Annotated in this window: 33 protein-coding genes and 3 tRNA genes; 28 read left to right on the top strand and 8 right to left on the bottom strand. The window is 42.2% G+C overall.

Features of this window, described 5'->3' with window-relative positions; all coding sequences use genetic code 11:
• Positions 1-262: 262 nt before the first annotated feature.
• Positions 263-703, bottom strand: a complete 441-nt coding sequence (locus AAEZ02_RS15880; RefSeq protein ID WP_351123941.1) for a hypothetical protein — start codon at positions 701-703, stop codon at positions 263-265.
• Positions 704-1,046: 343 nt separating this feature from the next.
• Entirely contained in the window at positions 1,047-2,714 is a 1,668-nt protein-coding gene (gene ettA / locus AAEZ02_RS15875; RefSeq protein WP_101032478.1) for an energy-dependent translational throttle protein EttA, read from the bottom strand.
• 261 nt (positions 2,715-2,975) lie between these two features.
• Between ettA and glyA the strand changes: the two genes are divergently transcribed.
• From glyA to AAEZ02_RS15830, 9 genes are all read left to right on the top strand, one after another.
• A complete protein-coding gene (gene glyA, locus AAEZ02_RS15870) occupies positions 2,976-4,229 on the top strand; it encodes a serine hydroxymethyltransferase (protein WP_101032477.1) in 1,254 nt (417 codons plus the stop codon).
• A 109-nt stretch (positions 4,230-4,338) separates the two neighbouring features.
• The gene (gene nrdR, locus AAEZ02_RS15865) at positions 4,339-4,788 is read left to right on the top strand and encodes a transcriptional regulator NrdR (protein ID WP_101032476.1); all 450 of its coding nucleotides are present in this window, start codon (positions 4,339-4,341) and stop codon (positions 4,786-4,788) included.
• A gap of 62 nt (positions 4,789-4,850) precedes the next feature.
• A complete protein-coding gene (gene ribD / locus AAEZ02_RS15860; RefSeq protein WP_124012047.1) occupies positions 4,851-5,996 on the top strand; it encodes a bifunctional diaminohydroxyphosphoribosylaminopyrimidine deaminase/5-amino-6-(5-phosphoribosylamino)uracil reductase RibD in 1,146 nt (381 codons plus the stop codon).
• A 63-nt stretch (positions 5,997-6,059) separates the two neighbouring features.
• On the top strand, positions 6,060-6,719 hold the full coding sequence (locus AAEZ02_RS15855; RefSeq protein ID WP_351123936.1) for a riboflavin synthase: 660 nt from the start codon (positions 6,060-6,062) through the stop codon (positions 6,717-6,719).
• A 125-nt stretch (positions 6,720-6,844) separates the two neighbouring features.
• Positions 6,845-7,948 carry a bifunctional 3,4-dihydroxy-2-butanone-4-phosphate synthase/GTP cyclohydrolase II gene (gene ribBA, locus AAEZ02_RS15850; RefSeq protein ID WP_101032473.1) on the top strand — a complete coding sequence of 368 codons (1,104 nt, stop codon included), beginning with the start codon at positions 6,845-6,847 and terminating at the stop codon, positions 7,946-7,948.
• 124 nt (positions 7,949-8,072) lie between these two features.
• Entirely contained in the window at positions 8,073-8,549 is a 477-nt protein-coding gene (gene ribH / locus AAEZ02_RS15845) for a 6,7-dimethyl-8-ribityllumazine synthase (RefSeq protein ID WP_011636512.1), read from the top strand.
• 13 nt (positions 8,550-8,562) lie between these two features.
• Positions 8,563-8,967 carry a transcription antitermination factor NusB gene (gene nusB, locus AAEZ02_RS15840; protein ID WP_101032472.1) on the top strand — a complete coding sequence of 135 codons (405 nt, stop codon included), beginning with the start codon at positions 8,563-8,565 and terminating at the stop codon, positions 8,965-8,967.
• Between the two features lie 88 nt (positions 8,968-9,055).
• The gene (gene thiL / locus AAEZ02_RS15835) at positions 9,056-10,012 is read left to right on the top strand and encodes a thiamine-phosphate kinase (protein ID WP_351123933.1); all 957 of its coding nucleotides are present in this window, start codon (positions 9,056-9,058) and stop codon (positions 10,010-10,012) included.
• A 9-nt stretch (positions 10,013-10,021) separates the two neighbouring features.
• Positions 10,022-10,513 (top strand): phosphatidylglycerophosphatase A family protein, encoded by a 492-nt coding sequence (locus AAEZ02_RS15830; protein WP_351123931.1) that lies wholly within the window; start codon positions 10,022-10,024, stop codon positions 10,511-10,513.
• A gap of 88 nt (positions 10,514-10,601) precedes the next feature.
• Here the strand turns inward: AAEZ02_RS15830 and AAEZ02_RS15825 are convergent, their stop codons facing one another.
• The 5 genes from AAEZ02_RS15825 to barA all read right to left on the bottom strand — a co-directional run bounded on the left by AAEZ02_RS15825 (position 10,602) and on the right by barA (position 18,361).
• A complete protein-coding gene (locus AAEZ02_RS15825) occupies positions 10,602-11,735 on the bottom strand; it encodes a hypothetical protein (RefSeq protein WP_351123928.1) in 1,134 nt (377 codons plus the stop codon).
• A gap of 72 nt (positions 11,736-11,807) precedes the next feature.
• A complete protein-coding gene (recN, locus tag AAEZ02_RS15820; protein ID WP_351123925.1) occupies positions 11,808-13,466 on the bottom strand; it encodes a DNA repair protein RecN in 1,659 nt (552 codons plus the stop codon).
• A gap of 128 nt (positions 13,467-13,594) precedes the next feature.
• Entirely contained in the window at positions 13,595-14,563 is a 969-nt protein-coding gene (locus AAEZ02_RS15815) for an AEC family transporter (protein ID WP_351123922.1), read from the bottom strand.
• 371 nt (positions 14,564-14,934) lie between these two features.
• Positions 14,935-15,531, bottom strand: coding sequence for a YjaG family protein (locus AAEZ02_RS15810; RefSeq protein ID WP_351123919.1), 597 nt, complete (start codon positions 15,529-15,531; stop codon positions 14,935-14,937).
• Complete coding sequence (gene barA / locus AAEZ02_RS15805; protein WP_472909135.1) at positions 15,521-18,361, bottom strand: two-component sensor histidine kinase BarA; 2,841 nt, start codon at positions 18,359-18,361, stop codon at positions 15,521-15,523. The genes AAEZ02_RS15810 and barA overlap by 11 nt, the downstream gene beginning before the upstream one ends.
• A gap of 120 nt (positions 18,362-18,481) precedes the next feature.
• Here barA and rlmD point away from each other — a divergent pair, with 120 nt between their 5' ends.
• The 13 genes from rlmD (at position 18,482) to rpoS (ending at position 32,915) form a co-directional block, all read left to right on the top strand.
• On the top strand, positions 18,482-19,849 hold the full coding sequence (gene rlmD, locus AAEZ02_RS15800; RefSeq protein WP_124012040.1) for a 23S rRNA (uracil(1939)-C(5))-methyltransferase RlmD: 1,368 nt from the start codon (positions 18,482-18,484) through the stop codon (positions 19,847-19,849).
• A 182-nt stretch (positions 19,850-20,031) separates the two neighbouring features.
• Positions 20,032-22,239: a GTP diphosphokinase gene (gene relA / locus AAEZ02_RS15795; protein WP_101032463.1), complete on the top strand. Its 2,208-nt coding sequence runs from the start codon at positions 20,032-20,034 to the stop codon at positions 22,237-22,239.
• Between the two features lie 84 nt (positions 22,240-22,323).
• Positions 22,324-23,145, top strand: a complete 822-nt coding sequence (mazG, locus tag AAEZ02_RS15790; RefSeq protein WP_351078916.1) for a nucleoside triphosphate pyrophosphohydrolase — start codon at positions 22,324-22,326, stop codon at positions 23,143-23,145.
• Between the two features lie 114 nt (positions 23,146-23,259).
• Positions 23,260-24,897, top strand: coding sequence for a CTP synthase (pyrG, locus tag AAEZ02_RS15785; RefSeq protein WP_101032461.1), 1,638 nt, complete (start codon positions 23,260-23,262; stop codon positions 24,895-24,897).
• Positions 24,898-25,171: 274 nt separating this feature from the next.
• Positions 25,172-26,473 (top strand): phosphopyruvate hydratase, encoded by a 1,302-nt coding sequence (gene eno, locus AAEZ02_RS15780; protein WP_101032460.1) that lies wholly within the window; start codon positions 25,172-25,174, stop codon positions 26,471-26,473.
• Positions 26,474-26,574: 101 nt separating this feature from the next.
• Positions 26,575-26,877: a cell division protein FtsB gene (ftsB, locus tag AAEZ02_RS15775; protein ID WP_101032459.1), complete on the top strand. Its 303-nt coding sequence runs from the start codon at positions 26,575-26,577 to the stop codon at positions 26,875-26,877.
• Between the two features lie 62 nt (positions 26,878-26,939).
• Complete coding sequence (gene ispD, locus AAEZ02_RS15770; protein ID WP_124012038.1) at positions 26,940-27,638, top strand: 2-C-methyl-D-erythritol 4-phosphate cytidylyltransferase; 699 nt, start codon at positions 26,940-26,942, stop codon at positions 27,636-27,638.
• 63 nt (positions 27,639-27,701) lie between these two features.
• A complete protein-coding gene (ispF, locus tag AAEZ02_RS15765) occupies positions 27,702-28,181 on the top strand; it encodes a 2-C-methyl-D-erythritol 2,4-cyclodiphosphate synthase (protein ID WP_101032457.1) in 480 nt (159 codons plus the stop codon).
• Between the two features lie 27 nt (positions 28,182-28,208).
• The gene (truD, locus tag AAEZ02_RS15760; protein WP_124012037.1) at positions 28,209-29,282 is read left to right on the top strand and encodes a tRNA pseudouridine(13) synthase TruD; all 1,074 of its coding nucleotides are present in this window, start codon (positions 28,209-28,211) and stop codon (positions 29,280-29,282) included.
• Between the two features lie 3 nt (positions 29,283-29,285).
• Positions 29,286-30,035 carry a 5'/3'-nucleotidase SurE gene (gene surE / locus AAEZ02_RS15755; RefSeq protein WP_124012036.1) on the top strand — a complete coding sequence of 250 codons (750 nt, stop codon included), beginning with the start codon at positions 29,286-29,288 and terminating at the stop codon, positions 30,033-30,035.
• A complete protein-coding gene (locus tag AAEZ02_RS15750; RefSeq protein WP_101034721.1) occupies positions 30,032-30,667 on the top strand; it encodes a protein-L-isoaspartate(D-aspartate) O-methyltransferase in 636 nt (211 codons plus the stop codon). The genes surE and AAEZ02_RS15750 overlap by 4 nt, the downstream gene beginning before the upstream one ends.
• 265 nt (positions 30,668-30,932) lie before the next feature.
• Positions 30,933-31,865: a peptidoglycan DD-metalloendopeptidase family protein gene (locus AAEZ02_RS15745; protein WP_502959594.1), complete on the top strand. Its 933-nt coding sequence runs from the start codon at positions 30,933-30,935 to the stop codon at positions 31,863-31,865.
• Between the two features lie 78 nt (positions 31,866-31,943).
• Positions 31,944-32,915, top strand: coding sequence for an RNA polymerase sigma factor RpoS (gene rpoS, locus AAEZ02_RS15740; protein ID WP_351123914.1), 972 nt, complete (start codon positions 31,944-31,946; stop codon positions 32,913-32,915).
• Between the two features lie 434 nt (positions 32,916-33,349).
• On the opposite strand, the gene mutS is transcribed toward rpoS, so the two are convergent.
• On the bottom strand, positions 33,350-35,932 hold the full coding sequence (mutS, locus tag AAEZ02_RS15735) for a DNA mismatch repair protein MutS (RefSeq protein WP_351123911.1): 2,583 nt from the start codon (positions 35,930-35,932) through the stop codon (positions 33,350-33,352).
• A gap of 287 nt (positions 35,933-36,219) precedes the next feature.
• Between mutS and recA the strand changes: the two genes are divergently transcribed.
• The 6 genes from recA (at position 36,220) to AAEZ02_RS15705 (ending at position 42,008) form a co-directional block, all read left to right on the top strand.
• Complete coding sequence (gene recA, locus AAEZ02_RS15730; protein ID WP_101032451.1) at positions 36,220-37,284, top strand: recombinase RecA; 1,065 nt, start codon at positions 36,220-36,222, stop codon at positions 37,282-37,284.
• A 649-nt stretch (positions 37,285-37,933) separates the two neighbouring features.
• Positions 37,934-40,558, top strand: a complete 2,625-nt coding sequence (gene alaS / locus AAEZ02_RS15725) for an alanine--tRNA ligase (RefSeq protein ID WP_351123908.1) — start codon at positions 37,934-37,936, stop codon at positions 40,556-40,558.
• Between the two features lie 449 nt (positions 40,559-41,007).
• Entirely contained in the window at positions 41,008-41,205 is a 198-nt protein-coding gene (csrA, locus tag AAEZ02_RS15720; protein WP_076496509.1) for a carbon storage regulator CsrA, read from the top strand.
• A gap of 511 nt (positions 41,206-41,716) precedes the next feature.
• Positions 41,717-41,808: transfer RNA gene (locus AAEZ02_RS15715), tRNA-Ser, on the top strand.
• Positions 41,809-41,830: 22 nt separating this feature from the next.
• Positions 41,831-41,907: transfer RNA gene (locus tag AAEZ02_RS15710), tRNA-Arg, on the top strand.
• A 27-nt stretch (positions 41,908-41,934) separates the two neighbouring features.
• Positions 41,935-42,008, top strand: a tRNA-Arg gene (locus tag AAEZ02_RS15705).
• Position 42,009 lies beyond the last annotated feature (1 nt).

The following is a 42,009-nucleotide window of genomic DNA, read 5'->3' as shown; positions in this document are numbered from 1 at the left end:
CAAGCTTTCTTACAACAAGGGACATTAACTTAGTTTTTGTCTTGGAAACTCGATAGCTTTAGCTACGAGTAGTTCATGAATATCACAGTTGCTACCGCAATACGGTTTTCACTGCCAGCTGCGGTAAAGATCATTAGCGGTATTGGATAAAATGCTGCTTTTGGACTCTTTCAATCAATCTGCGATAGAGAGGTATGTTGAACACTGAATCGAACTATTTAAACGACTGGCTGTGTGCGACTTGATTTCGATAAATCGGTAATTAAATGATTAGTAATATCTTTTTTGAGTTAACTAATGGCTGACTTTTAGTGGCACGTTTTTTATTTATCGCCTCATATTCAGTTAATATGACTACTTTTTCAGTTTCAAGATGTTTGCCGTCTTGTTGTGGTTTTTGAGTTAATTCATCGATTAAAGAAACAGATTTTTCAATTTTTTTATCGGTTTCGGCTATCGCCGTATTAGTGCGAATAACCTTAGGTAATAGTGCAATGAATTCGTTATATCGTTGTCGTTCTAAAATAATTGCTTTTTTCCGCACGTCAATGTCATCGACTTTTCTATTAAACGGTGAAAAATTGTCGTTAAGCGTGATGAGCAGGATATCGATATCGTATTGATGTTCAATTTTATTGAGGCTCTGTTTTTCTGCCGCGGTAATGACTTCGAGTGCCGAAAATGAGTTGGTACAATAAAACACGGTAAATTGAACCGTATCTCACTGATATCACCGTTAAACTGGCTTACAAACTGAAATCGTTAAAACTCGGTAATAAACTGAATTTAATCAGTAAAAAGTAAAAACAGCTTGGTAATTTATAATACGGAAGTTATTTTTCGCTTTATAAACAGATTATGGTGTATTGCTCATAATGAATTGACAAAATGTTGCTGTAGGTTGATATTTTTATCGTTTAATCTGAGCATAATCATTCAATACGCTCAAATACAATAAAGCAGAGCGCTTAGGCTCTGCTTTATTGTGTAACATCGTTAGCGGGGCAAAGGCCTGTTTGATAGCCTTTTATTATCCTTAGCTGAGATTACTTATTTAACCGCTTATATTTTAATCGATGCGGTTCTACTACATCGGTGCCTAAGCTATCTTTTAACCAAGTTGAATACTCAGTATAGTTACCTTCATAGAAACTCACTTTACCTTCGTCTCGGTAATCCAGAATATGGGTAGCGATACGGTCAAGGAACCAACGGTCATGTGAAATAACCATCGCACAACCGGGGAACTCTAATAACGCTTCTTCTAGGGCACGTAATGTTTCTACGTCCAAGTCGTTGGTAGGTTCGTCGAGTAATAATACGTTGCCACCGGCTTGTATTAATTTGGCTAAGTGGACTCGGTTGCGCTCGCCACCCGATAAGGTGCCGATAATTTTTTGCTGATCGCCACCACGGAAGTTAAAACGTCCGACATAAGCACGGCTCGAAATTTCAGTATTATTGATCCGCATAATATCGTGGCCGCCAGAAATCTCTTGCCACACGGTATTTTTATCATTCATTGAATCACGGAACTGCTCAACAGAAGCAATTTGAACTGAGTCACCCACAGAAATCGAGCCACTGTCTGGTTGTTCTTCGCCTGAGATCATTTTGAATAGTGTCGACTTACCCGCACCGTTAGCTCCGATAATCCCCACAATGGCGCCCTTGGGAACGGTAAAGGTAAGATCGTCAATCAATACGCGATCACCGTAGGATTTTGTTAAGTTAGTCACTTCAATCACTTTATCACCGAGGCGTGGCCCTGGTGGAATAAACAATTCGTTGGTCTCGTTACGTTTTTGGTAATCGTTAGTGTTGAGTTCTTCAAAACGCGCCATACGAGCTTTGCCCTTAGATTGGCGGCCTTTCGCACCTTGACGTATCCATTCTAATTCTTTTGCGATAGTTTTTTGACGAGCACTTTGTGTTGAAGATTCTTGTTGCAAACGGGCATCTTTCTGCTCAAGCCATGAGGAGTAGTTACCTTCCCAGGGGATCCCTTCACCACGGTCGAGTTCTAAAATCCAGCCTGCTGCATTGTCTAAGAAATAGCGGTCATGGGTAATAGCGACTACGGTGCCAGAATACTCTTGTAAAAAGTGCTCTAACCATGCGACGGATTCAGCATCCAAGTGGTTTGTCGGTTCGTCGAGTAATAGCATTTCAGGCTTTTCAAGTAGCAAGCGACAAAGGGCTACCCGTCGACGTTCACCACCGGACAATACAGCAATTTTTTCATCCCAATCGGGCAGACGTAACGCGTTTGCTGCACGGTCTAGAATATGATCAAGATTGTGTGCATCTTGAGATTGGATGATGGCTTCTAACTCACCTTGTTCTTTGGCTAGGGCATCAAAATCTGCATCGGGTTCAGCATAAGCGGCGTAAACAGCATCTAAACGGATCAATGCATTTTTGGCTTCACTCAGGGCTTCTTCGACGGCCTCGCGAACCGTTTGTTGCTCGTTTAAGCGCGGCTCTTGCGGTAAATAACCAATTTTTAGTCCAGGCATTGGACGCGCTTCACCTTCAATTTCGGTATCTATACCGGCCATGATGCGCAGCAATGTCGATTTACCTGAACCGTTTAATCCGAGTACACCAATTTTGGCGCCAGGAAAGAAGCTTAATGAAATGTCTTTCAAAATTTGCTTTTTAGGTGGGACAATTTTACCCACACGAAGCATGCTGTATACAAATTGAGCCATAATTATACTGTCTAATTGTCAACAAAGATGATGATAATTCTACTGTATTATGAGCTGAACTCAACAGGCAATTTTGTGATTTAATCCACAGCGCTTTTTAGGTCAAAAAGAATGAAGGATCTGGCCACTTGGTGCCATAAACATGAATAGTTTTGTATTCAGAACACAGTGAATTTCATGTTGTTTCTACTGTGAATCATCATCGTTGCAGGGTAGAATAACGCGCAACCCTACTATACAGATAATGATGTTGGAGCTAGCATGTTGAAGAAAGCGATGAATATTGCGGATTATGATCCAGAATTATTTAAAGCCATTGAAGATGAAACTTGTCGTCAAGAAGAACACATTGAATTGATTGCATCTGAAAACTATACCAGTCCTCGTGTGATGGAAGCCCAAGGTTCTCAGTTAACCAACAAGTATGCTGAAGGTTATCCAGGTAAGCGTTACTATGGTGGGTGCGAATACGTTGATGTGATTGAAACATTAGCGATTGAACGCGCAAAAGAATTATTTGGTGCAACATACGCTAACGTACAGCCTCATTCAGGTTCGCAAGCAAACAGTGCCGTATTTATGGCGTTATTGCAGCCAGGCGATACCGTTTTAGGGATGAACCTTGCTCATGGTGGTCATTTGACCCACGGTTCACCGGTTAATTTTTCTGGCAAGCTTTACAACATCATTCCCTACGGTATTGATGAGTCTGGCAAAATTGATTATGACGAAATGGAGCGTTTAGCCATTGAACATAAGCCTAAAATGATGATCGGCGGTTTTTCGGCTTTTTCAGGTATTGTTGACTGGGCGAGAATGCGCGAGATTGCCGACAAAATTGGTGCTTATTTGTTTGTTGATATGGCCCACGTGGCAGGCTTAATTGCTGCAGGTGTTTATCCAACGCCAGTGCCTTATGCACATGTGATAACGTCAACAACCCATAAAACATTAGCCGGCCCACGCGGCGGGATTATTATTTCTGCAGCCGATGATGAAGTTTTATATAAAAAACTAAACTCAGCAGTATTCCCTGGTGGTCAGGGTGGTCCTTTAATGCATGTTATCGCAGGTAAAGCGGTCGCATTTAAAGAAGCACTAGAGCCAGAATTTAAAGTATACCAACAGCAAGTTGTTAAAAATGCCAAAGCCATGGTTGAAGTGTTTTTAGCCCGCGGTTACAAAATCGTTTCTGGCGGTACTGAAAACCATTTAATGTTGGTTGACTTAATTGGCCGCGATTTAACCGGTAAAGAAGCCGACGCCGCCTTAGGCAGTGCCAACATTACCGTTAACAAAAATTCAGTGCCTAACGACCCTCGTTCACCGTTTGTGACCTCTGGTGTTCGTATTGGTACACCAGCCATTACTCGTCGCGGCTTTAAAGAAGCTGAAGCGAAAGAATTGACCGGTTGGATTTGTGACATTCTTGATGATGCATCTAATACAGCGGTTATTGAGCGCGTAAAAGGTCAAGTATTGACCTTGTGTGCTCGATTCCCTGTATACGGTTAATCGTATTTGGATGTCTGTTGATACAGGTTTAGGTTAACCTTGTTCACCAAATAGGATAAACTTTAATGGCCGCTAATTGCTAGCGGCCATTTTTTCTGCAGGAGTCCTAATGCATTGCCCTTTTTGTAGCGCGACCGATACCAAAGTGATAGATTCTCGATTAGTGGCTGATGGTCACCAAGTCCGTCGTCGCCGGGAATGTACCGAATGTCATGAACGTTTTACCACCTTTGAAGGCGCTGAATTAGTCATGCCTAGAGTGATAAAACGCGATGGCACCCGACAACCATTTGATGAAGAGAAACTGCGCGGCGGCATGTTGCGTGCCGTTGAAAAACGTCCGGTTTCTATTGATGACATTGATCAAGCGTTGACAAAAATTAAATCAATGCTGCGCGCGACTGGTGAGCGCGAAGTGGATTCGGAAATGATTGGTAATCTTATGATGGAACAGTTGATGAACCTTGATAAGGTGGCTTACATTCGTTTCGCCTCTGTTTATCGTGCGTTTGAAGATGTGTCACAATTTGGCGAGGCCATTGCTAAGTTGCAAAAGTAATGCTGTGTAATGACCGTTTTTAACGGTTATCATGGCATCTAAGCAATAAGAGATTATCTATCATGTCCAACGGGCCTACTTTTGACACCCAAATGATGAGCCGTGCTATAGCGCTTGCCGAGAAAGGCCGTTATACCACTAGGCCCAACCCCTGTGTTGGTTGTGTCATTGTCTATCAGAATAAGATTATCGGTGAGGGTTTCCATCAGCGTGCTGGCGAAGGCCACGCTGAAGTCAATGCGCTGAAAATGGTGCTTGATAATGGTCATAGCGCTCAAGGCGCCACCGCCTATGTAACCTTAGAACCTTGCAGTCATTATGGTCGTACGCCACCTTGCGCTTCAGGGTTAATTAACGCCAAGGTTGCGCGAGTCGTTGTTGCTGTGACCGATGCGAACCCAGAAGTGTCAGGCCGCGGTATCACCATGTTACGTGAGGCTGGAATTAAGGTCGATGTAGGACTACTCAGCCAACAAGCTTATGATCTCAATCTAGGCTTTATGAAGCGCATGAAAACTAGGCTTCCTTGGGTCACGGTTAAAATAGCCGCCAGTTTAGACGGTAAAACAGCCCTGTCTAATGGGGTGTCAAAGTGGATTACCGGCAGTGCTGCACGAGCCGATGTGCAAAAATACCGTGCCAGCCACTGTGCATTAATCACAGGCGTTGAAACAATCCTTATCGATGACCCTAGCCTTAATGTGCGCTATGAGGCGTTAGGTGAGTTAACCACTCGCCATACAAAAGATGAAATTTTCCAACCTTTAAGGGTTGTGCTAGACAGCAGAGCGAGACTGACGGCAACACAAAGGTTATTTTCAATTCAAAGTCCTATTTTACTGGTTTCTGGCTGTCAATATTCCCAAAGTGCTAAAGCTGCTTTTCCACAACACGTTTCTTTTTTACAATTAGAATGTGACTCGTCGGGCAGGATCCCATTGTTAGCTTTGCTAACGTATTTAGGCCAGCATACTAATTCTGTTTTAGTCGAAGCTGGTGCGACCTTAGCTGGGGCGTTTGTCGCTCAAGGCCTCGCCGATGACATTGTGCTTTATCAAGCGCCTAAACTGTTAGGCAGCCATGGACGTAATATGTTGCAGTTACCCGATTACAGTGCCATGGAGCAAACGCCTGCATTGCAATTAATTGATGAGCGCAACGTTGGACAAGATAAGCGTTATATCCTCAGATATAATCAACCCTATTAATGTGGCAGTTGTTTAAGAAAAACCTGAACAACTGCAAAGTTTAAAAGCAAAAAGTGAGTCATTATGTTTACTGGGATAATCGAAGCCCTTGGTACATTACGTAAAATTGATCGCAAAGGTAACGATATCCGCTTAACCGTTGCCAGCGGCAAGTTAGATTTAACCGATGTAAACCTAGGTGATAGCATTGCCACAAATGGTGTGTGCTTGACCGTTGTTGAGCGTTTAGGCGATAGCTACGTTGCTGATATATCTGCTGAAACAGTTGAATTAACTGGTTTTAGTCGTTATCAAGTTGGCCAAAAGGTTAATCTTGAAAAAGCCGTTACGGCGACCACGAGATTGGGTGGACACATGGTCAGCGGCCACGTTGATGGCATTGCAAAAATTGAGCAATGTGCTTACCGAGGCAAGGCACTTGAGTTTTGGTTATCGGTACCGATTCAATTAAGTCGTTACATTGCTCACAAAGGATCGGTCACCATTGATGGCGTTAGTTTGACTGTCAATGAAGTTGATGGAACTCGTTTTAGATTAACCATCGTGCCTCATACTGCGGGTGAAACCACGCTGGTGGATCTCAAAGTTGGTGACAGCGTGAACATCGAAGTGGATTTAATTGCCCGCTATTTAGAGCGTTTAATGCAACCTGATGCTAGCCATGCACAGCCGTCATCGGGTGTGACGATGGAATTATTAGCTAAGTCTGGATTTTTGCGCTAATCGCTCCAAGCATAAATATTTATACCCAATGATTATGTACAAGACATTATTCAAAATAACAAATAACAAATACAAATTGATTTAATTATTTAAAATCAAAAAACTTAATAGAGAAAGGTCTGACAATGGCGCTACATAACATAGAAGAAATCATTGAAGATATTCGTCAAGGTAAGATGGTTATCTTGATGGATGATGAAGACAGAGAGAATGAAGGTGATTTGATCATGGCCGCTGATAAAGTGACGCCTGCTGCAATCAATTTCATGGCAACCTATGGCCGCGGATTAATTTGCCAAACCATGACCAAAGAGCGTTGTCAGCAGCTTAACTTGCCTTTAATGGTCACCAACAACAATGCGCAGTTCTCGACTAACTTTACCGTATCAATTGAAGCGGCGACCGGGGTCACAACCGGGATCTCAGCTCATGACCGAGCCGTGACCGTTCAAGTCGCTGTTGCCAAAGATGCCAAAGCCTCTGATTTAGTACAACCTGGGCATATTTTTCCGTTAATGGCACAAGAAGGCGGGGTATTAACGCGTGCTGGCCATACTGAAGCCGGTTGCGATTTAGCGCGCTTAGCTGGCTGTGAACCTTCAGCTGTGATTGTTGAAATTTTAAATGAAGACGGCACCATGGCGCGCTGTCCTGATTTAGAAATATTCAGTCAAAAGCATGGGATTAAAATCGGTACCATTGCAGACCTAATTGAATACCGTAACACCAACGAAACCACGGTTGTACGCGAAGCTCAATGTAAACTACCGACTCGTTTTGGTGATTTTACGATGGTGACATTTAGAGACACTATTGATAATCAATTACACTACGCATTGGTTAAAGATGAAGTGAAGCCTAATTGTTTAGTGCGTGTGCATTTGCAAAACACCTTTAACGATTTACTGCATTCTGAGCGAGATCAAACGCGTAGCTGGCCATTAGAAAAAGCCATGCAACGCATTGCTTTGGAAGGTGGCGTATTGGTGTTACTGGGTAACGTTGAGCATTCAAGTCAGATACTGGCAAAAGTGAAAGCGTTTGAGGCCGAAGATAATGGCCAATCACCAGCAGGAGCAATGTGGCAAGGAACATCACGTCGTGTTGGCGTCGGCTCGCAAATTTTGTCGAGTCTAGGTGTCAGTACAATGCGCTTATTAAGTTCGCCAAAGCGTTACCATTCCTTGTCAGGTTTTGGTTTAGAAGTAACGGATTATATAGCTGAATAATTTTGGCTTATGGTAAATTTAATAATTTCATTAATTGCATAGCGCTCAGGGCTTTCGGCTGTGATATCATAGCGCCTCTTTTTTGCCCCGAGCGGGGTGCTTTAGCTAATTTAGGTAAGATAGAATGAACGTAGTTCAAGGTAATATCGAAGCGAAAAATGCCAAAGTGGCGATTGTAATATCGCGATTCAATAGCTTTTTAGTTGAAAGTCTGCTTGACGGTGCAATAGACACATTAAAGCGTTTCGGCCAGGTCAGTGACGACAACATTACTGTTGTTCGAGTGCCTGGTGCAGTTGAATTACCGCTTGCTGCAAAACGTGTTGCTGCAAGTGGAAAGTTTGACGGGATCATTGCATTAGGTGCTGTCATCCGTGGCGGTACACCTCATTTTGAATTTGTTGCTGGTGAATGTAACAAAGGTCTTGCACAAGTTGCATTAGAGTACGATCTTCCTGTTTCATTCGGTGTATTAACTACAGATACCATTGAGCAAGCTATTGAGCGTTCAGGTACTAAAGCAGGTAACAAAGGTGGCGAAGCTGCCCTTAGTTTGCTTGAAATGGTTAATGTACTGCAACAACTAGAACAACAGCTGTAATAGTAGGAAAAGTATGAAACCTTCAGAGCGCCGTAAGGCCCGCCGTTTAGCCGTTCAAGCCATTTATTCATGGCAGTTAAGTAAAAACAAAGTTGCTGACGTAGAACATGAGTTTTTAACTGAACAGAACACTGACGGTGTTGATGTCGCTTATTTTCGTGAGCTATTAACCGGTGTAGCATCAAAAATATCGCAAATTGATGAGCTGTTAAAGCCACATCTTGATCGTAATTTTGAAGAAGTGTCACCAGTAGAAAAAGCCATTGTGCGTCTGGCAACTTACGAGTTGACCTTCCGTAAAGATGTGCCGTTTAAAGTGGCTATTAACGAAGGTATCGAGTTAGCGAAAGCGTTTGGTGCTGAAGATAGTCACAAATTTGTCAACGGCTTGCTTGATAAGTTAGTGAAGCATAAGTAACACCAGAACGGTATCTTCGGATACCGTTTTCATTTGTTATTAATTGTTTCAAAAATTAAGGTGGACGGTTTACCGTACCAGACTGAATGTGAAAGAATTTCAACTCATCGAACATTACTTCCGCAATAAAGGTCAAAAAAGGCGAGATGTTGAGTTAAGCATCGGCGATGACTGTGCGTTAGTGAATCCTGCGGACAAGAAATCTTTAGCAATTTCTTGTGATACCCTTGTTGAAAATATCCATTTTTTAGCAGACATTCCAGCTCATGCTTTAGGTTATAAATCGCTAGCGGTTAACCTTTCTGATCTTGCCGCAATGGGGGCCGAGCCCGCTTGGTTTACTTTAGCACTGACGTTACCCTGTGTTGATGAACCTTGGTTAGCCCAGTTCAGTGCCGGCCTTTTTGATATTGCTGAATATTATGGTATTGCACTCATTGGTGGTGATACCACCCGTGGTCCGCGCAGTATCAGTATTACGATTAATGGCCAAGTCCCTAAAGGTACTGCATTAACCCGTGCAGGTGCAAAAATAGGAGACTGGATCTATGTGACGGGAACCCTAGGTGATTCAGCCTTAGGCCTTGATATTATCAGAGGTGTTAAGACCGTTAACGCTGAAGATAAACAATATCTGATTAACCGCCATTATTACCCAACGCCTCGTGTGTTGGCAGGTCAAGCACTACGCACTCTAGCCACAAGCGCTATCGATTTGTCTGATGGCTTAATGTCTGATATTGGACATGTGTTATCGGCATCGAAAGTCGGCGCCATCATTGATGTGGATCTAATTCCTTTATCAAACTCACTTAAAGCCAATCTTAGTCGTGAAGATGCATTAAGTTATGCATTAACGGGCGGTGAAGACTACGAACTTTTATTTACTGTGCCAGAGTCACAACGCGGTGCAATTGATACCGCGCTAATTCATGCTGGGGTGAAGTTTGTTAAAATTGGTCAGGTCAGCGCCGGCGATAAATTAAAACTAGTAGAAAATGGGCAAGCATTTACCCCTATTTCACGTGGCTTTGTGCATTTTTAATTGAGTACTATGAGACTATTAACCCAAGATAAATTCGTTAAAAAACTGTCTTTAGCCCATCCAATTCATTTTTTGGCATTAGGCTTTGGCAGCGGTAAAGCGGCAAAAGCGCCGGGTACCTTTGGTACCTTAGCCGCAGTGCCCATAGTGTTGCTCATGCAGCAGTTAAGCTTAACGAATTATCTCATCATCACCTGTATTAGTATGCTTGCTGGATTCTATATTTGTGGGAAAGCGGCTAGAGATATGGGTGTACACGACCATGGCGCTATTGTGTGGGATGAAGTGGTTGGGTTGATGATCACCATGATTGCCGCGCCTTTAGGTTTTATGTGGTTAGGACTTGGTTTTGTATTGTTTAGGTTTTTTGATATCGTTAAACCATGGCCTATACGTTGGCTTGATGCCAAAGTGCATGGTGGTTTTGGGATTATGATTGATGATGTATTGGCGGGGATCTTTTCGTTAATCGGTGTGCAATTAGCGGTGTATTATCTATAAGAGCCTTAAAGCATTTAATATGTCAAAAGCGCACGTTGCGATGTTTGACATATTTAGACTCTCGATTTTAGTTTAATTATAATTTTATTTATTGAGTCACTATTAAATTTGTGCGCGGCTGTTCTATTTCATTGTTCATATTGATGAACTGTAACTTAAAATTTCTTTCGTAATTAGCACAACTTAATATTTTACCTACAGGGTTGTAGCGTAAATGCCATAATTGCTGTAATTTATTGTCGTTAGAACAATAACTTGGTTGTTTAAGTGTGTGAGAGGGGTTTGTGGATATCGGTTCTTTTACCAAGCTAACAATAAATTCAGCCATGAGATTATCACTGTCTGTGGGCTTATACAAAGCATCTGCTAACCATTTCTCATAAAATGGCACCGTCTCTTCCTGCGCATCCGTTATCATTTTTTGCATCGTATTATGAGCAAACTGCCATTCACCAGAAAATACTCTCTTAAAATCGCTATTAGTAAATTCGAATGGCGTTTGCCAAGTAGTGACTTTGTGTAGAACTGCCGTATCGAGTGTTCTAGCTAAAGTGCTGGCAAAGTTAAGTTGAGATTTGATTACGCTAACGGCAATCATATGGTTGAATATAGAGCGAGATGAGTGATAAACCATATTCCAGAATTGAGCATCTTTATTTAAAAATGTTAACAAGGCTTCATTCACGTTAAGGTTAGGGGATCCGTCAAGGTTTATTAAAACAATAAGTTCACTGATTGTTCGTAATGTAAGTAGTGGCGCCCATTTAAAAAGATTTGCAGGTGTTAAATACTGAATATCTTCTTGCCAATAAGGCATTTTAATCAGCTTACTATAATGGGTTACATCGGTTTTGTGTGCATGAATTGCTTGTAAAATACTTTCGTTATTCTTTTCAAGAAATTCATTACAGGTTGCCACATCAGTTTGATAACACGATTTTTTGTAATCGCGTAGTGGTTGATCCTCATCATTGAAACTTAATGTAGTGGCCACTTCTTTAGTCGTTACATCCTGAAAAGTGCCGATAAAAGTTTGTAAATATACAAAACCATTTTCGCTTGGATCGATAGGCTGTTGCTTTAGCCAGTTCTCAACTAATAGCGTGTTAGGTGACTTTGTTCTGTCTGTTGCATTAATGGCCACTAAACAGACAACAATAAAGACCAGTAAGCTACATATTAGCCCGACAACAACACCCAAGCCCTTTATTACTTTCAGCATTATGATTTATCCGTAAACCCATGTTAAATTTACGTTAATATATTGATTTGCTTTTTTATAAGTGCATAACGATTATTGCAACAACTCACGGGCATTAGCCAAGGTATTTTCGGTAATGACATCACCACCTAATAAGCGCGCAAGTTCATTCACCCGTTGATCTTTATCCAAGGCCTGCATAGTGGTTTCTGTACTACCTGCTTTATTGAATTTGTTGACAAACATATGCTGATGACCATTGCCCGCCACTTGTGGCAAATGAGTAACACACAATACTTGAGTCGACTCGCCAAGGCTGCGTAACATACGGCCAACGACCGAAGCAGTAGGACCCGAAATGCCCACATCCACTTCATCAAAAATAAGCGTCGGAGTGGCGACTTTTCTGGCGGTAATCACCTGAATGCCTAAGCCAATGCGTGATAGTTCGCCGCCTGAGGCTACTTTTGAAATAGGTTGCAAAGGTTGGCCGGGATTAGTGGTAACCATAAACTCAATTTGGTCGCAACCATTTAAGCTGATATTAGTTGGTTCATAATTAACCTGAATATGGAACTTGCCCTTAGGCATATTCAATTCATGGATTGACTGAGTGACCAATTTATCGAGTTCTTTAGCATAACGGCTACGACTTTGACTCAGTTTTTGTGCATTGGTTAAATAGGCATTTCTGGTGGCTTCAAGTTGCTGTCTTATACCATCTAATTTAGTTTCGTCGTCAGCAAGTTCGGCCAATTCACTCATCAATGCTTGATGATGTAGTGCCAACTTATCAGCACTCACATGATGCTTACGCGCCAATTGCATTGCCGTTGAAAGGCGTTTTTCTAAATAGGCAAAATGTTCTGGATCAAGCTCTAAACTGCTTAAATAACTTTCAATTTCGCTAGCGCTTTCTTGTACTTGAATTAACGCATCGCTGATCATAGTGCCGATAGGAGCAAGGGATTCATCATAGCCTTGAAGCGTATCAGCAATACTGGCCACTTTATTAAGCAGCGATTCTATATTGCCTTCATCACTTTCGGTTAATAAATGTAAACCTGCTTGACAACGTTCAATTAAATCTGTGCCATTGGCTAAGCGTTTGTGTTCTTGTTCTATTTCATCAAATTCTTCCAAGCCTAAGTTGAACTCATTAAGCTCTTCTACTTGATATTGCAGCAGCTGTTGACGCGAAATGCGTTCGTGCTGAGCTTGCTCAAGATGCTTTAGCTCGTTTTCCACTTGCTTGCAGCGCTGATAGCTGGCACTGACGGCATCAAGTAACAACTTGTGGTTAGCGTAGCTGTCGAGTAAGGCTAACTGATGATCATTTTTAAGCATGGCATGGTGAGCATGTTGGCCATGAATGCCTATCAGGAGTTGACCAACGGCTTTTAATTGCGAAACCGGGACCGGATTACTATTAATATAGGCTCTAGATCGGCCATCATTATTAATGGTTCGACGTAAAATACATCCATCTTCAGCATCAAGATCGTTATCTTCAAGCCAGCGTTTAGCTAAAGGGACATCGTGGAGCGTAAACCGCGCGCTCACTTCAGTTTTCGTTGCGCCGGGTCTGATGGTATTGGCATCACTGCGATTACCAAGACATAACCCAAGGGCATCGATAGCAATCGATTTACCTGCACCGGTTTCTCCGGTGATGCTTGTCATACCGGCTTTAAAGTCGAGTTCTAAAAAACGCACGATAGCAAAATTATTGATGCTGAGTTGGCAAAGCATAATGAATCCCTGTCAATGAAGCGACTAAACCACTGTATTGATAAACAGTATATACTGTTTTTATATACAGTAAAGTGGTTGGCATAAAAATATCACTGATTATTTTATCGCCTTAACTCGGTCAATTATCAAGCATATGATTTTAAGAGTGTTTCTATTATAGGCAAACTAATAAAAGTGACTAATGTGCCATATAAAATCCCTTGGGCACTGCCATTGGCATTAATTTGGTATCGGTCTGCCAATAAATACACACTTGCTGCAGTTGGTAAGGCTGCTAACAGGACTCCCATAGTCAGTAACTCGTGTTCTACGCCGAAGAGTTTGAGTAATCCAAAGGCAATAAGGGGCTGAATAATTATCTTGAGTAAGTTGATTAAACTCAGTTCTGCAATCAGGCTAAGACTGAACATGTTCGTGATTGACTGATGCCGTAACGCTTTGGCAAGTACCATTCCGATGGCAAACAGTGCACAAGGACTGGAGGTGTTTCCCACTTGGTGCAGCACTAACGCCAGGCTAGCGGGTAAGGTGATATGAAATGCCGATAGGCCTATACCAATAAGACTGCCGACCACTATCGGGTTTTTATACAGTGCATTAGCCATGATGATGATGGCATGGTCGTTTGATTGTTTATTACGGCTGGCCAGTTCAATAGAGACTAAAGCAAACGCGAACATGAACACCGACAGCAAGCTGGCAATCGCTGCGGCCACTAATGCCATTTTGTGACCCGGGAACAATAGGCTCAGCAATGGAATACCAATAAATGCAGTATTGCCAAACGTGGCGTTTAACGCCCGCATTGCGGCAACCGCTTGCTGCTTAGGCTTGCACCAAAGTGATACGCCAATGACCAGCGCATAAGTGATGATCATCGCCAAGCTAAAGCCACCAACAAAGCCCCACTGAATAATGTCTTCAATGTGAGTTTCAGCTAAAACAATGAGTAAAATCGCTGGGAAGGCTATGTAATAGACAAATTGATTGAGGATCAGATCGGTGTCTGGTGGCAAAAGTCTCAATTTCTGAATGATACTGCCGAGAAGCATAATTATAAATACAGCGATTAGCGGGGTAAGAATACTGGACATTCCTCGCAATTCCTTAGCAAAGTGATAATAAGATCACTGTACTGCTTTTTGATAGCAGGATGCAATTAGGCTAAAGTTAAACGAGCGTTTATTTTTGATTTTAAGCTAAAACAGGCCTTTAATACTTTTGATTGGGTAAATATTGTTCATTTAGCGTAAAAAATCACTAAAAAAGTTACTTGTTTTCTTCGATGCGATAATCGTACTAATAATAATCCCCGCCGAGCTTAATGACCGGTCATTCACGTCCAGTTATCGGTTTCTCTATGTGGGTTGCTGCCGCTGAAACTGTGATAAAAAATTTTGGCTATGACGCTCAATCAAAAGCCTGGAATAGTTTCCAGGCTAAGTAAAATCTATTGATAGTATTGCTACAGACTAATGCCGATATTAGACACACCCGTTTCGATAATATCTTTACGTAAACCTTTAACCAACTCGATGTTGATCTCAGGATTGGCTTCGATAATGTCGAGTAACATACCTTGTAATTGTTTTTCTTCTTCCATTACTGGGTGTGAAAACACAAATTCATCCAGCGCTTCATCCATTAATGATTCCTCACTAATAGCCTCAATGTAGTTAGCCACAGTACTTGATGATAACTTACTGATATTAGTAATATCTTCTTCAATTTTTCCGTCTATTGCACCCATTAAAGTGGCAATGGCCACTGCAGCATCCATGGCGGGATAAGCACCATAGGCTTCAAATTGGCTTGGATCAGGGGTGTTTTCATCCAGACGTTGCAAATGCACATCAATATTGAATTTAAGCTTTTTGTCATATTGGCTTTGCCATAATAACTCTAATGCCGTGCTTAGGACCTGTGGTTGGCCAAACTCACAGACTTCAGAAAACAGTTGGTAGTTGGGCAGCATTCGTTGGCACAGTGCGAGGGCAAAAAGCTGCTTTTGAGGTAACGATAATGCCTTTAGGCGTTTAAAAAAACCGATTTTACTGGTCATGGGGTACATCCACTGATAGCTGGTTTATTACTTGATTTGCTGCCGATTCTACCTTAGTTAACTCATCAAGTAACTCTAGTATTTCAGGTTCTAAGTCATCGATGTCAATTTTATGCTTTAATCCTGACTCAATATCCCTACACAGCTTTTGTGTTGTCGGTACGCCGCAATAACATGTTGCACCATGCAGCTTATGTACGGCTTGGAGTAATGTCTGTGCGTCTCTGGCTATGAATGCTGTATCGATAGCGGCTGTTGTTTCGGGTAATGAATGAACCAACATCTTTAACATATCTAAGGCTAAATCTGTTTTTTGGTTCGCTTGGGTTAAACACAAATCCCAATTTAGTACATGGGAATCAAAATGGGTCAATTGTGGTTTAGTTATCCAGCGGCTAATCACCCCTTTTAGTGATAGTTCATCAATGGGTTTGGGTAAAAAACCATCCATACCACTGGCTAAAATATTGTTACGCTCTTCGGCGATAGCGTGTGCCGTTACTGCAATGATGGGCGTATTACGATTGAGTGATTCTGAGCGTATTTGCTGGGTTGCGCTAATGCCGTCAGTTCCAGGCATTTGAATATCCATAAAGATTAAGTCAAACGCTTGTGCCTTAGTTTGCTTTATCGCATCGTCGCCATTATTGACTGTGACCACATTCTCAACTAATTCTTTGAGTAAAGTATCAATTAACTTTAGATTAGCCATATTATCGTCAACGGCTAATACCGATGCTTTCAGGCGTGGCGATGGGTCTGGGCTAATCAGTTCAGGGAGACGCACTGAAGTTGAAGGCACCGGAGGATAGATTAAATGATGTGCTAGGGTAAAATCGCTGACTGGAGTGTTGAGTAATACATCTGCATTGGCTTTGAGCACATTGATGATCATGTCTTGATTTAAACAGTCATGCAATAAAATAAGGCAGTCGGTATGCTGCCTGGCTTGTTGCAAGAAATGGATAAAGACCGTATTGTCCGCAAAACCATGACAGCTCATGATGATGTAATCAAACTTGCTGGTTTTACTTTGTAATACTGATGTGAGGTTTTCTAGATTTGCAACATTAGTGATAATTAATTGCCATGACACTAAGCGGCGATTTAATGTATCGCGGGTTAATTCCCGAGGCTCATACAACAATACTGATTTATGTTGCAATACATCAACGGTAAGTACTTCACCAATTTCGAATTGACTGATCCCAAGCGGCAGAATAAACCAGAAATTTGAGCCTTTATTTGGCGCAGAGGTAAAGCCTATTTGGCCACCCATTTGGTTAATTAAGCGTTTGGTGATCACCAAGCCTAGTCCTGTGCCGCCAAAGCGGCGTGAGATAGATGAGTCGGCCTGGCCAAATGCTTGGAATAGATACTCTTGTTGGCTTTCATTAACACCAATACCGGTATCGATAATTTCGCAGCGTAAGGTGATGTTATCTTCGTCTTGACCCACCAAGTGTATCTTGAGTATTACGCTGCCCTTGTCGGTAAATTTGATAGCGTTACCGACTAAGTTGGTAATAATTTGACTGACTCTCATCGCGTCACCACTGACGCTCTCTGGCACATTCGCGTCGATGTCGATAACCAGTTCTAGGCCTTTCTCTTGGGCGCTACCAGCAATAATCGTCAAGGTTTCTGTGAGTGTTTCACGCAGTGCGAATGGCATTTTCTCTAATACCATTTTACCGGCTTCTAGTTTCGAGAAATCGAGAATGTCGTTGATAATGCCAAGTAAGTTACTGGCACTGCGTTCAATGGTTTTAATGTAGTCGAGCTGGCTGGTATGCAATGGTGTTTTGAGTAGCTGCTTTGCAAATCCAATGACGCCATTAAGTGGTGTTCGTAACTCATGGGACATGTTAGCTAAAAATTCAGATTTTATACGGCTCGCTTCAAGGGCCCGTTTTTTGGCAATGTCGAGCTCAACGTTTTGAATTTCAATCTGTTCAAGGGTTTCACGTAAATCTGAGGTGGCTTGATCAATGTTTTGCTGCATTTCATCGTGATATTCTGACAATGAGCCTGCCATTGCGTTGATGCCTCGTTTAAGCAAGTCAAGTTCACCAATTAAGTTGCCTTCTAGGCGAGTATCAAGCTTACCTTCACGGATTTTGGCGACTACACGAACCATTTCTGTAATGGGGTAGTTAACGTGTTTGACTAAGCGAAAGGTAAAAAACAGGTTAAATTGTACGCCAATTAATACGATAATAAACGCGGCGATTGCCGCTCGATGTTGCTCGAGCAGGGCGTTTTCCTTATTCAGTAATACTGAAATGTATCCTAATATCCGCTCTTGTTGACTGTTGTAAATGGGCTCTACGGTATCATTGACTGAGGAATTGTTATCGATGTTGCCATCACTCGGGCGATTCATACTGGCAACCGGTTTTGGTTCTAAGCCAGTATGAGATATTATTGGCACACGAATGACTAACGTATCGCCAATTGTTTCATTTTCTGTCCCGAGTAAGTTTGCCAAAGCTTGTTTGTAGCGCATAGATTCAAAATCTTTGTGGTAGTGCGAGGTCACAAAGAGTTGGTTTTCGGCATCAAAAACCGCAATAGAGAGGATCAATGATGCGTTGTTAATTTGCGATGCGGCGAGTATACGTTTAGTGGATTCACGGTCTTGATTGATAATACTAAATTCACTGGCAATCGCTAACGGTTCAACAATATTGCTGCCTTTTTCAATTAAGGTTTGTTCTAATTCATAAAAGCGGTTTATCGTGAAATAACTTCCAAGTAGAATACCCACTACGATAGTGGGTGCTAACGCAAGTACCAGAACCCAAGAGCGTAGGCTATATTTGGTCATATTGTTGGCACTTTTCATGGTAGTTAGGTGTGTCCCTATTACTAAATCGTTGATATTGCGTCTAGACTGCCAGATATGGCGCACTCTTGACTAGTTTTTTATTCAATACCTGAGGCCGAAATGGCACAATTTTTCCAAGCAAAACCGAACAAATCTAAGCAATTATCAGCAAAGCTCAGCCTCAGCGTGACTCAACTTGATCATTTAGGTGCGGGCATAGCGCAACATCAAGGTAAAATTGTGTTTATTCCTGGTGTGCTGCCAGGAGAGACGGCCACAGTACAATTTGTGGAACAAAAGAAAAGCTATGCTAAGGCCAAGTTAATTGCTATTGATGTGGCATCTGCTCATCGAATCACCCCTCATTGTCCTCATTATCATCAATGCGGCGGCTGTGATTTACAGCATATGGACACGAATGTGCAACGCGATCATAAGCAAACTAGCTTAGTTGATCTCATCAGCAAGCTGTCCAGTGCTAAAACCATTGAAGCCGATATCATCGCAGAACCTTTAGTGGGAGAGGCGTGGCATTACCGTCGACGTGCCAGATTGGCAACATTATTCGATAAAAATTCTCAGCGGCTACAACTTGGATTTCGTGCAGCAAATAGCAATAAAATTGTCTCTATTCAGCAGTGCCCTGTATTAGCAGAGTCTTTATCCGCGTTAATTACCCCATTGGCGGTTAATTTAAATCAACTCAAAGCTAAGGCTAGTTTAGGGCATGTTGAACTTACCCAAGCCGATAACGGTAATTTTGCCGTATTAAGAGTCACCAAAGTCTTGCCAGCATCCGATATTCGTTGGTTAACGGGCTTTGCTGAAAAACATCAACTTAACTTATTATTGCAAGATGATGCTGGTCAATTGACGCAATTGTATCCGTTGTCACAAGCCAATGATGATGTAGTCGCGTTACCTTATTATCATCTTGCACAGGAATCGGTTCGCTGCTCGTTCACGCCAGGCAATTTTGTTCAGGTTAATGGTGCTATTAATCAGGCCATGGTGGATCAAGCCATTGAGTGGTTAGCCCCTCAGGCTGGTGAGCGTATTCTAGACTTGTTTTGTGGTGTGGGTAATTTCAGTTTACCCTTGGCTCGACGAGCTGCAGAGGTTATAGGTGTTGAAGGTGTACCTGAAATGGTGCAACAAGCTAAACAAAATGCTATTGATAACCAGTTAGATAATGTCACCTTTCATCATGCTGATTTGAGTGCCGATTTATCGACACAAACCTGGTTAGGCAAAATTGATAAGCTGTTGCTTGATCCTGCTCGAGCAGGAGCCTTTGAAAGTTTACAATGGTTACAGAAAATGCAACCTAAAAAAGTGGTCTATGTTTCATGTAATCCAGCAAGTTTAGCCCGCGACAGTAGTGTATTATTAGCCAATGGTTATCGTATTGCCCAAGTGGGTTTAGTTGATATGTTCCCGCAGACACACCATATTGAAGCGATGGTGTTATTTGAATTAGATAAATAAACATCAGTTTTAGCCATACACGATAGGTATGCTAAAAATTTGTTCAACTGAGCACTATTGAATTGACAACACAATGTAGATTTTCAAGATAGGCCGTTTAGTTGTTTTAACACCATGTCTGCACCGATTTGAGTGGATGCTATGGTTGAATATCAGTCGGTCATGCGGCTAAGGAAGGGTTCATGGTATCTGTTCGCGAAGCACATTTTAATACGCAAGCATTCCATCTAGATGAATGGGTGGCTCGTTATCTTGTCGATAAAGATGACGCGCAAACCTTATTGGAATTGATCCAGCATGTTGAGGCCTTACCGGTTAAAAATAAACTGGCTCACACCGAGTTGCTGGCACGTGCACGTGAAATGATTGAAATTCTTGCGCCGCTGAATATGGACATTGAAACGCTGCAAGCCGCAGTGTTGTTTTTGCTCCTGGATGCTGGCGTTCTCAATGAAGAGCAAATTATAGCGCAATACGGTGATAATCTTGCCAAATTAGTCGCCAGCGTCGTGACCATGAATGCCATTGGGGCGTTAAAAGTCAGTAAAAACTCACGTGATGCTGAACCGCAAATCGACAATATTCGAAAAATGCTATTGGCAATGGTTGAAGATGTTCGCGCCGTAGTGATCAAATTAGCCGAACGAGTGTGTTTACTGCGCGCGGTAAAAAATTCCGATGAAGAAACTCGGGTGTTGTTAGCGCGTGAAATTGCCGATATCTATGCACCATTAGCAAACCGTTTGGGGATTGGCCAGCTTAAGTGGGAACTTGAGGACATTTCTTTTCGCTATTTACATCCAACGGTTTATAAAGACATCGCCAAACAACTTGATGGCAAGCGTGTTGATCGTGAAGTGTTTATCGACAAATTTGTGACCCAGTTGCAACAGCGTTTAGACAGTGATGATATTCGCGCTAAAGTGTACGGTCGTCCTAAGCACATTTACAGTATTTGGCGCAAAATGAAGGGCAAAGATCTTAAGTTTGATGAGCTTTTTGACGTTCGAGCTGTACGTATCGTTACCGACAGATTACAAGATTGCTATGGTGCATTAGGGGTTGTACACGACCTTTGGCATCATATTCCGCGTGAGTTTGACGATTATGTCGCCAATCCAAAACCTAATGGTTATCAATCTATTCATACTGTGGTTGTTGGGCCTGAAGGCAAAACAGTAGAAATTCAAATTCGTACCGAAGCGATGCATCAAGACGCTGAACTTGGGGTCGCCGCGCATTGGAAATACAAAGAAGGTGCCAGTACCACCAAACAAACGGGTTACGAAGAAAAAATTAATTGGCTGCGTAAAATTTTACAGTGGCAAGAAGATGTGGCCGAAAGTGGTAATTTGGTTGACGAAGTCCGCAGTCAAGTCTTTGAAGACCGAGTGTATGTATTCACCCCTAGCGGAGAAGTCGTCGACTTACCGTTAGGCTCAACTGTGCTCGATTTTGCTTACTATATTCACTCACAAGTGGGTCATAAGTGCATTGGCGCCAAAGTCGATGGCCGCATTGTACCATTCACTTACCAAGTTGAAACCGGTGAGCGTATTGAAATTATCACCTCAAAAACCCCAAACCCTAAACGTGACTGGCTTAATCTTAATTTAGGTTATATAAAATCATCCCGTTCGCGCTCAAAAATACAACATTGGTTTAAACAACAAGACCGCGATAAAAATATTGCCGCGGGTAAAGAGATGCTTGAGTCTGAATTAGCCCGTGTAGGTTTAAAAGTTAAAGACGCAGTCGTGGCGGTTGAGCGCTTTAATTTAAATTCAATGGATGACATGCTGGCTGCCATCGGTGGGGGAGACTTACGCTTAAATCAAGTGGTTAACTTTACTGACACCTTAATTCATAAGGTAGAAGACACTGACGAAGACTTACTTGAAGATATTATAAAGAAAGCGTCAAATAAACCTAAAAGATCGAGTAAAGGCCAAGTTGAAGTCAATGGTGTGGGTAATTTAATGAGCCACATTGCACGTTGTTGCCAACCGGTACCTGGCGATGAGATTTTTGGCTATATTACTATGGGACGGGGTATCTCTGTGCACCGCAGTGATTGCGAGCAAGTAAAAGAGTTAATGCGCGCTCATCCTGAACGTAGCGTGGATGTCATTTGGGGGGAAAACTACTCTGGTGGTTATCGTATCCGCGTAAGAGTCCTTGCCAATGATCGCAGTGGTTTACTGCGAGATTTAACCACAGTGCTTGCAGCAGAAAAATCCAATGTGATGGCCATGAGTTCATCTTCTGATGTTAAAAGCCAAACAGCCACCGTAGAGCTTGAACTTGAGCTGTATAATTTAGATGGTTTATCACGAATTATCGCGAAACTGTCGCAAGTTGATGGTGTTATTGAATCTCGTCGATTATAAATAACCTCATGTATTAATTGAACAGGCATCTACTTATTAGGTGCCTTTTTTTATTAGGTTTCACCCCCAAAAGAGGCCCTTTCTATGGCAGATATTCAATCGTTACTGACCATCATGCAGCAATTACGCAATCCTGATTCTGGTTGCCCTTGGGATCTGGCTCAAGACTTTGCCAGTATAGTGCCCTTTACATTAGAAGAGGCTTACGAGGTCGTTGATACGATTGAGCGACAAGCATGGGAGGAATTACCTGATGAACTGGGTGATTTACTGTTTCAGGTGGTGTTTTATTGTCAACTGGGGCAAGAGCAAGGTAAGTTTGATTTTTCCACCGTGATTGAGCGCATTAGTGATAAGTTGATTCGTCGTCATCCGCACGTGTTTGCCCAGCCAGAAACCGAAGCGACTGTGGCAATCACCAATACCGATGATTTAAGCCACGCGTGGGATAAATTAAAAGGGTCTGAACGTCAGCAAAAACAACTGCACTCCGCTTTAGATGATATTCCCCAAGCATTACCTGCGCTAACCCGAGCACGAAAAATTCAACATCGAGTCGCTAAAGTCGGTTTTGATTGGGCAGAACTGGCCCCTGTGGTTGCCAAAGTACATGAAGAAATAGATGAAGTGCTGGTTGAGGTGAGTAAACGGGATCAAAACCCTGATTTCTATCAGCCTAGGATTGTTGATGAAATGGGTGATTTGCTATTTGCCGTAGTCAATCTCGCCCGTCATTTAAAGGTTGATCCTGAGCAAGCTCTACGCCAAGCCAATCAGAAATTTGAACGTAGATTTCGAGGTGTAGAGCAGCACGTAGCTGAAAACGGCAAACCTATAGAAAACCATACTCTGGACGAATTAGACCGGTACTGGAATGCGGTGAAACAAGATGAAAACGCAAATTAAGCTAAAATTAGCGCGTTTAAGTTTGTCGAAACGAGGTGGCTTTGCTATAATATCGTCCCATCCTAGTGCTTTCTTACAAGCACGTTTTTTTCCAATATATTTCTCAGGTTCAGCATGACTACAAGGTATATCTTCGTTACTGGTGGCGTTGTTTCATCACTAGGTAAAGGCATTGCAGCAGCTTCGCTGGCGGCAATTTTAGAGGCGCGTGGCCTCAATGTAACCATTATGAAACTTGACCCTTATATTAACGTCGATCCGGGTACCATGAGTCCCACTCAGCACGGTGAAGTTTTCGTCACTGAAGATGGTGCTGAAACCGATCTCGACTTAGGTCATTACGAACGTTTTATTCGCACCAAAATGAATCGCCGCAATAACTTTACTACTGGCCGTATTTACGAAGAAGTCATTAGTAAAGAACGTCGTGGTGATTATTTAGGCGCAACGATTCAGGTTATCCCTCATATTACTAATGCCATTAAAGCAAGAGTGTTAGCCGGTGGTGAAGGCCATGATGTGGCGATTGTGGAAATCGGTGGCACTGTAGGTGATATTGAATCATTACCGTTTCTTGAGTCTATTCGTCAATTAGGTGCAGAGCTAGGACGTGAACGCACGTTATTTATGCATTTAACCTTAGTGCCATTCTTAGGCGCTGCAGGTGAAATTAAAACCAAGCCAACTCAGCACTCTGTTAAAGAGTTACGCTCTATTGGTATTGCTCCGGATGTACTGGTTTGTCGTGGCGACCGTGCGGTTCCAGCAATTGAAAAAGCCAAAATCTCGCTATTCTGTAATGTTGAAGAACGGGCGGTTATTTCATTAAAAGACGTAGATAGCATCTATAAAATCCCTGCATTATTACGCTCGCAAGGATTGGATGATCTGGTTATCAAACGTTTCAACCTCGATTGCAACGAAGCCGATTTGTCTGAATGGGAACATGTTATTTACCAAGAAGCTAACCCTAATGGTGAAGTGACCATTGGTATGGTTGGTAAATACATTGAACTACCTGATGCCTATAAATCAGTTAACGAAGCATTAAAGCATGCGGGTATAAAAAACCGTGTGACGGTCAATATTAAATACATCGATTCGCAAACGGTTGAAGCCAAAGGCGAAGAAGTGTTGCAAGGCCTAGACGGTATTTTAGTCCCAGGTGGCTTTGGTGAGCGTGGCATAGAAGGTAAGATTTTTGCTGCTAAATTTGCCCGTGAAAACAAACTACCTTACTTTGGTATTTGTTTAGGCTTGCAAGTGGCGTTAATTGAATTTGCACGTAATGTTGCCGGTTTAGAAGGTGCACATTCAACGGAGTTTAATCAGCAGACTCCACATCCAGTGGTAGGGTTAATCACTGAATGGATTAACGATGATGGCGATATTGAACAACGTCATGAATCGTCTGACTTAGGTGGCACAATGCGTTTAGGCGCACAGCTTTGCCATTTGAAAGAAGGCTCTAAAGCTGCAATAGCTTACAAGTCAAATACTTGTGTTGAACGCCATCGTCATCGTTACGAAGTTAACAATAATTATATTGAGCGTTTAGAACAAGCGGGCCTAATATTCAGTGGATTGTCTTCTGATCGTAAATTGATTGAGATGATTGAGCTTGCTGATCATCCATGGTTTGTTGCGGGTCAATTCCATCCAGAATTCACCTCAACACCGCGCGATGGGCATCCATTATTTGAAGGGTTTATTGCCGCTTCTTATGCGTATCAAAAACGCGACATCGTTTAATCAACAAGCCGTTAATGCATGCATTAACGGCTTTTTTATTCAAAATGCTTGCGCGAGATCAAATAATCGCACCTATGATCTCAAACGAGAGTGAAAACTAAGTTGAAGCAAAGTCCAATTAGATTTATCCTAAGCACAAATCGAATTTAAATTACAAAACTGAAAGTTACATACCAATAAATCTGCTTTTCTGAGTGTTTTATGCTTTTGTATTGGTATTAACTTTTTATTTCTTTTAATTTTTTAATTTACTTACACAAAGTACGAGGGAATTATGGCTAACATCATTAAAGTGATTGGTCGCGAGATTATGGATTCGCGTGGTAACCCAACGGTTGAAGCAGAAGTGCATTTAGAAGGTGGTTTTGTGGGTATGGCTGCGGCACCATCTGGCGCCTCTACCGGTAGTCGCGAAGCATTAGAGCTTCGTGATGGCGACAAAACACGTTACTTAGGTAAAGGTGTACTTAAGGCCGTTGCTGCTGTAAATGGCCCAATTGCTGCAGCGCTTAAAGGTAAAGATGCATTGGCTCAAGCTGAACTTGACCAAATCATGATTGACTTAGATGGCACAGAAAACAAAGCAAAATTTGGCGCTAACGCGATTCTTGCTGTGTCTCTTGCGGCTGCTAAAGCGGCTGCGGCAGCTAAACACGTACCTTTATATGCTCACATTGCTGATTTAAACGGTACACCTGGTGTTTACTCTATGCCACTTCCAATGATGAATATCATCAATGGTGGCGAGCACGCAGATAATAGCGTTGATATTCAAGAGTTCATGATCCAACCCGTTGGTGCTAAGACTTTCCGTGAAGGCTTACGTATGGGCGCGGAAGTATTCCACAGCTTAGCTAAAGTGCTTAAAGCTGACGGTCACTCAACGGCTGTGGGTGATGAAGGTGGTTTTGCGCCTAACCTAGCCTCTAACGAAGCGGCACTTGCTGCAATCAAAGTGGCTGTTGCAAACGCTGGTTACGAGTTAGGTAAAGACATCACGTTAGCGATGGATTGTGCTGCATCTGAGTTTTACGACAAAGAAGCAAATATTTACGATCTTAAAGGTGAAGGCAAAAAATTCACTTCTGAAGAATTTAATTTCTTCTTACAAGATCTTACTACACGTTACCCAATCGTTTCTATCGAAGATGGTCTTGACGAGTCTGACTGGGATGGTTTCGCTCACCAAACTAAACTAATGGGCGATAAAATCCAATTAGTGGGTGACGATCTATTCGTAACAAATACAAAAATTCTTAAGCGTGGTATCGACAATGGTATCGCTAACTCTATCCTAATTAAATTCAACCAAATCGGTACATTAACTGAAACCTTGGCTGCCATTAAAATGGCTAAAGATGCAGGCTTTACTGTTGTAATCTCTCACCGTAGTGGCGAGACAGAAGATTCAACGATTGCTGATTTAGCTGTTGGTACCGCGGCAGGCCAAATTAAAACAGGGTCACTAAGCCGTAGTGACCGTGTTGCGAAATACAACCAATTGCTACGTATCGAAGAAGCCCTAGGTTCAAAAGCACCTTACAACGGTCTTAAAGAAGTGAAAGGCCAAGCATAATTTTTTTTGCTTTAACTGAAAAAGGCCACCACTGGGTGGCCTTTTGTGTTGTACTATAACGGACATGTTTTCTAGGGGTTACTTCGACATAACTTAATATTATGAAACGATTACTATTTTTACTGATTTGTTTATTGTCACTTTTACAGTACCGACTTTGGCAGGGCGATAACAATTTTTCAGAATATGTCGTGCTGCAAACCCAAATAGCGGCCCAAGAACAAAGTAATGATAAGCTAGTCGCTCGAAATCAAATCCTCAAAGAAGAGATTATCGATTTAAAACGTGGCACCGAAGCGATTGAAGAACGTGCCCGCAACGAGTTGGGTATGGTTAAAGAAGGCGAAACGTTTTATCGGGTAGTAGGCAGTGAACTACGTGAGCTAAACCAATTTAATCGTTAATACTGTGTAACACCGCAGGCAAAACTCTTAATCATATTACTTTCAATTTTGGTACTGCTAATATGCTAAACAATCCTCGTTCTATTATTGCTATTGTTCCTGCCGCGGGTGTTGGTAGCCGCATGGGGGCTGATAAACCTAAGCAATATTTAATGCTTGGGCAACAAAGCATCCTCGCACATACATTAGATGCATTATTGGCTCATTCTGAAATAGACTTGGTGGTGGTAGCTCTACACCCAGAAGATAAGTATTTCAGTAAGTTACCACAATCTCAACATCCTAAGTTAACCCAAGTCATTGGTGGTGAAGAACGCGCTGATTCTGTTTTAGCGGCATTAGATTATGCACAGACTCTTAATCCTAATGCGTGGGCTCTGGTTCATGATGCCGCAAGACCTTGTGTAAGCCACGAAGATATTACCCAATTGATTGAGTCTGTACACATTCATCCTCAAGGCGCCATTCTTGCTGCGCCAGTTCGTGACACCATGAAGCGAAGTGACGCTAGTGGTCATATTGTCAGTACTGTCGATCGCGCGTTGCTATGGCATGCATTAACCCCACAGTTTTTTCCCGTATCATCTTTACGCAGCCATTTATCGGCCGCACTAGCGGCCCATGTCTCTATTACCGATGAAGCCAGTGCAATGGAATGGGCGGGAGTCATGCCGGGTCTGGTTCAAGGCCGAATGGATAACATTAAAGTGACTCATCCAGATGATTTACAGTTGGCGGCCTTGTTTATGTCACAAAAATAAATTGAACAGTTATAAACAACACTTGTTAATATCGCCTCATAACAAGTTAATATAAGGTTTTAAATGAATATTCGTATTGGTCATGGTTTTGATGTGCATAAGTTTGGCGGTGATAACCCACTCATTTTAGGTGGTGTGACGGTTCCTTATGACAGTGGGCTCATCGCCCATTCTGACGGTGATGTGGTATTGCATGCTATTAGTGATGCGATATTAGGCGCGATGGCGTTAGGGGATATAGGTCAACATTTTCCTGATACGGATGCCGACTTTGCGGGTGCCGATAGTCGTGTGTTATTAAAACACTGTTATCAACTTGCACTGCAAAAGCAATTTATATTAGGTAATTTAGATGTCACCATTATTGCTCAAGCACCTAAGATGGCGCCACATATTGAGGCTATACGTCAGTGCCTTAGTGCCGATTTACAAACGGATATCGATAACATTAATGTTAAAGCGACGACGACCGAGAAACTCGGTTTTACTGGACGTAAAGAAGGCATTGCTGTTGAAGCTGTTGTGTTGATGACGAGTCGATAACCTACAAAATATAGAGAATTCTGGCACATGAAAGAATTACATTACCTTTTTGGTAAACCAATAAGCCAAGCTGATTTACGTACCTATAATAGCGATTTTATTGTTAAAGAAATTTTGCCTTTTACGCCAACAGGCGAAGGCGAGCATCATATGCTCCATGTGCGTAAAAACGGCATGAATACGGTCTATGTTGCTGAAATATTGGCTAAGTTCGCTAAAGTTCATCCGAAAGAAGTGACCTTCGCTGGCCAGAAAGATAAAAATGCTATTACCGAACAATGGTTTGGGGTACGTATTCCGGGTAAAGAAACCCCTGAGTGGACAGAGCTTAATAATGAGAAATTAACGATTTTGTCGAGCAGCCGCCACAGTAAAAAACTGCGTATAGGCGCCTTGATCGGAAATCGGTTTGTGCTGACATTACGCAATATAACCGATATTGCCGATGTTGAAACACGTCTACAACAGATTGCTAAGTTAGGTGTACCCAATTACTTTGGCGAGCAACGTTTTGGCCACGACGGTAAAAACCTCATTTGGGGTCGACAAATGCTCAGCGGTGGTCGCAACGTAAAAGATCGTCATAAACGCAGCATGTATTTATCAGCAGTACGTTCCAATGTGTTTAATCAAGTGGTGTCATTTCGTTTAGCCCATCATCATACTGACACATTAGCAGGCGATTGCGTGATGTTAGCTGGCAGTAAAAGCTATTTTACCGCTGAAACGTGGGATGAGGTTCTCAATAGTCGCTTAGCAGAAAAAGATATTCAACTTTCAGCCCCGTTGTGGGGCAAAGGTATACCATTAGCGCAAGCCGAAGCATTAGCCGTTGAACTGGCACCATTAACAGATTTATCAACTGACTTGCAAGGACTCGAAGATGCGGGCTTATCACAAGAAAGACGACCCTTATTGCTTGAGCCTCAAGGGATAAAATGGCAGTTTGAAGCGAATATACTTACCCTTGAGTTTGTGTTGCCGGCCGGCAGTTATGCCACGTCGATGTTACGTGAACTTGCTGATTATCAAGATATTCAAGAATCACAGCGAAAAGAGATGGTTGCGGATCAACAAGCACAATCCAATGAAGAGTGCTAATGAATGATTAATATTTTAGTCAGTAATGATGATGGTGTGAGTGCGGCCGGTATTATTGCGTTAAGTAACGCACTGAGCGAGTTTGCCCAAGTGTTAACAGTTGCACCTGATCGTAATTGTTCGGGTGCGAGTAACTCATTAACCTTAACTAATCCATTGAGAATCAATAATTTAGGTAATGGCTATATTGCTGTTAATGGCACTCCAACTGACTGTGTTCATCTCGCTATTAGGCAGCTGTGCCTTACGGAACCCGACATAGTGGTTTCCGGTATTAATGCCGGTGCGAATATGGGAGATGACACCTTATATTCAGGTACCGTTGCCGCTGCAATGGAAGGGCGTTTTTTAGGTCTGCCAGCCATAGCGGTGTCTCTCGTGGGAAAATCATTAATTCATTACGATACTGCTGCGGTTTATGCGACTAAAATTGTAAAAGGGTTGTTGGCTCATCCTATTAGTCGTGATCAAATGTTAAATGTTAATGTCCCCGATTTACCGATAGCAGAAATTAAAGGGATTAAAGTCACCCGTTTAGGTGCACGGCATAAAGCAGAAGGTATGATAAAGACCCAAGATCCAGCGGGTAAAGATATATACTGGCTTGGGCCTGTTGGAAGTGAACAAGATGCAGGTGAAGGGACCGATTTCGATGCAGTAGCAGCAGGATATGTATCAATAACCCCCCTAACAGTTGATTTGACGGCATACAATCAACTTGATGGATTAGCCGATTGGATAATAAAAATATGACACCGGTAGCTTCAACATCAGCAATAAATTTGGCCAAGAAATTGTCTGATGCAGGGATCCGACATCCTGCCGTATTGCATGCTGTAGCAATAACACCACGGGAATTGTTCCTTGATGGTGCATTAGCTCATAAGGCGTATGAAAATACTGCATTACCAATCGGGCAGGGACAGACAATTTCACAACCTTACATTGTGGCTCGAATGACTGAGCTTCTGTTACAGCATAACCCTCAAAAAGTATTAGAGATTGGAACCGGTTCAGGCTATCAGGCTGCTATTTTAGCATCGTTAATTCCAGAGTTATGCACTATTGAACGTATCAAAGCATTACAAATACAAGCTCGTCAAAGACTAAAGCGCCTAGACCTACATAATGTATCATTCAAATATGGCGACGGTTGGCAAGGGTGGCCAAATCGAGGGCCATTTGATGGCATTATGGTGACGGCCGCTGCAGCAAGGGTACCTCAAGCATTGCTTGAACAATTATCTGACCGTGGTGTATTAATTATTCCGGTGGGAGAAGACACCCAACAATTGCTTAAAATTACCCGTGTCGGACAGGCATTCCAATCTGAGATCATTGAGTCAGTTAAATTTGTTCCTTTAATTAATGGCGATTTGGCATAGTTAACCTCAGCTCTTTGTCCTGCTATATCTATTGCATTGCAATAGGCAAGCTATTGACGCGCAATGGGCCTTGTTGGCAACACAAATGGCAAGTTTGATATTGCAGACTTGGCGTAAACCTGTTTTTATCGATTTATCCCGTCTCTTATCCCGAGTTGAGCTTAGTCAACATGATAAAATGAGGTTTGATACATTAACGATATTTTCGTTTGCAACAAGCTTGTTTTAGCCTAACAATCACGTACCTCTCCTAAAAGGATTTTGTTTGATGAATACCGGTTGGCCACACTTTTTGGTCTTAGCAATTATGCTCACTGGATGCAGCTTTCAAGCTGATCGTCCCGCGCCGGTTGACAGTTTATCGTCAAATAATCATGGTCCTCGTTATCATAAAGGCTCATTAAAAACGAACAAATACAAAGTAAAGAAAGGTGACACGCTTTATTCAATTGCTTGGGGGGCAGGGCGTAATTTTGTGGACGTTGCCCGTTTGAACCATTTATCGTCTCCTTACATTATTTATCCTGGGCAAGTACTTAATTTAGCGGCCACTAATAATCGTCCATCGACAACCGTTCGAGCACCTCAACCTTATGTTACTTCTGTACAAACACAAGCCGTTACCAAACCATATATTTCGAGCTCAAATCGTTCTCAATTAGAAACAATCAAACCGAAGGATATTCCAAAGTCAAGCCCAGCAGTAGTTTCAGCCAGAACGAAAAAAGTTCTTGATCACAAAGTCAAGCCTGCGTATTCTGTAACAACTACCCAACAAACAATTAACCAAAGTGCAATAGGTTCTGTCGCAAATTTGCCACAGCAAGTTCAGCAATGGCACTGGCCAGTTAGAGGTCGAATAGTTGGATATTTTTCGGCATCAGAACAAGGCAATCAAGGGATAAAGATTGCTGGTAACCGCGGCGATATTATTAAAGCCGCAGCAGATGGGAGAGTCGTGTATGCAGGTAATGCACTGCGCGGGTATGGCAACTTAGTGATTATCAAGCATAATGATGATTTTTTAAGTGCTTATGCGCATGCCGACACGATACTGGTTAAAGAAAAGCAATATGTGAGTGCAGGTCAAACAGTTGCAAAAATGGGCAGTACCGGGACTAATCAAGTTATGCTTCACTTTGAAGTGCGCTTTCATGGTAAGTCTGTCAACCCATTACGATATCTACCTAAACAGTAATTGTTTAGTCACATAATTAACGGAGGATAAGCAATTGCAGTAGATTAAATAACATAAATTAGGTTTGGGAGAGCAATTATGAGCCGCAAAAATAATACTGCTTCAGCAGAATATCTTGTCGATCTAGCTAAACAACCACCGGGAGATACAACCGATCACCGTGATTTGGTACAACAACTCGAGATTGAAGAAAAAGTCCAAGATGACTTACAGAAAAATTTAGATGCTACTCAATTATATTTAGGTGAGATAGGTTTTTCTCCGCTACTGACTGCAGAGGAAGAAGTGTTTTTTTCACGTAAAGCCCTCAAAGGCTGCGAAAAATCTCGCAACCGCATGATCGAAAGCAACCTTCGCCTTGTCGTTAAAATTTCCAGAAGATATAACAATCGTGGTTTAGCGCTACTCGATCTTATCGAAGAAGGTAACTTAGGTTTAATCAGAGCGGTAGAAAAATTTGACCCTGAACGTGGTTTCCGATTCTCCACTTATGCAACATGGTGGATTAGACAAACCATCGAACGAGCGATAATGAACCAGACTCGCACTATCCGTTTACCCATCCATATTGTTAAAGAATTAAATGTGTACTTGCGCACAGCAAGACAACTTGCTCAAAAACTTGACCATGAACCTACCGCAGAAGAGATTGCCGAAAAATTAGATGTATCCACTGGTGATGTCAGTCGCATGTTAAAACTAAATGAAAGAATTACCTCGGTAGACTCGCCATTTAGTGGCGATAATGAGAAAGCATTAATAGATGTCATTGCTGATGATGATTCCGTCAGTCCAGATTATCGCGTACAAAATGAAGATTTATCTAATTCGATTGTAGAGTGGTTAAATGAGCTTAATACTAAACAACGTGAAGTGCTGGCGAGACGTTTTGGTTTACTCGGATATGAACCTTCAACATTAGAAAATGTCGGTGCTGAAATCGGGTTAACCCGTGAGCGAGTGCGCCAAATTCAAGTTGAAGCTCTCAAACGCTTAAAAGATTTACTTGGCGCGCAAGGGCTTTCAGTTGAAGCATTATTCAGAGACTAATGAATATTGAATCGATAATTGTTCAATAAGTACAGCTTAAGGTTTTGTCGGTATTCGGGTTGAGAACCTATATGAGTGGTTAATACTCCATCTCATGTATTTAGGTTTATCTCGTTAATTTATTTGAGCTTAATCGATGTAAACGTAAGCTCAATCGTTTGTTAAGATAAAAAGTTTGTTAAACAATTTGCCTCACCCCCCCCGATGTTTTTTGACGCCGCGTCCCCACTTTTAGTCCATTTCAGTCTCTCGTTTTTAGTCTCTCATTATTCCTGCTTATTGTGTCAGCCTATCATTGTTGCTGTGCTACATGGTCGCGAAATGCAGTATTGGAGTGGAAGCCTTGGCCGACTTCCACGGTTTCAATAACCTCAACTCGGTATAAGAGATGGGTAAGCTACCAAACGGCATTATTTGTTAACTTACGTTATTTGTTAGCTTACGTTATTTAAACGCTTTAATTCATATAAATAATCTAATGCCTGTTTAGGGGTTAAATCATCAGGATTAATTTGCGCTAACTTGTCCAACACTGGCGACGGCTCTGGTATTGGAGGTAATAAATTCATGCTCACTTGGATCGGATTTTGCTGTGATAAACTCATGTCACGGTTTTCAAGTTGATGCAGTTTTTGTTTTGCCGCTTTAATGACTGAGGCCGGAACACCTGCGAGCGCCGCAACTTGCAGACCATAACTTTTACTTGCCGCACCTTCTTGTACCGAATGCATAAAAGCAATGGTGTCATCGTGTTCTATGGCATCTAAGTGCACATTAATCACTGACGGTAACAGTTCGGGCAGTTGGGTGAGTTCAAAATAATGAGTGGCAAATAATGTCAGTGCACTAAGGTTTTTAGCGAGATATTCTGCAGCAGACCACGCGAGCGCTAACCCATCATAGGTTGAAGTACCACGGCCTATTTCATCCATCAACACCAAACTGTTTGCGGTTGCATTATGCAAAATGTTGGCGGTTTCGGTCATTTCAACCATGAAGGTTGAGCGACCCGATGCCAAATCATCAGAGGCACCAATGCGGGTAAAAATACGGTCAATCTCACCTATTTGAGCAGAATCTGCGGGCACAAAACAGCCAATGTGTGCCATTAATGTAATGAGCGCCACTTGACGCATATAGGTTGATTTACCGCCCATATTAGGACCGGTAACGATTAGCATTTGCCGTTGCGGTGTTAAAGCGACAGGGTTAGCAATAAACGCCGCTTGGCTGACTCGTTCAACCACTGGGTGGCGACCCGCATCAATATGAATACCAGTTTCGTGAGTCATTTGCGGACATTGGTAATTAAAGGTCTGGGCACGTTCTGCAAAATTACTCAATATATCAAGTTCTGCAGCAGCAGTAGCAAACTGCTGTAACTCTTGTAATTTTGGCAGTAATAAGTCAAACAGCTGTTCCCAAAGTTGTTTTTCAAGTGCGAGTGCTTTTCCCTGACTTGAGAGTACTTTTTCTTCGTATTCTTTCAACTCTGGGGTGATATAACGCTCAGTCCCTTTAAGTGTTTGGCGGCGTTGATAACTCAGTGGCACTCTGTCTGACTGTAAACGGCTCACTTCAATATAGTAACCATGGACGCGGTTATAACCCACTTTTAAGGTATTAATCCCTGTTTGTTGTTTCTCGCGAGCTTCAAGTTCGATTAAATAATCACTTGCCCCTTCACTTAACTTTCGCCATTCGTCTAATTCATTATTGTAGCCAGTACGGATAACGCCACCATCACGAATTAACATGGGCGGATTGTCTACAATAGCGCGTGCTAATAGGTCGTGTTGTTGTGGGAATTCACCTAATAATTGGACTAATGTACTCAATCGAGGTTGCTGGCATACCGCTAAGGTTTGCTGGATCTCAGGCAGAAGTGTTAATGCTTGCTTTAAACGTGAAAAGTCACGTGGTCTGGCGCTGCGTAGTGCCAAACGTGCCATAATACGTTCAATATCACCTAAGCTTTTTAGCTGTTCATGTAGCGTCTGATATAAGTCTCGCTCAATCAATTCGCTGACAGCGTTATGGCGATATTGAATCGTTTGGCGATGTCGTAATGGTTCGTGGATCCAGCGCTGTAACATGCGGCTTCCCATAGGGGTTGCGGTATTATCTAATACCCACGTAAGAGTGTTCTCACGTCCGCCAGACAAGTTTTGTGTTAATTCTAAGTTACGTCGAGTCGCGGCATCTAAAATTATCGATTCCGATTGATTAAAACGTACAATGGCGTTGATATGTGGCAACGCCATTTTTTGAGTATCTTTTACATACTGCATTAAACAACCTGCAGCTTGTAACGTCAATCGAGCATCACTCATCCCAAAACCATGTAAATCTTTGGTGCCAAATTGACTGAGCAGTAAATTCACACAAGTATCGTACTCAAACTCCCATTCTGGACGGCGACGAATGCCTTTCATATTATTGATTAATAACATGTCAGTAAAATCTTCACTGTAAAGTAATTCGGCAGGATTCGTGCGTTGTAATTCAGCTTCTAATGCTTCACGGGTGGGTAACTCTGCAACCACAAAACGACCTGATGAAATATCCAGTGTGGCATATCCAAATCCGTTTTTACCTTGATAAAGTGCCGCCAGTAAATTGTCTTGTTTTTCTTGCAGTAGGGCTTCGTCGGTTAGAGTGCCTGGAGTGACAATACGCACGACTTGGCGTTCTACTGGACCTTTTGATGTTGCGGGGTCACCAATTTGCTCACAAATGGCCACAGACTGACCTATGTTAACTAATTTTGCTAAATAGCCCTCAACGGCATGATAGGGAATACCTGCCATGGGAATAGGATCGCCGCCACTTTTCCCGCGAGCGGTGAGAGAAATGCCCAACATTTCAGAAGCGCGTTTAGCATCATCGTAAAACAGTTCATAAAAATCACCCATCCGATAAAACAATAACATATCAGCATGAGCAGCTTTTAAGCTCAAATACTGACGCATCATCGGGGTGTGTTTTTCTAAATCGCTGGTATCAATTACTGTCATTATGAACACTTCACTATTTAATCAATCTTAGGGGGCGTAATTTTATGGGGCTAATCTTAACAATATTTGTCCCCAGCGTATAAATAGATTCATAATAAAAAGTATATCTGGATAAAATATTGATGTGAAAAGGCAATTATCACAGGTTAAAAAATAAATTGCGCTCAGCACTTGATACTGTATGACTATACAGTATACTGATGAACATACTGAAATGGTTTACATCATTTCACCTAAGTCAAAACAGCATTTTACTAAACGTATTGAATGCCTTAGAGGGTTTTATAATGAAGGTTGATCCAAATAAAGAGAAAGCACTTGCCGCCGTTTTAAGTCAGATTGAAAAGCAATTTGGTAAAGGCTCAATTATGAAGTTGGGCGAAGATCGCACAATGGATGTTGAAACTATCTCTACCGGTTCACTTTCATTGGATGTCGCTCTAGGTGCGGGTGGTTTGCCACTGGGACGTATCGTTGAAGTCTACGGCCCAGAGTCATCAGGTAAAACGACGTTAACTCTGGAAGTGATTGCAGCGGCGCAACGCGAAGGTAAAACCTGTGCGTTTATTGATGCTGAGCATGCACTTGACCCTATTTATGCCAAAAAGCTAGGCGTAGATATTGATAACTTACTTTGTTCACAGCCAGACACCGGTGAGCAAGCATTAGAAATTTGTGATGCGTTAACCCGCTCTGGTGCTGTCGACGTTATTGTGGTCGATTCTGTTGCAGCGTTAACGCCAAAAGCTGAAATTGAAGGTGAAATTGGTGATTCGCATATGGGCCTAGCCGCTCGTATGATGAGCCAAGCAATGCGTAAACTTGCTGGTAACCTCAAGCAATCTAATACTTTGCTTATTTTCATTAACCAAATTCGGATGAAAATTGGTGTTATGTTCGGTAGTCCAGAAACGACTACTGGTGGTAACGCGCTTAAGTTCTACGCTTCAGTTCGTTTAGATATTCGTCGTATAGGTGCAATTAAAGAGGGCGACGAAGTCGTGGGTAATGAAACCCGCGTTAAAGTGGTTAAAAACAAAATTGCCGCTCCATTCAAGCAAGCTGAATTTCAAATTCTTTATGGACAAGGTATTAATCGTACCGGTGAGTTAGTTGACTTAGGCGTTGCTCATAAGCTGGTTGATAAAGCGGGTTCTTGGTACAGTTACAAAGGCGAAAAAATTGGTCAAGGCCGCTCTAATGCGGGTAAGTTTCTAACTGAAAACCCAGCCATTGCCAGTGAAATCAATACCACTCTTCGTGCTATGTTATTGAACGGTGGTGCTAATGCATCAGGCTCAAAAACTGAAAATGATGAGAATGTCGATCTTGAAACTGGCGAGGTATTCTAAGCCAGTCAGTCAAATATATCGCGGTAGCGCATCTTGCGCGCCGCGAATATTCCCGCCATGAAATATCCTGTAAGTACATACGCACTTAATGATGTTCCTAATGATGAGTCAGTATAATGACCCTAACAATAGTGATTAGCAGTTAACGATCCTATCACTTCAATATGTTTTTTATCATTGAGTACATGAGTACATGAGTACAGCATAAGTGTTAATGGTATTAATACTTATACCCCGTAGTTATTCACTGTTTTAACATCAACGTCCAACAAAGCCCACCTCAAGTAGCCATTTTTATATCTGCAACTTACGCGTAGCAACACACGACTCGTTAAAGCAGCCAGCCTCTTATTGATTACTTTTTACTGCTAATTTGTGTTCATGAACAAATTACTTTCTGTTAAGACCCGCTAATATTTATTGCACTCAATCTAATAGCCCTATTTATAACGCCTAATTGCAATAGTAATGCCTATGGTCAGTGGATTTTAATATTTGCTTGTTATTGGCTACTCTTATGGATTTCAACTAAGAGGGGAATCAAACCACTCATCTCGCATGTTGACGTAAATTCAGTATATAATGCCAACATTTACTGGCTTGCATGCCAAGCTCGTTACTTTTGTATTTTCTCTATTCAGGACCATTTATGTTTCAGACTACAGCAGAGTTAAGAAGTGCATTTTTAAAGTACTTTGAAGATAACGGACATCAGGTTGTTGATAGCAGCTCGCTCGTTCCCACCAATGACCCAACACTGTTATTTACCAATGCGGGCATGAACCAATTTAAAGATGTGTTCCTCGGTATGGATAAGCGTAATTACAGCCGCGCAACAACATCTCAGCGTTGTGTTCGTGCGGGCGGTAAGCATAATGATCTTGATAATGTGGGTTATACCGCTCGTCACCATACCTTTTTTGAAATGCTAGGTAACTTCAGTTTTGGCGATTACTTTAAAGAAGATGCGATTCGATTCGCATGGACCTTTTTAACCGAAACACTCAAGCTGCCAAAAGAACGCTTATGTGTCACCATTTATGAAACAGATGACGAAGCCTATGACCTATGGACTAAAAAAATTGGTGTGTCAGCTGAAAACATGATCCGTATTGGCGATAACAAAGGTGCATCGTTTGCGTCAGATAACTTCTGGCAGATGGGTGATACCGGACCTTGTGGCCCTTGTAGCGAGATTTTCTACGATCATGGCGATCATATTTGGGGTGGCCGCCCTGGCACACCTGAAGAAGATGGCGATCGCTTTATTGAAATTTGGAATATTGTATTTATGCAGTATAACCGTCAAGCAGACGGTGAAATGTTGCCACTACCTAAACCTTCAGTCGATACCGGCATGGGTATTGAGCGTATTGCTGCCATTATGCAGGGTGTACATTCAAACTACGAAATCGATATTTTTAAGCAGTTGATTGCTCAAGCCGCTAATATTATTGGTATTACTGATTTAGAAGATAAGTCACTACGCGTCATCGCTGATCATATCCGTTCATGTGCATTTTTAATTGCCGATGGTGTGATGCCATCAAATGAAGGCCGCGGTTACGTATTACGTCGCATTATTCGCCGAGCTGTTCGCCATGGCAATAAGCTTGGTGCGACTGACGCCTTTTTCTATAAATTAGTGCCAACGCTTATCAGCGTAATGGGCGATGCCGCAAATGGGTTAACACAATCTCAAGCCATTGTTGAAAAAGCCTTAAAAGCCGAAGAAGAGCAGTTTGCCCGTACCCTTGAGCGCGGTTTAGTGATTTTAGATGGCGCGCTGAACACCCTCCAAGGTGATACTTTAGATGGCGACACCGTATTTAAGCTGTATGACACCTATGGTTTCCCTATTGATTTAACGGCTGATGTTTGTCGTGAACGCGATATTAATGTTGATGAAGCCGGCTTTGACGTTGCAATGGCGCAGCAAAGAAGCCGTGCGCAAGCCGCAGGTAACTTTGGTGCAGATTATAATAGTCAGCTAATTATTGATGCACAAACCTCTTTCAGTGGTTATACCGAACTCACAGGGCAGCCGAACGTAATTGCTTTATATGTTGACGGTAAAGCGGTTGATACCGTGGTTGCGGGTCAAGATGCCGTTGTCGTATTAGACAACACCCCATTTTATGCTGAGGCAGGTGGGCAGGTGGGTGATAAAGGCCAACTGACAGCCGATGGTGTGGTATTTAACGTTGCTGATACGCATAAGTTTGGTCCGGCTACAGGTCATGAGGGTCAATTAACTCAAGGCCAATTAGTGCTAGGCCAGCAGTTAACCGCGCAAGTGGATAAAAAGTTACGTCATCGTACTCAGTTAAATCATTCCGTGACTCACTTATTGCATGCTGCATTACGCCAAGTGTTAGGTTCTCATGTGTCTCAAAAAGGCTCATTAGTGAACCCTGAACGCCTACGTTTTGACTTTGCTCATTCTGAAGCGCTCAAACCATCAGAGTTGAAAGCTGTAGAAGACTTAGTTAACACCCAAATTCGCCGTAACCATGCACTTTGCACCACTGAAATGGCCATTGATGAAGCTAAAGAAAAAGGCGCAATGGCTTTATTTGGTGAGAAATACGATGATCAGGTACGTGTTGTCACTATGGGCGATTTCTCTATCGAGTTATGTGGCGGTACTCATGTTGGCCGCACGGGCGATATTGGTTTATTTAAAATCACTTCAGAGGGCGGTATTGCTGCAGGTGTGCGTCGTATTGAAGCCGTCACTGGTGTTGCTGCTATGGCTTATATTGCCGATCAGCAAGCCGTGTTAGATGAAACCGCGCAACTACTTAAATCAGACAGTGCATCTGTTGTGGCTAAATTAAAAGCGCAGTTAGATAAAGTCAAACAGTTAGAAAAAGAGTTGTCTCAGTTGAAAGATAAGTTAGCCGCAGCAGCCAGTGCCGATATGGCAGGGGATGCAGTGGAGATAAATGGTGTTAAACTGTTAGTTAAACAGCTTAACTGTATTGACCCAGGTTCACTCCGTGGTTTACAAGATGAGCTAAAGCAAAAACTAAAGTCTGCGATTATTGTGCTCGGCACAGCTAAAGACGGTAAAGTGAATTTAATTGCTGGCGTCAGCAATGATTTAACTAAAAAGGTCAAAGCGGGCGAGCTCGTGGCAATGGTTGCACAACAGGTTGGTGGTAAGGGTGGTGGTCGTCCAGATATGGCACAAGCGGGTGGTTCTCAGCCTGAGAATCTAGCCGCAGCATTAGCCCTTGTGGAACCATGGGTAAACGAACGTTTACGTTAATGAAATCTGTAGATTAGCGTTTTTGATAGCAATTGAGACATGAAGTCTAAGATATGCGACTTTATGTCTTGAGTGCTATGAGCAGATTTGGCATAGTGAACTATCTTGCTAGCAGTAAAAGCGTTTAAAAGGATTGTTAGTTGGACAGTACTTATTGTGTGCTCAAATATAGCACTTGGTATTTGTTTTCCCTTCCTATCGTTTTTGTTATTGGTTTGCTGTAATGAATTATTTAACAACTGAGTGGTATAACGTAAATTGGTTTATTTTACGTTAATCTCGTTTTAAAAGACGACCAATCGTCAAATTTTATGATTTCCTAATAGAATATGCTTTATAAACTGACGTATTTTGAAATTGATACTATGATTTTATGTAAAGCAAACCTTATAATGAGCGCATATTACGGATAAAGCGTGTTATGCAGATCGAACTAAAGGAGCAATCGAATGCTAATTTTGACTCGTCGAGTAGGCGAAACATTAATGATCGGTGACGAAGTCACAGTTACTGTGTTAGGTGTTAAAGGTAACCAGGTACGTATAGGTGTTAATGCACCTAAAGAAGTGTCTGTTCATCGTGAAGAGATCTATCAGCGTATTCAATCTGAGAAGTCAGGTACGCCTTCTGAAGATGGAAATTTCTAATTTCGGGCAGTTTTTAATTTCGGGCAGATATATGCTCGATATCATCAAAGTCAGCATTTGCTGACTTTTTTGTTTTTTGCACGGCAAAGAAATTGCCGCTTTAGTTTAAATCAGTCCTGATAAGTTAACCTCAACTTGGAAAAACCGTATATTATCCAGAATTGAGGCTAACTAGCTAAGACCCTATCCGGCGATTGTCTGTGTCGCTTAACATGATGTTGAGCGGCAACTGAGTGCCGAGTATATGCCGTGTAGAAGTTACCTTATCGAGATCAACGATGTCTTCAAATATGTCGCTTGCCAAAAAAGGTTAAAACTCTCGTAGAATGAACAGAGACTTAATGAAATTGTTACGGTTATTTAAAACCATTATTCATAATAAATAACACGGTTTTGATGATTATTTGAGCCTATTATATCCAATGTGATTAAAAACAGTCCAAATGAAGTTAGGTTTCCTAAAAAGGGTTTGACTTATTTTCATCAAACAGTAAGATGTGCGCCAAGAAACGGAGAGGTGGCCGAGTGGCCGAAGGCGCTCCCCTGCTAAGGGAGTATGGGCTTTAAATCCCATCGAGGGTTCGAATCCCTCCCTCTCCGCCATTTCTTACAATAGATATACGATGCGGATGTAGCTCAGCTGGATAGAGTACCTGGCTACGAACCAGGCGGTCGGAGGTTCGACTCCTCCCATCCGCACCATTATCTATTAAAATGTGAACCATGAATGCGGATGTAGCTCAGCTGGATAGAGTACCTGGCTACGAACCAGGCGGTCGGAGGTTCGACTCCTCCCATCCGCAC

The sequence above is a fragment of the Shewanella sp. T24-MNA-CIBAN-0130 genome, from assembly GCF_040310185.1.
GTDB classification, from domain to species: Bacteria; Pseudomonadota; Gammaproteobacteria; order Enterobacterales; family Shewanellaceae; genus Shewanella; species Shewanella psychromarinicola.
This window is presented reverse-complemented; position numbering and strand designations above follow the sequence as displayed.

Coding starts and splice junctions, on each gene's coding strand:
- mazG (WP_351078916.1), top strand. CDS start 22,324: ATGGCAGATATTCAATCGTTACTGACCATCATGCAGCAATTACGCAAT.
- recN (WP_351123925.1), bottom strand. CDS start 13,466: ATGCTTTGCCAACTCAGCATCAATAATTTTGCTATCGTGCGTTTTTTA.
- nusB (WP_101032472.1), top strand. CDS start 8,563: ATGAAACCTTCAGAGCGCCGTAAGGCCCGCCGTTTAGCCGTTCAAGCC.
- AAEZ02_RS15815 (WP_351123922.1), bottom strand. CDS start 14,563: ATGTCCAGTATTCTTACCCCGCTAATCGCTGTATTTATAATTATGCTT.
- AAEZ02_RS15810 (WP_351123919.1), bottom strand. CDS start 15,531: ATGACCAGTAAAATCGGTTTTTTTAAACGCCTAAAGGCATTATCGTTA.
- truD (WP_124012037.1), top strand. CDS start 28,209: ATGAAAGAATTACATTACCTTTTTGGTAAACCAATAAGCCAAGCTGAT.
- alaS (WP_351123908.1), top strand. CDS start 37,934: ATGTTTCAGACTACAGCAGAGTTAAGAAGTGCATTTTTAAAGTACTTT.
- ribD (WP_124012047.1), top strand. CDS start 4,851: ATGTCCAACGGGCCTACTTTTGACACCCAAATGATGAGCCGTGCTATA.
- ispF (WP_101032457.1), top strand. CDS start 27,702: ATGAATATTCGTATTGGTCATGGTTTTGATGTGCATAAGTTTGGCGGT.
- surE (WP_124012036.1), top strand. CDS start 29,286: ATGATTAATATTTTAGTCAGTAATGATGATGGTGTGAGTGCGGCCGGT.
- csrA (WP_076496509.1), top strand. CDS start 41,008: ATGCTAATTTTGACTCGTCGAGTAGGCGAAACATTAATGATCGGTGAC.
- AAEZ02_RS15830 (WP_351123931.1), top strand. CDS start 10,022: ATGAGACTATTAACCCAAGATAAATTCGTTAAAAAACTGTCTTTAGCC.
- AAEZ02_RS15855 (WP_351123936.1), top strand. CDS start 6,060: ATGTTTACTGGGATAATCGAAGCCCTTGGTACATTACGTAAAATTGAT.
- ribH (WP_011636512.1), top strand. CDS start 8,073: ATGAACGTAGTTCAAGGTAATATCGAAGCGAAAAATGCCAAAGTGGCG.
- relA (WP_101032463.1), top strand. CDS start 20,032: ATGGTATCTGTTCGCGAAGCACATTTTAATACGCAAGCATTCCATCTA.
- ispD (WP_124012038.1), top strand. CDS start 26,940: ATGCTAAACAATCCTCGTTCTATTATTGCTATTGTTCCTGCCGCGGGT.
- recA (WP_101032451.1), top strand. CDS start 36,220: ATGAAGGTTGATCCAAATAAAGAGAAAGCACTTGCCGCCGTTTTAAGT.
- barA (WP_472909135.1), bottom strand. CDS start 18,361: ATGACCAAATATAGCCTACGCTCTTGGGTTCTGGTACTTGCGTTAGCA.
- ftsB (WP_101032459.1), top strand. CDS start 26,575: ATGAAACGATTACTATTTTTACTGATTTGTTTATTGTCACTTTTACAG.
- rpoS (WP_351123914.1), top strand. CDS start 31,944: ATGAGCCGCAAAAATAATACTGCTTCAGCAGAATATCTTGTCGATCTA.
- pyrG (WP_101032461.1), top strand. CDS start 23,260: ATGACTACAAGGTATATCTTCGTTACTGGTGGCGTTGTTTCATCACTA.
- AAEZ02_RS15825 (WP_351123928.1), bottom strand. CDS start 11,735: ATGCTGAAAGTAATAAAGGGCTTGGGTGTTGTTGTCGGGCTAATATGT.
- eno (WP_101032460.1), top strand. CDS start 25,172: ATGGCTAACATCATTAAAGTGATTGGTCGCGAGATTATGGATTCGCGT.
- glyA (WP_101032477.1), top strand. CDS start 2,976: ATGTTGAAGAAAGCGATGAATATTGCGGATTATGATCCAGAATTATTT.
- ribBA (WP_101032473.1), top strand. CDS start 6,845: ATGGCGCTACATAACATAGAAGAAATCATTGAAGATATTCGTCAAGGT.
- AAEZ02_RS15750 (WP_101034721.1), top strand. CDS start 30,032: ATGACACCGGTAGCTTCAACATCAGCAATAAATTTGGCCAAGAAATTG.
- nrdR (WP_101032476.1), top strand. CDS start 4,339: ATGCATTGCCCTTTTTGTAGCGCGACCGATACCAAAGTGATAGATTCT.
- ettA (WP_101032478.1), bottom strand. CDS start 2,714: ATGGCTCAATTTGTATACAGCATGCTTCGTGTGGGTAAAATTGTCCCA.
- mutS (WP_351123911.1), bottom strand. CDS start 35,932: ATGACAGTAATTGATACCAGCGATTTAGAAAAACACACCCCGATGATG.
- rlmD (WP_124012040.1), top strand. CDS start 18,482: ATGGCACAATTTTTCCAAGCAAAACCGAACAAATCTAAGCAATTATCA.